This is a genomic window from Pseudomonas sp. F9001, from assembly GCF_013385435.1.
Taxonomy (GTDB): Bacteria; Pseudomonadota; Gammaproteobacteria; order Pseudomonadales; family Pseudomonadaceae; genus Aquipseudomonas.
In genome coordinates this window covers 64,529-120,100 of sequence record NZ_JACAPX010000008.1, presented here as the reverse complement: position 1 = coordinate 120,100, position 55,572 = coordinate 64,529, and the positions used below count along the sequence as shown (strand labels likewise).

57 protein-coding genes, 1 pseudogene and 1 riboswitch (1 of these 59 running past the window's edge) are annotated in these 55,572 nt (G+C 60.4%); of the genes and pseudogenes, 36 read left to right on the top strand and 22 right to left on the bottom strand.

The annotated features are described in order from the left end of the window. The 3 genes from HX818_RS06385 to HX818_RS06375 all read left to right on the top strand — a co-directional run. Nucleotides 1-213 carry the 3' end of an RNA polymerase sigma factor gene (locus tag HX818_RS06385; RefSeq protein ID WP_008437987.1) on the top strand. The gene continues 402 nt to the left of window position 1, outside the view, so the window shows 213 of its 615 coding nt (coding positions 403-615); the start codon falls outside the window, past its left edge; its stop codon occupies nt 211-213. Next, nucleotides 207-440: an anti-sigma factor gene (locus HX818_RS06380; RefSeq protein WP_003210701.1), complete on the top strand. Its 234-nt coding sequence runs from the start codon at nt 207-209 to the stop codon at nt 438-440. The genes HX818_RS06385 and HX818_RS06380 overlap by 7 nt, the downstream gene beginning before the upstream one ends. A gap of 339 nt (nt 441-779) precedes the next feature. After that, complete coding sequence (locus HX818_RS06375; RefSeq protein ID WP_003210703.1) at nt 780-2,114, top strand: OprO/OprP family phosphate-selective porin; 1,335 nt, start codon at nt 780-782, stop codon at nt 2,112-2,114. A gap of 34 nt (nt 2,115-2,148) precedes the next feature. Here HX818_RS06375 and HX818_RS31165 read toward each other — a convergent pair whose 3' ends face one another. Further along, on the bottom strand, nt 2,149-2,304 hold the full coding sequence (locus HX818_RS31165) for a hypothetical protein (RefSeq protein WP_157222855.1): 156 nt from the start codon (nt 2,302-2,304) through the stop codon (nt 2,149-2,151). A 39-nt stretch (nt 2,305-2,343) separates the two neighbouring features. On the opposite strand from HX818_RS31165, the gene HX818_RS06365 reads away from it, so the two are divergent. The 3 genes and pseudogenes from HX818_RS06365 (at nt 2,344) to HX818_RS06355 (ending at nt 4,042) form a co-directional block, all read left to right on the top strand. Continuing rightward, a complete protein-coding gene (locus HX818_RS06365; protein ID WP_177019667.1) occupies nt 2,344-3,468 on the top strand; it encodes a GNAT family N-acetyltransferase in 1,125 nt (374 codons plus the stop codon). Between the two features lie 79 nt (nt 3,469-3,547). Beyond that, nucleotides 3,548-3,816, top strand: a pseudogene (locus HX818_RS06360) (BrnT family toxin). Then, nucleotides 3,794-4,042 carry a BrnA antitoxin family protein gene (locus HX818_RS06355; RefSeq protein WP_003210705.1) on the top strand — a complete coding sequence of 83 codons (249 nt, stop codon included), beginning with the start codon at nt 3,794-3,796 and terminating at the stop codon, nt 4,040-4,042. Before HX818_RS06360 ends, HX818_RS06355 begins: the two are co-directional and overlap by 23 nt. A gap of 54 nt (nt 4,043-4,096) precedes the next feature. On the opposite strand, the gene aqpZ is transcribed toward HX818_RS06355, so the two are convergent. The 5 genes from aqpZ to HX818_RS06330 form a co-directional block, all read right to left on the bottom strand. Continuing rightward, a complete protein-coding gene (aqpZ, locus tag HX818_RS06350) occupies nt 4,097-4,795 on the bottom strand; it encodes an aquaporin Z (RefSeq protein ID WP_087692558.1) in 699 nt (232 codons plus the stop codon). A 179-nt stretch (nt 4,796-4,974) separates the two neighbouring features. Continuing rightward, on the bottom strand, nt 4,975-6,807 hold the full coding sequence (locus HX818_RS06345; RefSeq protein WP_102605387.1) for an ABC transporter ATP-binding protein: 1,833 nt from the start codon (nt 6,805-6,807) through the stop codon (nt 4,975-4,977). A gap of 83 nt (nt 6,808-6,890) precedes the next feature. Further along, complete coding sequence (locus HX818_RS06340) at nt 6,891-7,454, bottom strand: peptidylprolyl isomerase A (protein ID WP_003210708.1); 564 nt, start codon at nt 7,452-7,454, stop codon at nt 6,891-6,893. Between the two features lie 3 nt (nt 7,455-7,457). After that, nucleotides 7,458-8,261, bottom strand: coding sequence for an alpha/beta fold hydrolase (locus tag HX818_RS06335; RefSeq protein WP_177019666.1), 804 nt, complete (start codon nt 8,259-8,261; stop codon nt 7,458-7,460). Between the two features lie 13 nt (nt 8,262-8,274). Continuing rightward, nucleotides 8,275-9,198, bottom strand: a complete 924-nt coding sequence (locus HX818_RS06330) for a LysR family transcriptional regulator (protein ID WP_003210710.1) — start codon at nt 9,196-9,198, stop codon at nt 8,275-8,277. Nucleotides 9,199-9,247: 49 nt separating this feature from the next. Between HX818_RS06330 and HX818_RS06325 the strand changes: the two genes are divergently transcribed. The 3 genes from HX818_RS06325 (at nt 9,248) to HX818_RS06315 (ending at nt 11,398) form a co-directional block, all read left to right on the top strand. Then, on the top strand, nt 9,248-9,562 hold the full coding sequence (locus tag HX818_RS06325; protein ID WP_026078195.1) for a hypothetical protein: 315 nt from the start codon (nt 9,248-9,250) through the stop codon (nt 9,560-9,562). A 151-nt stretch (nt 9,563-9,713) separates the two neighbouring features. Continuing rightward, nucleotides 9,714-10,313: an FMN-dependent NADH-azoreductase gene (locus HX818_RS06320; protein WP_177019665.1), complete on the top strand. Its 600-nt coding sequence runs from the start codon at nt 9,714-9,716 to the stop codon at nt 10,311-10,313. Nucleotides 10,314-10,516: 203 nt separating this feature from the next. Then, on the top strand, nt 10,517-11,398 hold the full coding sequence (locus tag HX818_RS06315) for a carboxylate/amino acid/amine transporter (protein ID WP_177019664.1): 882 nt from the start codon (nt 10,517-10,519) through the stop codon (nt 11,396-11,398). Here HX818_RS06315 and HX818_RS06310 read toward each other — a convergent pair. After that, a complete protein-coding gene (locus tag HX818_RS06310; RefSeq protein ID WP_177019663.1) occupies nt 11,343-12,248 on the bottom strand; it encodes a LysR family transcriptional regulator in 906 nt (301 codons plus the stop codon). The genes HX818_RS06315 and HX818_RS06310 overlap by 56 nt on opposite strands. Nucleotides 12,249-12,401: 153 nt before the next feature. On the opposite strand from HX818_RS06310, the gene HX818_RS06305 reads away from it, so the two are divergent. Next, the gene (locus tag HX818_RS06305) at nt 12,402-13,046 is read left to right on the top strand and encodes a hydrolase (RefSeq protein WP_177019662.1); all 645 of its coding nucleotides are present in this window, start codon (nt 12,402-12,404) and stop codon (nt 13,044-13,046) included. Nucleotides 13,047-13,096: 50 nt separating this feature from the next. Here HX818_RS06305 and HX818_RS06300 read toward each other — a convergent pair whose 3' ends face one another. Beyond that, a complete protein-coding gene (locus HX818_RS06300; protein ID WP_087694815.1) occupies nt 13,097-14,395 on the bottom strand; it encodes a mechanosensitive ion channel family protein in 1,299 nt (432 codons plus the stop codon). Between the two features lie 193 nt (nt 14,396-14,588). Between HX818_RS06300 and HX818_RS06295 the strand changes: the two genes are divergently transcribed. Continuing rightward, entirely contained in the window at nt 14,589-15,935 is a 1,347-nt protein-coding gene (locus HX818_RS06295; RefSeq protein ID WP_063034035.1) for a DEAD/DEAH box helicase, read from the top strand. A gap of 46 nt (nt 15,936-15,981) precedes the next feature. On the opposite strand, the gene HX818_RS06290 is transcribed toward HX818_RS06295, so the two are convergent. Continuing rightward, on the bottom strand, nt 15,982-16,257 hold the full coding sequence (locus HX818_RS06290) for a hypothetical protein (RefSeq protein ID WP_102368338.1): 276 nt from the start codon (nt 16,255-16,257) through the stop codon (nt 15,982-15,984). Nucleotides 16,258-16,411: 154 nt separating this feature from the next. On the opposite strand from HX818_RS06290, the gene HX818_RS06285 reads away from it, so the two are divergent. Further along, on the top strand, nt 16,412-16,801 hold the full coding sequence (locus tag HX818_RS06285; RefSeq protein WP_003210719.1) for a hypothetical protein: 390 nt from the start codon (nt 16,412-16,414) through the stop codon (nt 16,799-16,801). 3 nt (nt 16,802-16,804) lie between these two features. Here the strand turns inward: HX818_RS06285 and HX818_RS06280 are convergent, their stop codons facing one another. From HX818_RS06280 to HX818_RS06270, 3 genes are all read right to left on the bottom strand, one after another. Then, on the bottom strand, nt 16,805-17,671 hold the full coding sequence (locus HX818_RS06280) for a DUF6279 family lipoprotein (protein WP_177019661.1): 867 nt from the start codon (nt 17,669-17,671) through the stop codon (nt 16,805-16,807). Nucleotides 17,672-17,737: 66 nt separating this feature from the next. Continuing rightward, a complete protein-coding gene (locus tag HX818_RS06275) occupies nt 17,738-18,463 on the bottom strand; it encodes a TorF family putative porin (RefSeq protein WP_003210721.1) in 726 nt (241 codons plus the stop codon). Between the two features lie 208 nt (nt 18,464-18,671). Beyond that, nucleotides 18,672-18,851, bottom strand: a complete 180-nt coding sequence (locus HX818_RS06270) for a hypothetical protein (protein ID WP_003210722.1) — start codon at nt 18,849-18,851, stop codon at nt 18,672-18,674. Nucleotides 18,852-19,174: 323 nt separating this feature from the next. On the opposite strand from HX818_RS06270, the gene HX818_RS06265 reads away from it, so the two are divergent. From HX818_RS06265 to HX818_RS06255, 3 genes are all read left to right on the top strand, one after another. Next, nucleotides 19,175-20,011 (top strand): S1 RNA-binding domain-containing protein, encoded by an 837-nt coding sequence (locus HX818_RS06265; protein WP_008438162.1) that lies wholly within the window; start codon nt 19,175-19,177, stop codon nt 20,009-20,011. Between the two features lie 53 nt (nt 20,012-20,064). After that, complete coding sequence (locus tag HX818_RS06260; RefSeq protein ID WP_008438163.1) at nt 20,065-20,472, top strand: DUF2177 family protein; 408 nt, start codon at nt 20,065-20,067, stop codon at nt 20,470-20,472. 211 nt (nt 20,473-20,683) lie between these two features. After that, nucleotides 20,684-22,126 (top strand): NCS1 family nucleobase:cation symporter-1, encoded by a 1,443-nt coding sequence (locus HX818_RS06255; protein WP_177019660.1) that lies wholly within the window; start codon nt 20,684-20,686, stop codon nt 22,124-22,126. Here the strand turns inward: HX818_RS06255 and HX818_RS06250 are convergent. Then, nucleotides 22,038-23,246 carry an MFS transporter gene (locus HX818_RS06250; RefSeq protein ID WP_177019659.1) on the bottom strand — a complete coding sequence of 403 codons (1,209 nt, stop codon included), beginning with the start codon at nt 23,244-23,246 and terminating at the stop codon, nt 22,038-22,040. The two genes, HX818_RS06255 and HX818_RS06250, sit on opposite strands and share 89 nt — an antisense overlap. A 104-nt stretch (nt 23,247-23,350) precedes the next feature. Between HX818_RS06250 and HX818_RS06245 the strand changes: the two genes are divergently transcribed. The 3 genes from HX818_RS06245 (at nt 23,351) to HX818_RS06240 (ending at nt 27,045) form a co-directional block, all read left to right on the top strand. Then, nucleotides 23,351-24,244 carry a LysR family transcriptional regulator gene (locus HX818_RS06245; RefSeq protein ID WP_177019658.1) on the top strand — a complete coding sequence of 298 codons (894 nt, stop codon included), beginning with the start codon at nt 23,351-23,353 and terminating at the stop codon, nt 24,242-24,244. A gap of 137 nt (nt 24,245-24,381) precedes the next feature. Beyond that, nucleotides 24,382-24,504 carry a PA1414 family protein gene (locus HX818_RS31160; RefSeq protein WP_003210728.1) on the top strand — a complete coding sequence of 41 codons (123 nt, stop codon included), beginning with the start codon at nt 24,382-24,384 and terminating at the stop codon, nt 24,502-24,504. Nucleotides 24,505-24,945: 441 nt separating this feature from the next. Beyond that, nucleotides 24,946-27,045, top strand: a complete 2,100-nt coding sequence (locus HX818_RS06240) for an FAD-dependent oxidoreductase (RefSeq protein WP_177019657.1) — start codon at nt 24,946-24,948, stop codon at nt 27,043-27,045. A 61-nt stretch (nt 27,046-27,106) separates the two neighbouring features. On the opposite strand, the gene HX818_RS06235 is transcribed toward HX818_RS06240, so the two are convergent. From HX818_RS06235 to speB, 4 genes are all read right to left on the bottom strand, one after another. Next, entirely contained in the window at nt 27,107-28,489 is a 1,383-nt protein-coding gene (locus HX818_RS06235) for a sodium:solute symporter (RefSeq protein ID WP_003210730.1), read from the bottom strand. Nucleotides 28,490-28,600: 111 nt separating this feature from the next. After that, nucleotides 28,601-30,106 carry a cytosine permease gene (locus HX818_RS06230; RefSeq protein WP_177019656.1) on the bottom strand — a complete coding sequence of 502 codons (1,506 nt, stop codon included), beginning with the start codon at nt 30,104-30,106 and terminating at the stop codon, nt 28,601-28,603. A 21-nt stretch (nt 30,107-30,127) separates the two neighbouring features. Next, nucleotides 30,128-30,553 (bottom strand): nuclear transport factor 2 family protein, encoded by a 426-nt coding sequence (locus HX818_RS06225; protein WP_003210732.1) that lies wholly within the window; start codon nt 30,551-30,553, stop codon nt 30,128-30,130. Continuing rightward, entirely contained in the window at nt 30,553-31,503 is a 951-nt protein-coding gene (speB, locus tag HX818_RS06220; RefSeq protein WP_003210733.1) for an agmatinase, read from the bottom strand. Before speB ends, HX818_RS06225 begins: the two co-directional genes overlap by 1 nt. 244 nt (nt 31,504-31,747) lie before the next feature. On the opposite strand from speB, the gene HX818_RS06215 reads away from it, so the two are divergent. The 7 genes from HX818_RS06215 (at nt 31,748) to HX818_RS06185 (ending at nt 39,537) form a co-directional block, all read left to right on the top strand. Continuing rightward, nucleotides 31,748-32,641 (top strand): LysR family transcriptional regulator, encoded by an 894-nt coding sequence (locus tag HX818_RS06215; protein ID WP_003210734.1) that lies wholly within the window; start codon nt 31,748-31,750, stop codon nt 32,639-32,641. 6 nt (nt 32,642-32,647) lie between these two features. Beyond that, nucleotides 32,648-33,244 carry a tRNA-uridine aminocarboxypropyltransferase gene (locus tag HX818_RS06210; protein ID WP_177019655.1) on the top strand — a complete coding sequence of 199 codons (597 nt, stop codon included), beginning with the start codon at nt 32,648-32,650 and terminating at the stop codon, nt 33,242-33,244. A gap of 100 nt (nt 33,245-33,344) precedes the next feature. Continuing rightward, nucleotides 33,345-34,247, top strand: a complete 903-nt coding sequence (gene cysM, locus HX818_RS06205) for a cysteine synthase CysM (RefSeq protein ID WP_003210736.1) — start codon at nt 33,345-33,347, stop codon at nt 34,245-34,247. Further along, entirely contained in the window at nt 34,247-35,599 is a 1,353-nt protein-coding gene (rlmD, locus tag HX818_RS06200) for a 23S rRNA (uracil(1939)-C(5))-methyltransferase RlmD (protein ID WP_008438175.1), read from the top strand. The genes cysM and rlmD overlap by 1 nt, the downstream gene beginning before the upstream one ends. A gap of 136 nt (nt 35,600-35,735) precedes the next feature. Further along, nucleotides 35,736-37,979 carry a GTP diphosphokinase gene (gene relA / locus HX818_RS06195; RefSeq protein ID WP_008438176.1) on the top strand — a complete coding sequence of 748 codons (2,244 nt, stop codon included), beginning with the start codon at nt 35,736-35,738 and terminating at the stop codon, nt 37,977-37,979. 153 nt (nt 37,980-38,132) lie between these two features. Beyond that, nucleotides 38,133-38,966 carry a nucleoside triphosphate pyrophosphohydrolase gene (gene mazG / locus HX818_RS06190; protein WP_008438185.1) on the top strand — a complete coding sequence of 278 codons (834 nt, stop codon included), beginning with the start codon at nt 38,133-38,135 and terminating at the stop codon, nt 38,964-38,966. A gap of 25 nt (nt 38,967-38,991) precedes the next feature. Then, nucleotides 38,992-39,537 (top strand): DUF2058 domain-containing protein, encoded by a 546-nt coding sequence (locus tag HX818_RS06185; RefSeq protein ID WP_003210740.1) that lies wholly within the window; start codon nt 38,992-38,994, stop codon nt 39,535-39,537. A 202-nt stretch (nt 39,538-39,739) separates the two neighbouring features. On the opposite strand, the gene HX818_RS06180 is transcribed toward HX818_RS06185, so the two are convergent. The 4 genes from HX818_RS06180 to purM form a co-directional block, all read right to left on the bottom strand. Further along, the gene (locus HX818_RS06180) at nt 39,740-39,928 is read right to left on the bottom strand and encodes a hypothetical protein (RefSeq protein ID WP_003210741.1); all 189 of its coding nucleotides are present in this window, start codon (nt 39,926-39,928) and stop codon (nt 39,740-39,742) included. 253 nt (nt 39,929-40,181) lie between these two features. Beyond that, nucleotides 40,182-40,895 (bottom strand): DUF3108 domain-containing protein, encoded by a 714-nt coding sequence (locus tag HX818_RS06175; RefSeq protein WP_003210742.1) that lies wholly within the window; start codon nt 40,893-40,895, stop codon nt 40,182-40,184. A gap of 8 nt (nt 40,896-40,903) precedes the next feature. Then, nucleotides 40,904-41,554, bottom strand: coding sequence for a phosphoribosylglycinamide formyltransferase (purN, locus tag HX818_RS06170; RefSeq protein ID WP_008438189.1), 651 nt, complete (start codon nt 41,552-41,554; stop codon nt 40,904-40,906). After that, complete coding sequence (gene purM / locus HX818_RS06165) at nt 41,554-42,612, bottom strand: phosphoribosylformylglycinamidine cyclo-ligase (RefSeq protein WP_003210744.1); 1,059 nt, start codon at nt 42,610-42,612, stop codon at nt 41,554-41,556. Before purM ends, purN begins: the two co-directional genes overlap by 1 nt. A 359-nt stretch (nt 42,613-42,971) precedes the next feature. Between purM and HX818_RS06160 the strand changes: the two genes are divergently transcribed. The 5 genes from HX818_RS06160 to HX818_RS06140 all read left to right on the top strand — a co-directional run bounded on the left by HX818_RS06160 (nt 42,972) and on the right by HX818_RS06140 (nt 47,591). Beyond that, complete coding sequence (locus HX818_RS06160) at nt 42,972-44,012, top strand: DUF2066 domain-containing protein (protein WP_177019654.1); 1,041 nt, start codon at nt 42,972-42,974, stop codon at nt 44,010-44,012. 53 nt (nt 44,013-44,065) lie between these two features. Beyond that, nucleotides 44,066-45,139, top strand: coding sequence for an AI-2E family transporter (locus tag HX818_RS06155; RefSeq protein WP_177019653.1), 1,074 nt, complete (start codon nt 44,066-44,068; stop codon nt 45,137-45,139). Nucleotides 45,140-45,356: 217 nt separating this feature from the next. After that, on the top strand, nt 45,357-46,061 hold the full coding sequence (gene hda / locus HX818_RS06150; RefSeq protein WP_003210747.1) for a DnaA regulatory inactivator Hda: 705 nt from the start codon (nt 45,357-45,359) through the stop codon (nt 46,059-46,061). Between the two features lie 213 nt (nt 46,062-46,274). Then, a complete protein-coding gene (locus HX818_RS06145) occupies nt 46,275-46,904 on the top strand; it encodes a C40 family peptidase (protein ID WP_003210748.1) in 630 nt (209 codons plus the stop codon). A 144-nt stretch (nt 46,905-47,048) separates the two neighbouring features. Further along, nucleotides 47,049-47,591: a C40 family peptidase gene (locus HX818_RS06140; protein ID WP_003210749.1), complete on the top strand. Its 543-nt coding sequence runs from the start codon at nt 47,049-47,051 to the stop codon at nt 47,589-47,591. A gap of 133 nt (nt 47,592-47,724) precedes the next feature. Here the strand turns inward: HX818_RS06140 and HX818_RS06135 are convergent, their stop codons facing one another. After that, entirely contained in the window at nt 47,725-49,038 is a 1,314-nt protein-coding gene (locus tag HX818_RS06135; protein ID WP_177019652.1) for a sorbosone dehydrogenase family protein, read from the bottom strand. Between the two features lie 99 nt (nt 49,039-49,137). Beyond that, nucleotides 49,138-49,375, top strand: a riboswitch (cobalamin riboswitch). 79 nt (nt 49,376-49,454) lie between these two features. Here HX818_RS06135 and cobO point away from each other — a divergent pair. The 6 genes from cobO to HX818_RS06105 are packed head-to-tail and all read left to right on the top strand — an operon-like array spanning nt 49,455 to nt 55,436. Further along, nucleotides 49,455-50,066, top strand: a complete 612-nt coding sequence (gene cobO / locus HX818_RS06130) for a cob(I)yrinic acid a,c-diamide adenosyltransferase (RefSeq protein WP_003210751.1) — start codon at nt 49,455-49,457, stop codon at nt 50,064-50,066. Then, on the top strand, nt 50,063-51,454 hold the full coding sequence (locus tag HX818_RS06125) for a cobyrinate a,c-diamide synthase (RefSeq protein ID WP_177019651.1): 1,392 nt from the start codon (nt 50,063-50,065) through the stop codon (nt 51,452-51,454). Before cobO ends, HX818_RS06125 begins: the two co-directional genes overlap by 4 nt. Further along, complete coding sequence (bluB, locus tag HX818_RS06120) at nt 51,451-52,101, top strand: 5,6-dimethylbenzimidazole synthase (RefSeq protein ID WP_003210753.1); 651 nt, start codon at nt 51,451-51,453, stop codon at nt 52,099-52,101. The genes HX818_RS06125 and bluB overlap by 4 nt, the downstream gene beginning before the upstream one ends. Next, nucleotides 52,098-53,006 carry an adenosylcobinamide-phosphate synthase CbiB gene (gene cbiB, locus HX818_RS06115; RefSeq protein ID WP_087694822.1) on the top strand — a complete coding sequence of 303 codons (909 nt, stop codon included), beginning with the start codon at nt 52,098-52,100 and terminating at the stop codon, nt 53,004-53,006. Before bluB ends, cbiB begins: the two co-directional genes overlap by 4 nt. After that, nucleotides 52,999-53,988 (top strand): threonine-phosphate decarboxylase CobD, encoded by a 990-nt coding sequence (gene cobD / locus HX818_RS06110; protein WP_003210755.1) that lies wholly within the window; start codon nt 52,999-53,001, stop codon nt 53,986-53,988. Before cbiB ends, cobD begins: the two co-directional genes overlap by 8 nt. Further along, nucleotides 53,985-55,436, top strand: a complete 1,452-nt coding sequence (locus tag HX818_RS06105; protein WP_177019650.1) for a cobyric acid synthase — start codon at nt 53,985-53,987, stop codon at nt 55,434-55,436. The genes cobD and HX818_RS06105 overlap by 4 nt, the downstream gene beginning before the upstream one ends. Nucleotides 55,437-55,572 lie beyond the last annotated feature (136 nt).

Sequence of the window (55,572 nt, the reverse complement as noted above, 5' to 3'; positions counted from 1 at the left end):
GACGAACTGCGTAATTGCCTGGAGCACACGCTGGCCAGTCTTTCCGAACTGCAAAGCAGCGTACTGCTGCTGCGCGAACGTCAGGGGCTGGAGTTGGAGGAGATTTGTAATCTTCTGACGCTATCGCTCTCCAATGTTCGTGTGCTGTTGCATCGAGCACGGCTTAAAGTCTTCGCCACGGTGGAGCATTTTGAGGAAACCGGCGAATGTTGACCTGTAAGGAACAAGTGGCACGTTCCAGTGACTATCTCGATGGGCAACTGACCTTTCGCGAGCGCCTGCTGGTGCGCCATCACCTGATGTTCTGCCCCAACTGCCGGCGCTTTATCCGGCAGATGCGCTTGATGCAGGCGACGCTGAAGATCCTGCCCGAGCCGCCTATCGCCGATGTTGATGCGTTGGCCGAACGCCTGGCCGCCGAGCGCTCCCGCGACCAATAATATCCATCACTTTTCACACTTAAACGAAGCCCGCATCGATAAAAGATGCGGGCTTTTTTTTGCTCAAAAAACAACCAAGATGAAAAATATTTCATTTTTCTCGGGTGTTTTTACATTTTGTATCATCTGACATTTTCACCAGTTTCCGGGGCTGGAGCCTTGATTTCCGTAGGCTCTGGCTTATTTCGAATGGCTATTAAAAAGTTCCCGAGTAACAAAATCTTTATGTTCCAGCAACCCGGCTGAAATATCCCCTCGCCAAGATCGCCCCCCAACACCAGCGGCTCTAAACCGCGTGTTTTACCAATGCACAAGAACATCAATTAGGGGAATTCTTCGATGATCCGCAAGCACTTCGCCGGTTTCGCGGCCAGCGCCTTGGCCCTGGCTGTCACCGCCCAGGCTTTCGCCGGTACTGTCACAACTGACGGCGCCGATATCGTTGTCAAAACCAAGGGCGGCCTTGAGGTTGCAACCACCGACCAGAATTTCAGCTTCAAGCTGGGTGGTCGTTTGCAGGCCGATTACGGCACGTTTGATGGCTTTTACACCAAGAATGGCAACTCGGCGGACGCCACGTATTTCCGACGCGCCTACCTCGAATTGGGCGGCACGGTGTACAAAGACTGGAAATACCAGATCAACTACGACTTTTCCCACAACTCCGGCAATGCCGATGATGGCTACTTCGACGAAGCGTCCTTCTCGTACGTAGGCTTCAAGCCAGTGGTGATCCGCGCGGGTCGTTTCGACCAGGACTTCGGCCTGGAAAAAGCCACCAGTTCCAAGTGGGTGACCGCCATCGAGCGTAACCTCGGTTATGAAGTCGCCGACTGGATCAACTCCCACGAGAACGGCATGGGCCTGCAGGTCAGCGCCGTGGTGGCTGACATGGCCTACCTGTCCTCCAGCGTGTCGTCCAAGGACATCAACGACAAGGACGGCAAAGGCGTGAAGCAGTTCAATGGCCGTGCCGTGTTTGCGCCGATGCACGACAGCGGCAACGTTTTGCACCTGGGTGTGGACGTGGCGGTGCGTGACCTGAAGGACACCTCGTTCGACTCGCGGATCCGTCCTCGCCTGGACGCTCGTGGCGTTGCCACCAACGGCGGTAACGATGCCGGGGCCAACGGCAACCGTGCGACCTTCGGCGGCGGTGTAGGGCTGGACTCCGGCAACCTGACCGCGAACGACGCCTACGACACCGACACGGTGTTCGGCGGCGAATTTGCCTTCGCCCGCGGTCCGCTGTCCCTGCAGGCCGAATACCTGAACCGCAAGATGAAGGCCGACAGCAGCGCTTATCAGGATGTGAAGGCCACGGGTTTCTACGGCCAGGTGGCCTACACGCTGACCGGCGAGTCCCGGGTCTACAAACTCGACGGCGCTAAGTTCGACACCATCAAGCCGCAGAACAAGCAGTTCGGTGCGTGGGAAGTGTTCTACCGCTACGACAACATCAGCGTTGACGACAAAAACGTAGTGCGTAACAGCGCGACCCGTGAAGTGGGTGACGCCAAGGCAAGCCTGAACACCATCGGTGTCAACTGGTACGCCAACGAAGCGGTGAAGGTGTCTGCCAACTACCTCAAGGTCAGCACTGACAAGATCCAGAACGCCAATGGCGACGACAGCGGCGACGCCATCGTGGCCCGCGTGCAATACGTGTTCTAGGCAACCTGTAATACCGCTCCAAAGCGCTCTTTCTTCATCCGTCAAAGCGCTCCTCATTTGGTTTGCCCCGCCGTTTGGCGGGGCTTTTTTTTGCGCCGTGTCCTGTAGGCGCGAGCTTGCTCGCGAAGAACCCGAGATCACCGCGTTCTGTCAGAATGGTCGCGTTGTCGTTAACGATCATCGCGAGCACGCTCGCTCCTACACAAAGCCGTGACCGTCGGGGAATGGGATGCCGTTACAACGTTTGAATAACCTGTCCGAGATTGCGCCCGATGAATGGAACGCGTTGGTCCCCGTCGATCAGCCGTTTCTGCGCCATGCGTTCCTCAGTGCCCTGGAAGACAGCGCCAGCATCGGCCCGCACTCCGGCTGGCAGCCCGAGCATTTGCTGCATTATGAAGGTGGACGGCTGATTGCCGCGTTGCCCAGCTATCGCAAATGGCATTCCTATGGCGAGTACGTGTTCGACCACGGTTGGGCCGATGCCTGCGAGCGGGCGGGCATCGACTACTACCCGAAATTGCTGACGGCCGTGCCCTTCAGCCCGGTCAGCGGCCCGCGCCTGTTGGCCGCCAGCGCCGAGGACGGTTTCGAATTGCTTAAAAGCCTGCCCGGTTACCTGGAAATCGAAGGCCTTTCCAGCGCCCATATCAACTTTACCGACGCCCTCGCAGACACCGCACTGGCCCGGCAGCCGGGTTGGCTGCAACGCCTGGGCTGCCAGTTTCATTGGCAAAACCGCGGCTACCGAGACTTCCAGGACTTTCTCGACGCGCTGAGTTCGCGCAAGCGCAAACAGATGCGCAAGGAGCGCGAGCAAGTGGCGGGGCAGGGCATCGATTTCGAGTGGCTGCAAGGTCATGAGTTGAGCGAGGCGCAGTGGGATTTTGTCTACGCCTGTTACGCCAATACCTACGCCATACGCCGACAATCGCCGTACCTGACCCGGGCGTTTTTCAGTCTGCTGGCCGAGCGCATGCCCGAGGCGATTCGCGTGGTGCTGGCCAAGCAAGGCTCACGGCCGGTGGCCATGGCCTTCAGCCTGATCGGCGGTGACAGTTTTTATGGGCGTTACTGGGGCTGCCTGGCCGAGTTCGACCGGCTGCATTTCGAGACTTGCTTCTACCAAGGCATGGATTACGCGATTGCCCATGGCCTGCAGCGTTTCGACGCCGGCGCCCAGGGCGAGCACAAGTTGATTCGCGGGTTTGAGCCGGTGATCACGCATTCTTGGCATTACCTGCGACACCCGGGATTGAAGACCGCCGTGGCGGACTTCCTGGAGCGCGAAAGCGTGGGGATCCTGGCATATGCCGAGGAGGCGAGGGCAGCCCTGCCTTATCGGCAGGGCTGAACCACTGATCGGTTGACAGGTGCCGAGGGCGGGAGCACTTCGCTATAGTGTATGTACAAAAGTAAATACAGGATGCACCATGCGTTTTGAGTGGGATGAATCCAAAAACCAAATAAACATCCGCAAGCACGGCATAGACTTCAACGACGTATCGGATATTTTTCAACATCCAATATTGTCACAACGTGATACTCGAACGGATTATGACGAAGAACGCTGGGTCAGCATTGGCTGGATAAAATTACTGGTAGGTGTAGTTGGAGGCGGGGTGACGTAATTCGCATTATTTCCGCCCGAAAAGCAACCAAACAGGAGGCCAAATACTATGTCGAAAGCATCGAAAACTGACTGGGAGCGCCTGGCTAAGATGGACGATCGGGAGATCGATACCAGCGACATCCCCGAGTTGGGAGAAGACTTCTTCCGTCGTGCCGAATTGCGTGTGCCGGTCAAGCAGGCAGTTACTATCCGTCTGGATGCTGACGTTCTTGAGTGGTTCAAGGGGCAAGGGACTGGCTATCAGACGCGCATCAATCAGTTGCTGCGCCAGTATATGCAGGCACATCAAGGCTGATAGAGCACTGGCGAGGGCAGCCCTGCCTTATCGGCAGGGCTGAACCTGTCTGGCTCAGGCGGTTTTTTCCGTGCCGAGCCATCGATAGGTAATGCCGCCGACCACTGCACCGAGGATCGGCGCCAGCCAGAACATCCACAACTGCTGCAGCGCCCAACCGCCGACGATCAGCGCCGGGCCGGTACTGCGGGCCGGGTTGACCGAGGTGTTGGTGACCGGGATCGAGATCAGGTGGATCAGCGTCAGCGCCAGGCCAATGGCAATGGGCGCGAAGCCCGTCGGCACACGACGGTCGGTGGCGCCGAGGATGATCAACACGAACATCGCCGTCATCACCAGCTCGCACACAAACCCCGCTGCCATCGAATAACCACCAGGCGAATGCTCGCCGTAGCCGTTGCTGGCCAGGCCCGAAGCCAGTTCGAACCCCGGCTTGCCGCTGGCTATGAAGTACAACAATGCAGCGGCAACGACGCCGCCGATTACCTGGGACACGATGTACGCCGGTAACTCCCTGGCCGGAAATCTTCCGCCCACTACCAGCCCCACCGACACTGCAGGGTTCAGGTGACAACCGCTGATGTGCCCGATGGCAAATGCCATGGTCAGCACCGTGAGCCCGAACGCCAGGGCCACACCGAGCACACCGATCCCGACCGGGGACGATGCGGCCAGTACCGCACTGCCGCAGCCACCCAACACCAGCCAAAACGTACCCAGTCCTTCCGTAACGGAACGTTTGAACAGTGACATGAACACATCCTTAATAGATTGCTCTATCTGATTAACGGGTCTGTGATGCATCCCTGCTGCCTTAAATCAGGGCCCTCCTGGGGCCTGATTGGAGTACAGCAGGATTGTGTCGCAAGACCAGCGGGATAGAGAAAACTGTCAGAATTGTTCGGAATTGAGGTCGCGGTTAACCAACGGAATCAGTCTATTCCGACGAAGCCACCGGTCTGGTGTTGCCACAATCGCGCATACAAACCGCCGTGTGCGAGCAATTCGGCATGGCTGCCGGTCTCGGCGATCTGGCCTTTTTCCAGCACCACCAGCCTGTCCATTCTGGCAATGGTGGAAAGCCGGTGGGCGATGGCGATTACCGTCTTGCCCTGCATCAGGGTTTCCAGGCTTTCCTGGATCGCCGCTTCGACTTCCGAATCCAGCGCGGAGGTGGCTTCGTCCATGATCAGGATTGGCGCATCCTTGAGCAGCACTCGCGCGATGGCGATGCGCTGACGTTGCCCGCCGGAGAGTTTCACCCCGCGTTCGCCGACGTGGGCGTCGAGGCCGGTGCGGCCCTCGGCGTCCGACAGCAATGGGATGAACTCGTCGGCGCGGGCCTTGTGCACGGCGGCCCAAAGCTCTTCGTCGGTGGCGTCCGGCTTGCCATACAGCAAGTTGTCGCGGATCGAACGGTGCAGCAGCGAGGTGTCCTGGGTGATCATGCCGATCTGTTCGCGCAGGGTTTCCTGGGCGACGTCGGCGATGTTCTGGCCGTCGATCAGGATACGGCCGCCTTGCAGGTCATACAGGCGCAACAGCAGGTTGACCAGGGTGGATTTGCCCGCGCCGGACGGACCGATCAGGCCGATCTTTTCACCCGGTTCAATCGCCAGGTTCAAGCCGCTGATGATCCCGCTCTTCTTGCCGTAGTGGAAATCCACCTGATCGAACCGCACCTCGCCATGGGGCACTTCCAGGCGCGGGGCATTTTCCCGGTCGGTCACTGCCAGCGGCTGGGCGATGGTTTTCAGGCCGTCCTGGACCATGCCGATGTTTTCGAAAATGCCGTTGACCACCCACATGATCCAGCCGGACATGTTGACGATACGAATCACCAGGCCGGTGGCCAGGGCGATGGCGCCCACCGAAATCAGGGATTGGGTCCACAGCCACAGGGCAAGGCCGGTGGTGGTGACAATCAGCAGGCCGTTCATGGTGGTAATCACGATGTCCATGCTGGTCACGACGCGGCTGGCCAGCTGGGTTTTCTCGGTCTGCTCGACGATGGCTTCCCTGGCGTAGTTCTGCTCGAAATTGGTATGAGCGAACAGCTTCAAGGTGGTGATGTTGGTGTAGCCGTCGACGATCCGCCCCATCAGTTTTGAGCGTGCCTCGGAGGAGATGACCGAGCGCTCCTTGACCCGTGGCACGAAGTACCGCAGGGCCAGGCTGTAGGCGACGATCCAGGTGATCAGCGGGATCATCAGGCGCCAGTCGGCTTCGGCGAACAGCACCAGGGCGCTGATGGCGTAGATCGCCACGTGCCAGATCGCGTCCACGGCGGCCACTGCGGAGTCGCGCAGGGAGTTGCCGGTTTGCATGATGCGCTGGGCAATGCGCCCGGCGAAATCGTTCTGGAAGAAGTTCAGGCTCTGTTTGAGCACATAGCTGTGGTTTTGCCAGCGGATCAGGCTGGTCATGCCGGGGCTGATGGTCTGGTGCACCAGCAGGTCATGCAGGGCGCCGAAAATCGGGCGCAACAGCAGGGCGACCACGGCCATCCAGATCAGCTCGGTGGCGTGGATCTGGAAGAAGTTGGCGGGCGGCGTGCCCTGGGCCAGGTCGATGATGCGGCTCAGGTAGCTGAAGAGCGCCACTTCGATCAGCGCGCCGATCAGGCCCACCACCAGCAAGGCGGCAAAGCTTGGCCATACCTGGCGCAGGTAATAGACGTAGAAGGGTAGGACTTTGTCTGGAGGGGCCGCGCTGGGAGGTTCGCGGAAGATGTCGATCAGTTGTTCAAAACGACGATAGAGCATTAGGTCTGACGCCCGCGCGGCGGGCTCTCCTGTTCAAATGCGCGCGACGCCTTGCGGGCCCCGCGCGAAACTCCCTGTAGCCTTCAGTCGATGCGCTTGGCCGACTTGATCAGGACAGGATCGATTGGCACGTTCTGCATGCCCTGTTTGGTGGTGGTCTGCGAGTTGACGATGATGTCGACCACGTCCATGCCCTTGACCACTTTGGCGAACACCGCGTAACCGGCATCACGGCCCGGGTCGAGGAAGGCATTGTCCGCAACGTTGATGAAGAATTGGCTGGTGGCGGAGTTCGGGTCGTTGGTACGCGCCATCGACAGGGTGCCGCGCACGTTATGCAGGCCGTTGCTGGCTTCGTTCTTGATCGGTGCTTCGGTCGGCTTTTGCGACATTTGCTGGGTAAAACCACCGCCCTGCACCATGAAGCCCGGGATTACCCGGTGAAAAATGGTGTTGGTGTAGAAGCCCTTGTCGACATAGGCCAGGAAGTTCTTGGTACTGATCGGGGCCTTGACCGGGTCCAGTTCGATCTCGATGTCGCCATTGGTGGTGGTGATCAATACGTGGGGTGCCTTGGCGGGTTCGGCCGCCATCAGGTTGGCAGCGAACAGTACGGAACCGGCAAAGAAGGCGATTTTTTTCAGCATGGGTCAGTGATCCTGGGTTGTGGTTTCGACTGTCTTGAGAAAATCGAGCAGGGTGTTGTTGAAGCGTTCAGGTTGGTCCAGCGGCGTGGCATGGCGGGAATCCTCGATCACCACCAGCCGCGCATCGGGCAGCAGTTTTACATAGATTTCTTTCTGCGCCACGGGGGTGTAGTCGTGGTCGGCGCTGATGACCAGGGTTGGACAGGAGATTTTCGAAAGTTGTTCCTGTACGCCCCAGCCAACAATCGCATCGAAGCTGGCGAGGTAAGCACGTTTGTCGTTTTTTGCCCAGCGTTCAGCCATCTTGCGCCGCAGTTCGGCCTGTTCGGGCTTGGGAAACAGCAGGCTGCCCAGGGCCTTGCCGATAGTGTTCAGGCTGAGGATGCGCGCCAGGCTCCAGCGCTTGGCCCACTGCCAATAGTCGCTGGCGCTGCGAACCTTGACCTGGGGCGCACTGTTGACGATGCACAGGCTCTTGAGCATTTGCGGCTCATCCACTGCCAGTTGAAAGGCGATCATGCCGCCCATGGACAGGCCGACCACGTGGGCCGGCGGTAGCTGCAGGTGTTCGATCAAGGCCACCAGGTCGGCGGTGAAGCCGGCGATGCTGTAGCGCTCACGGGGTTTGTCGGAGCGGCCGTGACCGCGCACATCCACCACCACCAGGCGATAGTGTTGGGACAGCACGGGCACTTGCAGTTCCCAGTCCAGGCAACTGGAGCCCAGGCCGTGGATCAGGATCAGCGGCGCGCCGTGGCCATATTCCTCGTAATGCAGGGTGCAACCTTCATGTTCGAAATAGGCCACGTGAACTCCTTGTTCAGGCTTGCTGCGGTGCGGCGAATGGCGCGTCCAGTGGTGCAGTGTCGAAGGTGCGCAGCAACTCGACGAGAATCTGCGTGGCCGGGCCCAGGGGTTTGTCCTTGTTCGAGTAAAGATAGAAGGTCGGGTTGCGGCTGCCACCCCGTTCCAGGGGCAGTAGCTTGAGCAGGCCTTCCTTGAGTTCGCGTTCGATCAGGTGTCGCGGCAGCCAGGCGAAGCCCAGGCCGCTGCTGACGAAGGTGGCGGCGGTGGGCAGGCTGCCGACGGTCCAGCGCTGCTCGGCGCCGAGCCAGCCGACGTCCCGTGGCTGCTGGCGGCCGGAGTCGCGGATCACCACCTGCATGTGGCTTTCCAGATCCTGGAAGCTCAGTTCGCGGTGCAATTGATGCAGCGGATGTTCGGGGTGGGCCACGGCGACAAATTCGACGTCGCTCATTTCCGTACCGAGGTAACCGGGAATGATGAACCCGCTGATGGCGAGGTCGGCCATGCCGTCCATCAACAGCTCTTCGACGCCGGACAACACCTCTTCGCGCAAACGCACCCGGCAGCCACGGCTTTGCGGCATAAAGGCAGTGAGGGCGCGCACCAGGCGGGCGTTGGGGTAAGCGGCATCGACCACCAGCCGCACCTCGGCTTCCCAGCCTTGTTCCATATGGTGGGCCAGGTCTTCCAGTTGGCTGGCGTTTTTCACCAGTTGCCGGGAGCGGCGCAGCAGCACTTCACCGGCTTCGGTGAGCACGGCCTTGCGCCCGTCAATGCGCAGCAGCGGCACGCCGAGCTGATCCTGCATGCGGGCCACGGTGTAGCTCACCGAGGATTGCGAGCGGTGCAGCGCTTCGGCCGCCTGGGCGAAGCCGCCATGGTCGACCACGGCTTGCAAGGTGCGCCATTGATCAAGGGTAACGCGGGGCGCTTTCAAGATGAGCTCCTCTTGTCCTAAGCTGGCGGTCCTTATTGGAGACTGCCGAATGAGAAAATTCTGTTGTGTGCTGCTGGCGTTGCTGCCGTTGAGTGCGTTTGCATTCAGTACCGATGTGACGAAAGACATTCAGGGCGTGAAGATCGATTACAGCGCGTCAGACGTCGACAGCAATATCAGTTCGATCCAACTCACCAACTACGGCCCCAATGACGCGGAGTGCAAGGTACGCTTTACCAATGGTCCGGAAGCCCCGCGTACGCGCAAGGTCACGGTCGCGGCAGGGAAAACCACCAACACCACGGTCAATTTCAGCCGTGCCATCATCAAGATGCGTATCCAGCTGACCTGCGCACCGAAATAAGGCAAAAGCGGAGCTTGCGTACAGCAATACTCCGCTTATAAACAAATTTCTAGATGGGTTATAGCAGTTTTTTACGCTTTTTAATCGAACGGACCCTGTCTAACCTTCACTCCATCGCCTTACAGCATTCACCGATGGAGCTTACATAATCATGGCCCGTGTTCTGATCATCGAAAGCAGTGCCCGTCAGCAGGATTCAATCTCCCGCCAGATGACCCAACAATTCATCAGCCAATGGAAAGTCGCCCATCCGGCTGATCAGATCACCGTACGAGACCTCGCCATCAACCCGGTTCCGCACCTGGATGCCAATCTGTTGGGCGGCTGGATGAAACCTGCCGAGCAGCGCAGCACGGTTGAACAGGCCTCCCTGGACCGCTCCAACGAACTGACCGATGAATTGCTGGCCGCCGATGTGTTGGTGATGGCCGCGCCGATGTACAACTTCGCGATTCCCAGCACCCTGAAAGCCTGGCTCGACCATGTGCTGCGTGCCGGTGTGACCTTCAAGTACACCGCCACCGGCCCCCAGGGCCTGCTGACCGACAAGCGCGCCTTTGTGCTGACCGCCCGCGGCGGCATTCATGCCGGCGGTAGCACCGATCACCAGGAACCGTACCTGCGTCAGGTCATGGGCTTTATCGGCATCCACGACGTCACGTTCATTCACGCCGAAGGGGTGAACCTGGGCGGTGACTTCCAGGAAAAAGGCGTGAACCAGGCCAAGGCACTGCTCGCCCAAGTGGCGTGAGATGTTAATCGTCAGATAATCGCCCGCTGTTTAGATAGCTCCACGCAACCCTTCAAGTACGCGTATCGAACCTCCCTTTGCACTTTTTGCTCCTGAGTGCTCCCGCCCGACTGACGCTTTTAGCGAGGTCGGGTTTTTTTTGCCTTGAGTTTCGTAAAGCCTGGAAAACCGCTAATGTCGCGCCCATTCAAAATGAGGCGAGCATGGGCTATCTACTTGTTGTAACGCTGATCCAGGCGTTTTCCTTCAGCCTGATCGGCGAATACCTGGCCGGTCACGTCGACAGTTACTTCGCGGTGCTGGTGCGCGTGTTGTTGGCCGGGCTGGTGTTTATCCCGCTGACCCGCTGGCGCTCAGTAGAACCGGCATTCATGCGCGGCATGCTGTTGATCGGCGCGCTGCAGTTTGGCGTGACTTACGTGTGTCTGTATTTAAGCTTCAGAGTACTGACGGTGCCGGAGGTGTTGCTGTTCACCATCCTGACGCCGTTGCACGTGACCCTGATCGAAGACGCCTTGAACCGCCGCTTCAATCCGTGGGCGCTGGTGGCCGCATTGGTAGCCGTGACGGGAGCGGCGGTAATCCGCTTTGACCAGATCACCCCGAACTTCTTCGTGGGCTTCCTGCTGCTGCAACTGGCCAACTTCACCTATGCCGCCGGGCAGGTGCTTTATAAGCACTTGGTGGCGCGTCATCCAAGTGATCTGCCGCACTACCGGCGCTTTGGTTACTTCTACCTCGGTGCGTTGGCGGTGGCGTTGCCGGCGTTCCTGATGTTCGGCAAGGCCAACTTCCTGCCGGAAGCGCCGTTGCAATGGGGCGTGCTGGTATTCCTGGGCTTGGTCAGCACGGCACTGGGCATGTACTGGTGGAACAAGGGCGCGTGCATGGTCAACGGTGGCACATTGGCGGTGATGAATAACCTGCATGTACCGGTGGGGTTGTTGCTGAACTTGCTGATCTGGAATCAGCACGAGCCGCTCGGCAGGCTGTTCCTGGGGGGCTCGGTGATCCTGGCGGCGGTGTGGATCAGCCGGTTGGGCCTGCGGTCGTCGGCGCCAATTGCGTCACCAAAAAATCAATGAATGCGCGGGTCTTTTGCGGCACGCGTCGCGCGGACGAGTAAACCGCGTTGATGGTGATTGCCGGCGCCTGCCATTCACAGAGCACCGGCACCAGGCGCCCCGCGTTCAGGGCGTCTTCGACGATAAAGTCCGGCAACAGGGCGATGCCCATCCCGGCTTCTGCCGCCTGGGCCAGGAGGTCGCCGTTGTTGGCGTGCAAAGGGCCGGTGACGTTGACCCGCTGGGTTTCCTGGCCCTTGCTCAGTTGCAGGCTGACGCCGCTTTGCAGATACCCATAATTGAGGCATTGGTGCTGGCGCAGGTCTTGCGGGGTTTGCGGTATGCCCGCGCGTGCCAGGTAGGCGGGCGCGGCCACCATGACCCGTGGCGCCGGCGCCAGTTGGCGGGCGATCATTGTAGAGTCGGGCATGCTGGCGATGCGGATGGTTACGTCGAAACCACCGCGTACCGGATCGACCTGTTGGTCGCTGAGCACCAGTTGCAGCTCGATATGCGGATGCTGTTCATGGAACAGCGGAATCAATCTTCCCAGGCGATGCAGTCCGAACGACATCGGCGCATTGACCCGCAACACTCCCCGTAACTCCCCGATGCCGTCTCTGGCCCGCTGTTCGGCCTCGTCCAGGGCGGCCAGTACTTCACGCGCCGCTTCAAAATACTCGGCCCCGGCCTCCGTCAAATGAAGGCTGCGGGTGGTGCGCTGAAGCAGTTGCACGCCTATGGCTTCTTCCAGCGCCTGAATCTGTTTGCTGACTTTTGAGCGCGGTACGTCCATGGCTCGCGCGGCGGCCGCGAAGCCGTTCTCGCCGACCGTGACGACAAACGCCCGCATGCATTCGATACGGTCCATGATTGTCCCTTTTTTAGAATCAATGATTCTCTATTTTATGTAATTGTCTCGATTTTATCCATCCCATAAAGTTACTTCCAAGTCGCCAGCCAAGCTTCACAGCGGCGCTGAACGCACCCCTTACCGAATCGAAACCATTAAAAGGAAGTCACCATGTCTATTCGCGAATTGCTCAACCCAACCAACTCCACCCTGATCCTGATCGACCACCAGCCACAGATGGCCTTTGGCGTGCAGTCGATCGATCGCCAGACCCTGAAGAACAACACGGTGGCGCTGGCCAAGGCGGCGAAGATCTTCAACGTGCCGACCATCCTGACCTCGGTTGAGACCAAGAGCTTCAGCGGCTATATCTGGCCGGAGCTGTTGAATGTGTTCCCGGACCAGCAGCCGATTGAGCGCACGTCTATGAACTCCTGGGAAGACAAGGCGCTGGTGGCCGCGGTGAAGGCCACCGGGCGCAAGAAGCTGATCATGGCGGCCCTGTGGACCGAGGTGTGCCTGAACTTCCCGGCCCTGGAAGCCCTGGCCGAAGGCTACGAGGTGTACATCGTCACCGACGCCTCCGGCGGCACCAGCAAAGAAGCGCATGACATGTCGGTGCAACGGATGATTCAGGCGGGCGCGGTACCGGTCACCTGGCAGCAAGTGCTGTTGGAATACCAGCGTGACTGGGCTCACAAGGAAACCTACGACGCGGTGATGGGCCTGGTACAGGAGCACAGCGGCGCTTACGGCATGGGCGTGGATTACGCCTACACCATGGTTCACGGCGCGCCGCAGCGTCAGGTCAAGTAAGGTCCAACGCAAAAAAAACGGCACAACTCGGGTTGTGCCGTTTTTTGTTGTTACATCACTGCCTTTTCCGCCGGGGGCAGGTGACTGGCCCCCAGCACCGCCGGCAACATCCCCGCCCGCAAGTCACCGCCGCTGGGCTGCTGGTACAGGCTCAAACCAAATTCCGGCAGCACCGCCAGCAGGTAGTCGAAGATATCGCCCTGGATCCGCTCGTAGTCGGCCCACGCGGTGGTGCGGGTGAAGCAGTAGATCTCCAGCGGAATGCCCTGGGCGGTGGTCTGCATCTGCCGCACCATGCAGGTCATGTTCGGCTGGATCTCCGGATGGCTTTTCAGATAGGCCAGGGCATACGCGCGGAAGGTGCCGATATTGGTCATGCGTCGGCGGTTGGCGGACATCGCCGCGACATTGCCCTGGGCTTCGTTCCAGGCCTTGAGCTCGGCCTTCTTGCGGCTCATGTAGTCGGTCAGCAGGTGTACCTGGGTGAGCTTCAGCTCTTCGTCGTCGCGGATGAAACGCACGCCGCTGGCGTCGATATACAGGCTGCGCTTGATCCGCCGGCCACCGGAGGCCTGCATGCCGCGCCAGTTCTTGAACGACTCGGACATCAGGCGCCAGGTGGGAATCGAGACGATGGTCTTGTCGAAGTTCTGCACCTTCACGGTGTGCAGGGTGATGTCGACCACGTCACCGTCGGCGCCGACCTGGGGCATTTCGATCCAGTCGCCGACCCGCAGCATGTCGTTGCTGGTCAGTTGCACACTGGCGACGAACGACAGCAGGGTGTCCTTGTAGACCAACAGAATCACCGCCGACATTGCACCCAGACCGGAAAGCAGCAGCAATGGCGAGCGGTCGATCAGCGTGGCGACGATGATGATTGCGCCAAACACGAACAGCACCATCTTCGCCAACTGCACATAGCCCTTGATCGAGCGGGTGCGGGCGTGTTCGGTGCGGGCATAGATGTCCAGCAGGGCGTTGAGCAGTGCACTGATCGCCAGCACCATGAACAGAATGGTGAACGCCAGGGCGACATTGCCGATGAACAGGGTGGCGGTCTTGCTCAGGTCCGGCACCAGGTACAGGCCGAACTGGATCACCAGCGACGGCGTCATCTGCGCCAGGCGGTGGAAGACTTTGTTGTGCCGCAGGTCGTTGAGCCAGTGCAGCGCGGGTTGCCGGCCCAGCAGCTTGACGGCGTGCAGGATGAGGTAGCGGGCCACTCGTCCGAGCAGCAATGCCACTACCAGCAACACCACCAGCGCAAGGCTGGAATGCAGCAGCGGGTGTTCGTCGAGGGTGCCCCAAAGGTCTTTGACGTTGAGCCAGAGCTGTTTGATATCCATGGGTAAACGCGATTCTTCTGTAAGACGTGACGGGCCGATTAGAGCATTTAAGTACGTCAAAGTTGTGGTTGTGGACAAATCCCCTGACAAAAAAGCGCCTGATTAACGCAGTTCGCGTAAAGAAACTCGGCCTCGGCGCCCGAAACCGTTACCCTATGCAGCTGTTTTTTTGTATTTCTTCGAGGTAGCACCCGTGTTTTCCCAATTCGCCCTGCACGAACGCCTGCTCAAAGCCGTGGCCGAGCTTAAATTTGTCGAGCCAACGCCTGTGCAAGCAGCGGCCATCCCGCTCGCGCTCGAAGGGCGTGACCTGCGGGTGACGGCTCAAACCGGGAGTGGCAAGACCGCCGCTTTCGTCCTGCCGATCCTTAACCGTCTGATCGGCCCGGCGAAAGTCCGTGTCAGCATCAAGACCCTGATCCTGCTGCCGACCCGCGAACTGGCCCAGCAGACCTTGAAGGAAGTGGAGCGCTTCTCGCAGTTCACTTTCATCAAGTCCGGCCTGATCACCGGCGGCGAAGACTTCAAGGTCCAGGCCGCCATGTTGCGCAAGGTGCCGGACATCCTGATCGGTACTCCGGGCCGGATGATCGAGCAATTGAACGCCGGCAACCTGGACCTCAAGGAAGTTGAAGTGCTGGTGCTCGACGAAGCCGACCGCATGCTCGACATGGGTTTTGCCGACGACGTGCAGCGCCTGGTGCAAGAGTGCGTGAACCGCCAGCAGACCATGCTGTTCTCGGCCACCACCGGTGGTTCGACCCTGCGCGATATGGTCGCCAAGGTCCTGAACAACCCTGAGCACCTGCAGGTCAACAACGTCAGCGACCTGAACTCGACCACCCGTCAGCAGATCATCACTGCTGACCACAACGTGCACAAAGAGCAGATCCTCAACTGGTTGCTGGCCAACGAGACCTATCAGAAGGCTATCGTGTTCACCAACACCCGGGCCATGGCCGACCGCATCTACGGTCGCCTGGTGGCTCAGGAGTACAAGGCGTTCGTCCTGCACGGTGAGAAAGACCAGAAGGACCGCAAGCTGGCCATCGACCGCCTCAAGCAAGGCGGCGTGAAGATCCTGGTCGCCACCGACGTTGCCGCCCGCGGCCTGGATGTTGACGGCCTGGACATGGTGATCAACTTTGATATGCCCCGCAGCGGCGACGAATACGTGCACCGTATCGGTCGTACCGGGCGTGCCGGCAACGATGGCCTGGCGATCTCGCTGATCTGCCATGGCGACTGGAACCTGATGTCGAGCATCGAGCGCTACTTGAAGCAGTCGTTCGAGCGCCGCACCATCAAGGAAGTCAAAGGCACCTACGGCGGGCCGAAGAAGGTCAAGGCATCGGGCAAGGCCGTTGGCGTGAAGAAGAAAAAGGTCGACGCCAAGGGCGACAAGAAGAAGGCCGGTGCCAAGTCGCCGACCAAGCGCAAGATTGCCAACCGTCCAAAGACCGACAACCTGTCGTTGGTCAGCAAGGACGGCATGGCGCCTCTGAAGCGCCGCAAGCCGGAAGCACCGGCTGCCGAGTAACGCTTGAGCCATAAAAAAACCGGACAATGTCCGGTTTTTTTTCGCCTCAGTTTTTAGTTTTGTCGGTCGCCTCATTGAGTTCCGTGAGGCGCTGGTCGATCAGTTGGCACTTGTCGGGCAGGTCTGCGCTGGCGGTTTCCAGCTTCATGTTCTGCAGTTCTTCGTTGATCTCCTTGGCCTTCTCTGGATTCTGTTGGGTGAGCTCGGTCACCTTCTTGGCCAGTTGCTCACGTTTGGCGGTGGCTTCTTCCGGCGTGCAGGCCCAGGCGGGCAGGGCGGCAAGCAGCGTGGCGGCGACGGCCATATTCAGCAGGGTTTTCATGATTCGGACCTCCATGGCGGTGATGAACGGTTGAGGGCCGTGAGCACTGAAAAGTTCAGCGAAATCGCGTCCGTCCGCTAGGCTGAACGGACGACGGGTCCGGCATGTCACACCTTTGAAGGGCCTATTTCGTGTGCCTTCAGGAGGAATCAGGATGACGACTTACGATTGGGATTTGATCGAACGACTGTTGCATGAGGTACAGAACGGTGGCGCCAGCTTCGCCCCACGCAAATACGCCGAGGAAGAAGCGACTAAAAGGGCCGCCGCCGGAGAGCCCATCGGTAATCTCGATGAGTTTAAAAAGCTCGCGGCGGATTACGAGGCGTTGTTGTTCAAGCACGGCTTTATTGAGTCGCGGTCAGAGGAAGAGTGCGGCAATGGTGAGAACTTCAAATTGACCCAGCGCGGCTCACAGTTGCTGAGCCTGATCGACAGCTGTATCCCCGGTGATAATCACCCGCGTCAGGTGCTGGACGAGCAGGCGGATGCGCTGGATCCGGCGACGTTTGATGAACTGGCTTCCAAACCACAGATTGCCTGATGACTATGGGGTGCCAGCCTTCAGGCATTTAAGTGCCTTGAAGTCGCTGCGCACCTTGTCGATCTTTTGTGTCAGCTTCTGGCGTTGTTGCACGGTGCTTTCCGCTATCAGGTCGACGATCAGGCTGCGGGCGGCGGCTTCGGTCTGGGCGTAGGCCTGGCGATATTCCGGCGTCCACAGGCTTTCGCGGTTCACCAGCAGTTGCTCGATCTTCTGTGGGAAATCGCTGCTGTGGCGGTCTTTGACGGCTGCGATAAATAGTGTTTGCCAGTGGGCGCGGTTGCCAATCCATTGTTGGTTCTGCTCACCCAAGGCGATCGACCAGGCGGTGACGCGATTCTGCTGGCTGGCACTTAACGGCCCGAGCCACGCATCGAGGCGCTTGTTCATGCGCTCGGCGCGTTCCTTGATCTGCTGCTCGAGGGGCGGTTTCAGGTATTCGTCCTGACGCTTGCGCAGGTCCTTGGCGAATGCTTGCTCCATATCCTTCACTTGCTGATCGTCCAGCCCCTGCAGTAGCTCGACGGCGGACGGCGTGATCGCCCGGGCGCTCTCGGCAATAGCTTGTTTGGCTTCGGCGGTACGGGTTTGCAGGGCGGCGTCGGTCACCTGGTTGGTGTCGACCATCTGTTGCAGGCGATCGAGCCAGTCCAGGTAGCCCGGCAATTGTGTGGTGCAATGCCAGGCCAGGTGTTCCTTGAGTGTGTCGTTGAACCAGCTCTTCTGCCCGGCGTTCATTTCCAGGTAGTCGCTGAGGGTCCAGGGGATGATCACATCCAGATTGCGATAGGCCAGGCCCACCCGATTGCAGCCGGCAAGCACCAGGCTGAGGGTCAGCAACATCACCAGAAATTTTAACCGACGCAGCATGAGCGAGTCCTTGCGCAGACGAGAGTATTGCATCTGAACCCGTCAGGGCAGCGACAGTTCAGCCCATCAATAAAACGCCCGCTCGGCCTTCAGGGTCAACAGCCCGTCGCATTGCGAGTTGTGTCCGGAGTAGGCCGAGCAATCGCCGCCGCTGAGGCTGGAGTCGCTGTAGATCAGGTTCAGGTCGACGCCCATCCATGGCCTGGAAAATTGTACCGACCAGTCGCTGAAGCTGCGGATCGAGCTGCCATCGGCCACCGAGACCGGGGTGCCGAGCTGGTGGGTGGTGTATTTCATGCTGACGCCGATGCCGAACGGCTTGGTGCCGCCGAGGTCGGCGAACAGGGTGCTGTCCTGCCGGTCCGGGTCGTTGCTGAAGGAGGCGCCGAAGCGATTGCCCAGCAAGGTCAGGCCGCCGTAGAACTCCTGGCTGTCGAGGGGGCTCAGCTTGGGATAGCTGTAGTGAATCATCCCCAGTTCATAACCCAGGGTCTGGTCGAAGGGGCGTTTGAAACCCAGGTAGGAGTCGACTTCCAGGTTGCTGGTCGGGGAAATGCCCATGCTCGGTGAGAATTGGCCGAGGTACAGGCCGCTGCCGTGGCTCAGGTCCAGGCCGCCATGGAACGAGTCGCTCCCGGGTGCCGTGGGCTTTACCAGGCCTTGAGCCATGCTTCGGCTGGGTGTCGTGCCCAATTTCAGGTCGAAATCACCCAATTCACGCTGGAAAACCTGCGCTTCGGCGAGGGGGCTGGCCAACAGGGCACCGGCCAGGAATATGCAGGATTTGAGCATGCTTCACTCCATGAAAAGCGAGGAGCAGTAACGGGAAATATCAGGCAAATGCCCGATCTAGACGTGTGCAAGCATACCGGCGATGGTTCGCAGATGAGGCCCGTTCGTCGATTGGCGTAATAAAGGGGTGTATCAGGGGGTAGTGCGGGCTCTAGTCCTAGCGCCTTGAAAGGCAAAGCGCATAGGGACCAGGTGTAATGCGCGAGTCTTACTTTTTACCCAGGGTGATCTGCTTGGACGGGCCGAAAGTCTGGCCGCTTACGCCTTTGGCAATCTGCTGGATTTCGCCGCCCTGCTTGAGGAATGCAGCAATTTGGCTGTTGATCGATTCGCTGGTTTCAACGGCGGGAGCTGGCTTTGCTTTGCTGTTGGATGCTTTTACGCGCATGGCGGCCACTAACCTGTAGAAAATTAACTTGGCCATGCATCGTACATGAAATGCTTGACAATTGCTTGGCAAATATCCCCCTGAAATATACGCAGGGTTTATGAATCGCCTGGATTATTAAGTGAAATACTCACCTAACTTGCTGTTTTAACTCGAATCCCTCGAGGAAATCCGGCCGTGGGTACTGGCCGGATTCAGCCCGATGACCTGACGAGCGGGGCGCTTCTCGGCAAACCCATGATTTTTCAGGCCTGTACGCCGGTACGCGGGACCGCCGTCGTCAACTCGGGTAGAATGCCGCCCACGCAATGAGGGTATTTGAGATGGCTTTAGTCGGGCGCTACAACAGCTTGCAAGTGGTTAAACACACTAACTTTGGTTTGTACCTGGATGGTGATCAAGAGGGCGAAATCCTCTTGCCCAACCGATATATCCCCAAAGATATTCCCAGTGAAGATGAAGACTGGCTCAACGTTTTCATTTATCTGGACAGCGATGACAAACTTATCGCGACCACCGAAAAACCAAAAGTACAGGTGGGTGAATTTGCCAGTCTGAAAGTGGTTGAAGTCAACAGTATCGGTGTATTCCTCGATTGGGGCCTGCCCAAGGACCTGCTGCTGCCTTATTCCGAAGAAAAGCGCCAGCTGACCGCCGGTGAGTATTGCGTGGTACACGTCTACCTCGACAAACACACCAAGCGCATCACTGCCACCGCGCGCCTTGACCGCTACCTGGACAAGACTCCGGCCACCTACAAGGTCGGCCAGGAAGTTGACTTGCTGGTGGCCGAAGCCACCGACATGGGCTTCAAGGCCATCATCAACAACAAGCACTGGGGCCTGATCCACAAGAACGAAGTGTTCAAGTTCCTGCGCCCGGGCAAGGAAGAGAAAGGCTTCATCAAGGAAATTCGCGCCGACGGCAATATCAGCCTGAGTCTGCAGCCTGTGGGTGAAGAAGCGGCCTCCAGCCTGAACTCGAAGATCCTCGCCAAGTTGCGCGACAACAACGGCACCTTGCCTGTCAGCGATAAAAGCGACCCGGCACTGATCAGCAGTTTGTTCGGTGTCAGCAAAGGCAACTTCAAGAAGGCCATCGGCGCTCTCTACAAGCAGGGTCAGATTGTGATCCACGCGGATCGCATTGAACTAAGCTGATCGCGGTTTGCTCTTCTGTAGGAGCACGCTTGCTCCTGCAGAAGGCCGCCTCAATGTCTAGAAAAACGCTTTTCGCCTACCTCGGTACGTTGCTTGCCTTTCTGATGCTTGACGGCCTGTGGCTCGGTGTCCTCATGGGCCCGACCTACAAAGCGCTGCTCGGCCCGTTGATGCTTGATCAGCCGCGCCTGTTCCCAGCCGTGGCGTTCTATCTCCTCTATGTATTCGGTTGTGTGGTGCTTGTCGTGCTGCCTGCGTTGGCGAGCGGCGGCTGGCAGCGTGCCGCGCGGCTTGGTGCACTCCTGGGATTGGTAGCCTACGGCACCTATGACCTGAGCAATTGGGCAACCCTGCAGGGCTGGTCGGCCGGTTTGGCCTTCATGGACATCGCCTGGGGCACCTTCCTGACTGCCGTTTGCTGCACCGTGGGCTATCAATGTGCGCGCAGGGTGCACAATTGATTGTGTACAGGATTGCCCTGCACCATCCCTGAGCGAATCACCGCCGTTCAATCGTCTCTACGCCGCCTGAAGAGCCAAGCTCCACGGGGGATTGTGCCGAGTTTTATTGCATTGGCACGCATTCTGCTCAACAACTCGTATACAAACCATGCCGCCTCCCGTACGCACTCCCGTCGCGGGTGGCAGGCCGGTATTTACGAGGAGCCCTGCGATGACCGAACAATTGCCCAAAGGCTACAGCCCGCGCCTGTACAACCAGGACCTGGGACCGCTGCCGCAAAAATGGAACTGGTACAACATCTTCGCCTTCTGGATGAGCGACGTGCACAGCGTCGGCGGCTACGTATTCGCCGCCAGCCTGTTCGCCCTGGGGCTGGCCAGTTGGCAGGTATTGATCGCCTTGCTCGCCGGGATTTGCATTGTGCAATTGATCGCCAACCTGGTGGCCAAGCCGAGCCAGCAGGCGGCAGTGCCGTACCCGGTAATCTGCCGGTTGGCCTTTGGGGTATTCGGGGCGAATATCCCGGCGGTGATTCGTGGCTTGATCGCAGTGGCCTGGTACGGGATCCAGACATACCTGGCGTCCAGTGCATTGATCATCGTGGTGCTGCGCTTTTTCCCACAGATGGCGGTATACGCAGAACCGCACTTTGCCGGCCTGTCGTACCTGGGCTGGTTCGGTTTCCTCAGCCTGTGGACGCTCCAGGCGCTGGTGTTCTGGGCGGGCATGGAGTCCATCCGTCGTTTCATCGACTGGGCGGGGCCTGTGGTCTATGCGGTGATGTTTGCCCTGGCAGGCTGGATCGTCTGGAAGGCTGGCTGGGCCAATATCAGCTTCACCCTGGCGGAAAAATCCCTCTCAGGCTGGCAGGCGTTTGGCCAAATCATCGTGGCAACCGCGTTGGTGGTGTCGTACTTTTCCGGGCCGACCTTGAACTTCGGTGATTTCAGCCGCTACTGCCGCACGATGAAAGACGTGCGTCGCGGAAATTTCTGGGGCTTGCCGGTAAATTTCCTGGCGTTCTCCCTGGTCACCGTGGTGATCGTCTCGGGCACCTTGCCGGTGTTCGGCGAAATGCTCCACGACCCGATTGCCACCGTTTCGCGCATCGACAATGACATGGCTGTGTTGCTGGGGGCGTTCGCCTTTGTCACTGCGACTATCGGCATCAACATCGTCGCCAACTTCGTCTCGCCGGCCTTTGACTTCGCCAACGTGGCACCGAGCAAAATCAGCTGGCGTGCCGGTGGAATGATTGCGGCGGTGGCCTCGATCTTCATCACCCCATGGAACCTGTTCAACAACCCGCTGATGATCCACTACACCCTCGATATCCTCGCCGCGTTTATCGGGCCGTTGTTCGGGATTCTGCTGGTGGATTTCTACCTGATCAAAAAACGGAAGATCGACGTGGATGCGTTGTTCGATGACAGCCCGAGCGGGCGCTACTACTTTGACGGTGGCGTGAACTGGACGGCGGTCAAGGCTTTGGTGCCCGCGACGCTGGTGGGCGTCGCGATCACCTTTACCCCGGCGCTGCAGGGCATGGCCAACTTCGCCTGGTTTACCGGCTGCTTCCTGGGTGGGCTGTTTTTCCTGGTGCTGGCGCGGCGTGAACAGGTGCGTGCGCCTGTGCCGATGGTTGCCGGCTGACCAGCACCGATCCGGCCACCAACAAACCGGCGCCTGCTACCACCAGCGCCGGTTGCAGGCCACCGCTGAGGTGGCTGCTCACCGACGCCAGCAACGGACCGCTCAATTGGCCGATCGCAAAGCTGGCGGTCAGCAACCCGGTGCTGCGCTGGTAGCCGTGGGGGGCGACCTCACGCAAGCGCGCCATCACCAGTTGCATGCACGCCAGGAATGGCCCACCGCACAGCAACACCCCCAGCGCCAGCCCCCAACCGTTGCCCAGCAGGCAGGCAAACACGCCTGCCGCTTGCAGCCAAAGGGTTGTCATCAGCCAGCGACGGGTGGTGTCCGGGTCCTTGCGGCGCAAACTTGCCGCCACCACGCCAATCGCGGCAGCCAGGCCAAAGCAGGGCCAGAACAGGTCTGCTTGCCAGGCGCCCTTGAATTGCGCGCTGGCCATCTGTGACAGGAATGTCGCCGGGATGATGTAGCCAAGGCCATACAACACGTAGATCCAGCACAGGTGTGTGATGCTGCCGTTGCTGGCCACGTCGGTGTGGCTGGCAACGGGCGAGTCGGCAGCGGAAGGCTTGGGCAGGAACGGGAGGATTGCCAGCAGCATGACCAGGGCGACTACCCCATACACCAGCCACAAGGTTGCAGAGTCTTGCCCCAACAGGTTGGAGCCCAGCGCCAGCAACCCGGTCAAAAGAATTCCCAGCCCCGGCCCGGCAAATACCAGCGCACCCAGGCGTGGGCGTCCGGCCGCAATGGCCAGCGGCTGGCTCAGGCTGGTAATCATCACCAGCGCCCATGCACTGGCTACACCGGTACCAAAGCGCAACAACAGATGCGGCCAGAACCCGTGGGCCCAGTACGACGCCAGGGTCAGCAGCACACACAGCCACAGCCCACCGTACAAACGCCCGCGTACATGATGATGGCTGCGGGCAAAGATCGAATCCACCGCACCGACGAAATAACCCAGGTAGTTGGCCGCCGCAATCAGGCCGGCGCCGGTCAGGTCGATCTGCCCTTCACTGAGCAAATGCGGCATTTGCGGGGTGAGCGCGAATCGACCTATGCCCATGGCCATCATCAGGGCGATAAAGCTGGCGAGTAAGCGGATCAGCGGTGACATGGTGGTTTTTCCTGGGAGCAGCGAGTGACCATCAGGCTAAAGCGGATTGACTTTCTTTAAAAATGAATAATAGTGAGTAACTTGTTCAGTTTTGGAGAATGGTGATGGAGTTCAGTCAATTGCGGATTTTCCAGGCCGTGGCCGAGGAAGGCTCCATCACCCGTGCCGCTGAGCGCTTGCACCGGGTGCCGTCCAACCTGTCGACCCGGCTTAAACAGATGGAAGAACAACTGGGCGTCGAACTGTTCGTGCGCGAGCGCCAGCGCTTGCAGCTTTCTCCTGCAGGCAAAGTGCTGCTGGACTACAGTGCGCGCCTGCTGGCCCTGCATGACGAAGCCCATGGCGCGGTGCAAGGCGGGCAACCGGCTGGAGACTTTGTGCTCGGCAGCATGTACAGCACGGCGGCGATTCATTTGCCCAAGCTGCTGGCGCGTTACCACAAGGCGTATCCGATGGTGAACCTGCAGGTGCAGTCAGCGCCCAGCGGTGAACTGCTGGAAGGCTTGATCACCGGGCGCCTGGACGCCGCATTGGTGGATGGGCCGTTGACCCTGGCCACCCTCGACGGCGTGCCGCTGTGCGAAGAGCGCCTGCTGCTGATCTGCGAGGCGGATCATCCGCCGGTGCGTGGGCCGCAGGATGTTGCCGGCCGTTCGGTGTTCACTTTCCGACGCAGTTGTTCTTATCGGGCGCGCCTGGAAGCCTGGTTTTCCCACGATCGCGTGGCCATGGGCCGGGCCATCGAGATCGAGTCCTACCAGGGCATGCTGGCCTGTGTTATCGCCGGTTCCGGCGTGGCGTTGATGTCGGAATCGATGCTCGACAGCCTGCCGGGCAAGGACAGCGTGTCCATTCATCCGCTGGCCGAGCCTTTTGCCAGCGCCACCACCTGGTTGATGTGGCGCAAGGGCATGCTCGGCGCTAACCTCAACGCGTGGATTGACCTGCAGAAGGCGGGCAAGGTGCTACCGGAAACCGAAACCCGAGCGATTGCTTGAACGATCCGTCAGGATTTTGATCAATTCAGTAATAGTTCGTTGTGGTTTCGTTCAAGCAATACGTAAGACTTAAGACTACTATCTGTAGGAAGCGGCCACAGAATTCCAGCCGCTCGGCATTACCCCAAGGGGGCACCATGAAAGAGAAACTGCAAAACTGGCTGCACGACCTCGGCGTCGCACTCGGCTTGATCGAGCCACCGCTGCAACCGGTGCCAATCCGCACCGATGACGAGCAGCGTCGCCCGCGTCGCAGGTAAGTCCTGGAAAGCGCTCAAGCATGTTTGTTTGGGCGCGGCCAGGAGGTTTGCCTATGTATTGGAGTCATGATTGATCATGACCCGTTGCTGTGTACTTCAATTCTTCGTCTGGCTTTGGCCGGACGTTTTCATTTCCGGGGTTTGGTGATTTTCTCAAGACACCTGCTTTCGGAATAATCCTTCAAATATTTAATTTAACAATGCCACGGTAATACCGATTGGTAGTCCGGACGTGTGCGCGTCAGTCGAGTTTTGCCATTAAGTATCGGAATTGGACTACCTGTTTGTCAGAGTCGACCGGCTTATTTGATTATTAGGATAGGCGTAGGTTGAGTTTCATCACGAAAAGATTTGTATCGTTTGCAGTTCTTACAAGCCCCCAACTTCATTGAGTTGCGCTCTCCGGAGTATGAGCCAGTCAGAACTGTTGGAGACAAAACCATGATGTTCTCTTCCGTTCCGCCAGTCGCCGCGTCACTTATTGCCACCACCGAAAACATCTTGCATATCGCCCCTGCATCGCGTGGCTGGAAAGCTGATGCACCCGGCAACGTGGTGTTTTTCCCGCCGACGTTAACCAAGCAGGCTCTGCTTATACAGATTGCACTGCTGCGCCCATCAACGATCATTGTCGCAGACCAGGTTATTGATGCCGACGTCATCAACCAATGGCGTATATCCCACCCATTTGGCGAACTCTATTTGGTCCGCAGAGGTACAAGCCTGGATAAGATCCGATTGGATCTGTGCGAGCGCAACAATGTTCGAGTGATTAACACGCCAGGGGTCAATTCGCCGCATGTTGCTGCCTATATTGCGCACTGGCTGACGCTGGCCGATGGCTCCTTGCCCCATGACATCTGTGTACTGGGATACGGCAATGTAGGGAAAGAGCTTGTTAAGTTGTTGCTTGCTCGAGATCCGGATGTTCGGATTAAGGTGTTGGGTCGACGCGATCGAGTGCCGGACAGTTTCGGGAAAGCCTCTTCCGATTGCAGGGTTTCATTGGTTGACGACTGGCTTGAGGCGCTCGAGGGGGCCAATGCAGTCGCCCTATGCTTATCCCTGAATGATGAATCCATTTATCGCATTGATCGGACCCTCATTCAGTGCCTGCACAGAAAGGCTCGCCTTGTCTGTGTCGCCAAGCCGGATGTCTTTAGCGACGATGCGTTGCAGGCCCTGGCAATCTCCGAAGACATCCAGCTCATATTGGACTACGGCCCCAGGACACTGGATGCGTTTCGGGTGCGCACACAAGCGCTCGGCTGCAGTGTCTCCACGTGGTACAAGCCGGCGACGCTGACCACACAGGCGGCCACCACCGAAGCCTGCCATTGCGACCTCGACTATGCGGTCTCGGTGCAACTGAGCTTGATGGCCTTGCGAGGCCTTGTCCGGCGCAAACTCGCACACTCATTGGCGATCCCCTCTCGGCAAGCCGATGCCGGTGCGCCGCGTGTGTCGATCATCGGCAGAGGTATCAACGGGCTGCTCCAAGCCGTGATGTTCCGCCTGGCAAATTATCAGGTCACGGTTTACGGAGGAAATCAGCAGCGCGATGGTGCCAGTCACAAGCAGGTGAACATGCGTCATCTGTCAGCAACGGAGACGACTGCAAAACCGCTGCCTAACGATTACCTGACTCCCGCAAATCAGTACCTGGCCATTGAGTGCAATCGCGCAGGCATCGAGCTGTTTGAAAAATTCCTGGCCGACAACCCATCGCTGGCACGATTTGCACGATCGCGAATTGTACGAGCCTATGTGGACGACTCCAGTGGCACGGAGGCCGCGATCCGCGAGCAACGGGATATTGAAAACAGGCCTTGGCCGAGTGGCAAGCCGGGGCGAGAGCTTGCAGAGATCAGTCAGCTGCAATTCCAGGCAATGTATGGAGTTCCCGAGGTCGGGCGGGCGATTGAGGTGTCGGGCTACGATCTGGAATTTATCCATTTAATGGATGAGATGGTGACGCTTTTGCAGCGCTCAGGGGTTGAGTTCCTGCCACGGCACCTGAGTCCGGTCCAAATTGCCGATCTGAGTAGAGAGCACTTTGTCGTCACGGCCATGGGGGTGGACGAGCCAGAGGTCATCCCGATCATTGGCTGGTTTTTCAAGCTGCGCGCCGTTGATGATGAAGGTGTCGACATGCGCGGACTCAAGCTGCAGTACGACCTGCCAATCGGCGTCATGAATTGCCGCCTGGACGGGAACTGCATCCTTGTCTCCGCCGGGCAGGTGCCACCCGATTCGACGCCGCAGTACAAGGAGCAGATACGGGCGGCGTGCCTGGCTGCCGTTTCTCGACACTTTCCAAAGTCCTGCAGCCGCGCAATCGAACGTGGCGACTTGCAACAAATCGAATGTGCCAGGCCCGGCACCGCAGATGGACTTTCAATCGTGCATTGGTCCGCCTACAACCGCATTGTCGCGGGGGCAACTTATGCCGGGGGCACCACGCAGGGATTGGTATGGGCGTCTTTGGTCCAGGAAGTCATCCAGGCCAGAGCGCCGGCGGTTTCGGCAATGTGGGAATAAAAAAAACGGGTGCGACATCCGACGTCGCACCCGCTGAAGAAAGCTTCTTTCAACTGTTTTTTCAGATCGCCCGAGCCGCAACAGCCTCCGGACGACGGGACAGCAAACTCACCAGCACAAAACTCACCAGGCCCACGCCCAGGCTGTAGTAGATCGGTGTATTGGCGTCCAAACCATCCTTGATCATGAACACCAACGCGGTCACAAAACCCAGGGTCATGGAGGTGATCGCCCCGGAAGTCGTCGCACGCTTCCAGAAAATCGCCCCGATCAGCGGGATCAACATGCCGCCCACCAACAGGTTGTACGCCAGGGTCAGTGCGCTGATCACATCACTCACCACCAGCGCGATACCCAACACAGCGATACCGGTCAGCAAGGTAAACAGACGGTTGATCTTCAAGCTTGACTGCTTGCCACCACGCAGGCGCGGCAGCAGGTCTTCGGTCAATACGGTGGAAGCGGCGAGCAAGCCGGCGCTGGCGGTGGACATCATCGCGGCCAGTGCAGCGGCGATCACCAGGCCGCGGATACCGTCGGGCAGCGAGACTTTGACGATGGCGGCGAACGCATTGTTGACGTTGTCCAGGTCCGGGATCAGTACGTGGGCGGCCATGCCGATCAGCGCACAGGCCAGGCCGTAGAGAATGCAGTAGAAACCGGCGAAGGTGCCTGCGTACTGGGCGACCTTTTCGTCACGGGCGGTGAACACCCGTTGCCAGATGTCCTGGCCGATCAGGATGCCGAAGAAGTAGATCATGAAGTAGGTGATGATGGTGTCCCAGCCGATTTCAGTGAAGCTGAAATTCGACGCGGGCAGCTTGGCCACCAATTCATCCCAGCCGCCGACGCGGTACAGGCAGATTGGCAGCAGGATAAACATCAGGCCGACCGTCTTGATCACGAACTGCACGATGTCGGTCAGGGTCAGCGACCACATGCCGCCAATGGTCGAGTACACCACCACCACGCCACCGCCTACCAATACCGACATCCAGAACGGCAGGTCAAACAACACTTGCAGCACGGTGCCGATGGCCAGGATCGAGGTCACGCCGATCATCAGCGCGTAGGCCAGCATGATCACCGCACTGGCCTGGCGGGCCATGGGGTTGTAGCGTTTTTCCAGGACCTGGGTCACGGTGAAGATTTTCAGCTTCAGGAGCGGCTTGGCCAGGAACAGGTTCAGCGCAATGATCCCCGCGCCCAGCGCGGCGCACAGCCAGAAACCGGAAATACCATGTACATAGCCCAGGCGCACGGTGCCGACGGTGGACGCACCGCCCAGCACCGTGGCAGCCATGGTGCCCATGTACAGCGTCGGGCCGAGGTTGCGGCCGGCCACCAGGTAGTCTTCATGGGTCTTGGCGCGGCGCATGCCGTAGTAGCCGAGCACCAGCATGCCGGCGGCGTAGATGAGGACGACGAATAGATCTAAGGCCATGACGGCGAGTCTCCGATTATCTTTTTTATGTGGGGCTAAAGGGGGCTGTGTGGCGAGGGAGCTTGCTCCCGCTGGGCTGCGCAGCAGCCCCAATCCATTCCATGCAATTCATCAGGCGGCCTCGCGACTGCTGCGCAGTCGAACGGGAGCAGGCTCCCTCGCCACAGTCGGCCCGTAGACGGCAGCCGGTTCAGGGAACACGCGAAGCAGTGTCAGGTACACCAGCGAGGCCAGGCCCAGGGTCACCGGCAAGCTGATGTCGATGCCGTCGGCGAGGTTGCCCAGCGGCCCGACAAACTGCCCCGGCAGGTTGACGAAGCACAGGCCCACCAGCGCACTCGGGATCCAGGCCCCCAGGCCGCGCCAGTTCCAGCCATGGCTGAACCAGTAGCGCCCGCCGGTTTCGCCGCGAGTGAACACTTGCAGGTCATCCGGGCAGTAGTAACCCCGGCGCACGATCAGGCCGATGATCATCATCACCATCCACGGCGTGGTGCAGGTGATGATCAGCACGGCGAAGGTCGACACGCTCTGCACCAGGTTGGCGGCGAAACGTCCGATAAAGATGAAGGCAATCGACATCACCCCGATCAGCAGCGTCGCCTTGACCCGGGACAGCAGGCGCGGGAATACGCTGGACATGTCCAGGCCGGTGCCATACAGCGAGGTGGTGCCGGTGGACATGCCGCCGATCACCGCGATCAGGCACACTGGCAGGAAGAACCAGCTCGGTGCCACCGCCAACAGGCCGCCGACATAGTTGTTGGATGCGATGTAGTCCGGTGCCTTGATTGCCACGATGGTCGCGGTGGCCAGGCCGAACAGGAACGGGATCAAGGTGGCGATCTGCGCGAACACCACCGCCAGCATGATCCGCATCTTCGAGGTTTCCCGCGGGATGTAGCGCGACCAGTCACCGAGGAACGCGCCGAAGGAAATCGGGTTGCTCATGGCCACCAGTGCTGCACCGATAAACGCCGCCCAGAAGCCGGTCTGGCCGAGGGCAACGGTGCCGGCGAAGTGGCTGTCGAAGGCCGGCGCGAAGGCGAAGATCCCCAGCAGGAACAGCAGGCTCGCCGCCCACACTGCGATGCGGTTGACCCACAGCATGAAGCGAAAGCCGTAGATGCACACCGTCAGTACCAGAATGGCGAACACGCCGTAGGCCAGGCCCAGGGTCAGGTCGGTTTCCGGCAAGCCCACCAGACGTTTCGCACCGCCCACCAGCGCATCGCCTGAACTCCACACCGACAGTGAGAAGAACGCAATAGCGGTCAGCAGCGACAGGAACGAGCCGACAATCCGCCCGTGCACACCAAAGTGCGCACCGGAAGACACGGCGTTGTTGGTGCCATTGATCGGACCGAACAGACCCATGGGGGCGAGGATCACCGCACCCACCAGCACGCCCAGTACAATCGCCCAGACGCCGGCCTGGAACGACAAGCCAAACAGCACCGGAAAGCTCCCCAGCACGGCGGTGGCGAAGGTGTTGGCACCGCCGAAAATCAGGCGAAACAAATCCTTCGGCCCGGCGGTACGTTCGTGGTCCGGGATCTGTTCGACGCCGTTGGTTTCTATGTTGCGAATACTGTTTTCGTTGTTTTTATTATTCATGATCTGCTCCGATCACATTGGCTAATGGGGCGGCAGCCCTTCCGGCATAGCGGACAAATGTTCGTGACAGGCCAGCCACAGGCCTTCTTTTTGTTGTGTGCGATCCCCTTGCCGCTTGAAGACAATGGTCTCGCGTTCCTGGCTAAAGAATTGCTCCCCGTTCATGCGCAGCTCGGTGGCCACGTCATGCACAAATACCGCGACGTCACCGTGCAGGCTGACGAAAGCGTTGCTTGAGGTGCAGGACAGCACCTCAAATCCCTCGTCCCGGCGCCAGCTGTCCCACAACACCTGGTAGGCATCGCGACTCAGCAGCGGCTGGGGGAGGGTGTAGAACACGAAGCTGGCGTCGGCACTGAACGCACCGAAGTAGGCATCGCGATCATTGCGGGCGAAGGCCGACACCAGGTCGGCCGCGGCTTTTAATACCTCGGCCTGTGCGCTCATCAGCGGTGCGCCACGCCCGGCAATACGCAGAGCATTTCGTACAGCAGGTTGGCGCCCAGCAGCGAGGTGTTGCCGGTGGTGTCGTACGGCGGCGAAACTTCTACCAGGTCGCAACCAATCAGATCCAGGCCTTGGCAGCCGCGGATGATTTCAATCGCCTGGATCGTGGTCAAGCCACCGATTTCCGGGGTGCCGGTGCCGGGCGCCCAGGCTGGGTCGATGCCGTCGATGTCGAAGCTCAGGTACACCGGGCCACCGCCGACTTTCTCGCGCACTTCAGCCATCAGGGGCGCCAGCGAGTGATGCCAGCATTCTTCGGCCTGGACCACACGGAAGCCCTGTTTGCGGCTCCAGTTGAAGTCTTCGGCGGTGTAGCCCTGGGCGCGCAGGCCGATTTGCACCACGCGGTCGCAATCCAGCAAGCCTTCTTCCACCGCGCGGCGGAAGGTGGTGCCGTGGGCGATTTTCTCGCCGAACATGTGGTCGTTGACGTCGGCGTGGGCATCGATGTGCACCAGCCCGACCTTGCCGTGTTTCTTGTGGATCGCCCGCAGGATCGGCAGGGTGATGGTGTGGTCACCGCCCAGGGTCATCGGGATCACATTGTGTTCGAGGATCTCGTCGTAGGCTTCTTCGATGATGCGCACGGCGTCCAGCAGGTTGAAGGTGTTGATCGCCACGTCGCCGATGTCGGCGACCGACAGCGAGTCAAACGGCGCGGCGCCGGTGGCCATGTTGTAAGGGCGGATCATCACCGATTCGGCGCGAATTTCCCGCGGCCCGAAACGGGTGCCGGCACGCAGGGAGGTGCCGATGTCCAGGGGCACGCCGACGAAGGCGGCATCCAGGCCCTTGGCCGATTGCAGATGGGGAAGACGCATCATGGTGGCGATGCCGGCGAAGCGCGGCATTTCGTTGCCGCCCAGTGGTTGGTGGAAAATCTTGTCCACGGGATTGCCTCATCGTTTTGTTTATTAGAAGCCGATTCTGCGAAATGCATGGGAAGGGAAGAATCGGCAGGGGCAAATACTTAGTTCAGATTTTTCTAAACTAATGCCTGAGGTAAACTCGGTTCAAATGTGGGAGCGGGCTTGCTCGCGAATACGGTGTGTCAGTCACGGAGGGTTCGATTGATCCACCGCATTCGCGAGCAAGCCCGCTCCCACAGGTTTTATGTTTGCCTCTGGAGAGCCCATGGCCAACGCCTTGCCCGACCTGAAACTCCTGCGCATCTTCGTCAGCGTCGTGCGGCACCAGGGTTTCGCCAATGCCCAGCACGAACTCAACCTGTCGACCTCGGCCATCAGCACTTACATGAGCCAGCTGGAAGCCGCGTTGGGCCTGGTGCTGTGCCATCGCGGGCGGGGCGGGTTCAGCCTCACCAGCAAGGGCGAGTTGTTCCATCAGGAAACCCTGCGCCTGCTGGGCGAGCTGGAAGGCTTCGAGCAATACGCCGCCGCGCTCAAAGGCGAACTGCGCGGCACCCTGAAACTCGGCGTACTCGACTCCACCGTCAGCGACAAGGCCTTGCCGTTTGCCGAAGTGATCGGCGCCTACAGTCAGGAACACCCGGCGGTGCATTTGCACCTGTCGGTGATGAGTCCTTACGAGTTGCAACTCGGCGTCCAGGATAATCGCCTGGACCTGGCCATCGGTGCGTTTTCCAACCGGATGAGCGGGCTGATCTATATGCCGCTGTACCGCGAACAGCACTGGCTGTATTGCAGCACCCGTCACCCATTGTTCAACGAGCGGCGCATTCCCGAACAAGTCATCACCCAGCAACGCATGGTCGGTCGTGGTTACTGGAGCCAGGCCGAACTGGCGCGTCACGGCTTCAAGCATAGCGCCGCCACGGTGGAAAGTATGGAGGCGCAATTGATCCTGGTGCTGTCCGGCGCCTACATCGGCTACCTCCCGGAGCACTACGCCCAGGCCTGGGCCGACAAAGGGGATTTGCGGGTACTGCTGCCGGCAACCTTTGGTTACCAGGCGCCGTTCTCGATGATCATGCGCCGGGGCCGCAGCCGCGAACCCCTGATCCAGACCTTCCGCGATTTACTCAAAGCCCAGCTCAACCAGGCCTGAAAACCCATGTCCAGACCCCAATGCTCCCGCTGCCTGCGGCCCACCACTCACTGCCTGTGCGCGCTGATTCCCCGGCTGGATAGCCGAACCCGGGTGTTGCTGTTGCAGCATCCGAGTGAGGTCAATCACGCCTTGAATACCGCGCGGTTGGCGGCGCTGGGCTTGGTGAATGCGCAGTTGGTGGTGGGGGAGGTGTTTGAGGATTTGCAGGCGTTGTTGAATCCGCCGGGTTATCAGGCGCGTCTGTTGTTTCCGGACGAAAATGCCCAACCCTTGCAGGCCTATACGCCATCCGACGAACCGTTGCTGTTGGTGGTGCCGGACGGTACCTGGCGCAAGGCGCGCAAGTTGCTGCACCTCAATCCTTTATTGGCGGCGCTGCCTCGGGTGACGCTGGCGGAAGGCGCCGTGTCCCGTTATCGGCTGCGCAAGGCACCGGGGCCCGGGGCGTTGTCGACGGTGGAGGCCATCGTGCAGGCGTTGCAGGTGCTTGAAGCGCCCACCTCATTTGAGCCGCTGCTGAAACCGTTCGAGGCATTGATCGAAGGACAGATTACCGCGATGGGCGATGAAGTGTTCCAGAGAAACCACGGCCCCGCCTGAGTTATTCCATTAAGCGATAAGCACCACACTTTGCGTGATATGGCCCGCCAGCCTTTCCCGGTATGATAGTCGCCCCCGCAGTCTGGATTGCGAATACGCCATGACCTTGCAGTACCCCACCATCGCCGATTGCGTCGGCAACACCCCGCTGGTCCGCTTGCAGCGCCTGCCGGGCAACACCAGCAATACCTTGTTGCTCAAGCTCGAAGGGAACAACCCGGCCGGCTCGGTCAAGGACCGCCCGGCGTTGTCGATGATCACCCGCGCCGAGTTGCGTGGGCAGATCAAGCCCGGCGACACCCTGATCGAAGCCACCTCCGGTAACACCGGGATTGCCCTGGCCATGGCCGCGGCGATCAAGGGCTACAAGATGGTCCTGATCATGCCCGACAACGGCAGCGCCGAGCGCAAGGCGGCGATGACCGCCTACGGCGCCGAGTTGATCCTGGTCACCCAGGAAGAAGGCATGGAAGGCGCCCGCGACCTCGCCGAGCGTATGGCTGCCGAAGGCCGTGGCCTGGTGCTGGACCAGTTCGCCAACGGCGACAACCCCGAGGCGCACTACACCACCACGGGCCCGGAAATCTGGCGCCAGACCCAGGGCACCATCACTCACTTCGTGAGTTCGATGGGCACCACCGGCACTATCATGGGCAACTCGCGCTACCTCAAGGAGCAGAATCCCGAGATCCAGATCGTCGGCCTGCAACCGATGGAAGGCGCAGCGATCCCGGGGATCCGTCGTTGGCCCGAAGAGTACTTGCCGAAGATCTACAACGCGGCTCGCGTCGATCGCATCATCGACATGGCCCAGCGTGAAGCCGAAGACACCACCCGCCGCCTGGCCCGTGAAGAAGGCATCTTCTGCGGCGTGTCGTCCGGTGGCGCCGTGGCCGGGATGTTGCGCTTGTCCCAGGAGTTGGAAAACGCGGTGATCGTCGCGATCATCTGTGACCGTGGCGACCGTTACCTGTCGACCGGCATTTTCGACGCGCCCAACTGATGGCCAAGCACGAGAGAGGCCTGCGCTTCCAACCGACGGGCGGCAGCCGGGCCCCACAGATTCCCGTAGGCAAGAAGCAGCGCCTGACCATCGAGCGCCTGGCCAACGACGGCCGTGGCATTGTGTTCTTTGAAGGCCGCACCTGGTTTGTCGTGGGTGCGCTGGCCGGTGAAGAGGTGGAAGCGCGGGTGTTGGGCGCCCACGGCAAAGTGGTCGAGGCGCGCACCGAGCGCGTATTTACCGCCAGCGAACTGCGCCGTCCGGCACCCTGTGTGCACGCCGGCCGCTGTGGCGGTTGCAGCCTGCAACACTTGCCCCATGACGAACAACTCGCCCTGAAACAGCGCATGCTCGCCGAGCAATTATCCCGTGTGGCCGGTGTCGAACCCCAGGAGTGGGCCGCGCCTTTGAGTGGGCCGGAATTCGGCTATCGTCGCCGCGCCCGCGTGGCCGTGCGCTGGGATGCCAAGGCGAAGAAACTTGAAGTCGGCTTTCGTGCCGTGGCCAGCCAGGACATCGTCGCCATCGACGATTGCCCGGTGCTGGTACAGGCCTTGCAACCGATCATGCAGCGTTTGCCCAACATGCTGCGGCGCTTGAGCAAGCCTCAGGCATTGGGGCATGTGGAATTATTCAGTGGTTCGTCGATTGCCGTGTTGTTGCGACACATGGCGCCCTTGTCCGAAGCGGACCTGACGATCCTGCAGGAATTTTGCACGTTCCATGAAGCCCAACTGTGGCTGCATGGCGAGGGCCAGCCGCAACCGGTCGAACCAGACCAGGCCTTGGGCTATCGTCTGGAACCGTGGGATTTGCAGTTGGCGTACCGCCCGGGAGACTTTGTGCAGGTCAACGCCGGGGTCAACCAGGCGATGGTCGCCCAGGCGCTGGATTGGCTGGCGCCGAAGCCCGACGAGCGGGTGCTGGATTTGTTTTGTGGCTTGGGCAACTTCGCCTTGCCGCTGGCCCGCCAAGTGCGGGAAGTGGTGGCGGTGGAAGGGGTGCAGGCCATGGTGGACCGGGCGGCACAGAATGCCGTCAGCAATAATTTGCATAATGTTCAGTTTTTTCAGGCCGATTTGTCCCAGCCTTTGACCGACGCGGAATGGGCCAAACAGGGCTTTTCTGCGGTACTCTTGGACCCACCCCGCGATGGTGCCCTGGAGGTTGTGCGCAAGCTCGCTACCCTGGGGGCTGATCGCCTGGTGTATGTGTCCTGCAATCCGGCAACGCTGGCGCGGGACACGGTCGAGTTGGTCAAGCAAGGCTACCGGCTAAAACGTGCCGGGATCCTCGACATGTTTCCCCAGACGGCCCATGTCGAGGCCATGGCGTTATTTGAAGCGGGCTAGGATGCCCGTTTAATCCGACTGGCCTGCATCTCCTGGGCCTGTGACCTGCCAGGGAGCGTGCACAAGCTTTTTTTGTAAAGCAGGTCAGCGATGATTTTGACGCACTAAAAGGTGCGTCGTAGGGAAGGTAAGCAAGATGGTACAGGTGAGAGCACACCAGCCGATCAACACCGACGGCAGTATCAATCTCGAGGCATGGCTGGATCATGCCATCAGTGTCGACCCGGCACTGGACCGTGAAGCCTTGAAAGCAGCCTGCGAGTTCGCTCGTGAGTCTGAACAGCAAGACAATGCGGCGAAGAACCTGTGGGCCGAAGGCACTTCAAGCTTTCGCACCGGGTTGGAAATCGCCGAGATCCTCGCCGATCTCAAGCTCGATCAGGATTCGCTGATCGCGGCGGTGCTGTATCGCGGCGTGCGCGAAGGGCACATTCAGCTGCCCACCATCAGCCAGCGTTTCGGCACCGTGGTGGCCAAGCTGATCGACGGCGTGCTGCGCATGGCGGCGATCAGTGCCAGCCTCAGCCCGCGCCAGTCGATGGTGCTGGGCACCCAGGGCCAGGTGGAAAACCTGCGCAAGATGCTGGTGGCGATGGTCGACGACGTGCGCGTCGCCTTGATCAAGCTGGCCGAGCGTACCTGCGCGATTCGGGCGGTGAAAACCGCCGACGACGAAAAGCGCAACCGCGTCGCCCGCGAGGTGTTCGACATCTACGCGCCGCTGGCCCACCGCCTGGGCATCGGCCATATCAAGTGGGAACTGGAGGACTTGTCCTTCCGTTACCTCGAACCCGATCAATACAAACAGATTGCCACGCTGCTCCATGAGCGGCGGCTGGACCGTGAGCGCTTTATCGCCGACGTGATGAGCCAGTTACGCACGGAATTGCAGGCCACCGGCGTTGAAGCCGACATCAGCGGCCGGGCCAAACACATCTATTCCATCTGGCGCAAAATGCAGCGCAAGGGCCTGGCCTTCAGCCAGATCTACGACGTGCGCGCCGTGCGTGTGCTGGTGCCGGAAATGCGCGACTGCTACACCGCGCTGGGTATCGTGCACACGCTGTGGCGGCACATCCCCAAGGAATTCGACGACTACATCGCCAACCCCAAGGAAAACGGTTACCGCTCATTGCACACGGCAGTGATCGGCCCCGAGGGCAAGGTGCTGGAAGTACAGATCCGCACCCACGCGATGCACGAAGAGGCGGAGCTGGGCGTATGCGCTCACTGGCGCTACAAGGGCACCGACGTCAAGGCCGGGTCGAACCAGTACGAAGAGAAAATCTCCTGGTTGCGCCAGGTGCTGGAGTGGCACGAAGAGCTGGGCGACATCGGCGGTTTGGCCGACCAGCTGCGGGTGGATATCGAACCTGACCGGGTCTACATCTTCACCCCCGACGGCCACGCGATCGACCTGCCCAAGGGCGCCACACCGCTGGATTTTGCGTACCGGGTGCACACCGAGATCGGCCACAACTGCCGTGGCGCCAAGATCAACGGGCGCATCGTGCCGCTCAACTACAGCCTGCAGACCGGTGAACAGGTCGAGATCATTACCAGCAAGCACGGTACGCCGAGCCGTGATTGGCTGAACCCGAACCTGGGTTACATCACCACGTCCAGGGCGCGGGCGAAGATCGTCCACTGGTTCAAATTGCAGGCGCGCGACCAGAACGTCGCCGCCGGCAAGACCTTGCTCGAGCGCGAATTGGCACGCCTGGGCCTGCCGCAGGTGGACTTCGACAAGCTGGCCGAAAAGGCCAACATGAAGATCGCCGAAGACATGTTCGCCGCCCTCGGTGCCGGCGATCTGCGCCTGGCGCAGTTGGTCAACCTGGCCCAGCAACTGGTTGAGCCGGAGCGGGGCAGCGAGCAGTTGGAACTGATTCCACGCAAGGCCACCGGCTACAAGCCGGGCAAGCGCGGCGATATCCAGATCCAGGGCGTCGGCAACCTGATGACGCAAATGGCCGGCTGCTGCCAGCCATTGCCGGGCGACGCCATCGTCGGTTACATCACTCAGGGCCGCGGGGTGAGCATTCACCGCCAGGACTGTGCCTCGGTGTTGCAACTGGGCGGGCGCGAGCCGGAGCGGATCATCCAGGTCAGTTGGGGCCCGGTGCCGGTGTTGACCTATCCGGTGGACATCATCATTCGTGCCTACGACCGTTCCGGGCTGCTGCGTGATGTGTCGCAGGTGCTGCTCAATGAGCGGATCAACGTGCTGGCGGTCAACACCCGCTCGAACAAAGAGGACAACACGGCGCTGATGTCCCTGACCATCGAGATTCCGGGGCTGGACGCGTTGGGTCGGTTGCTGGGGCGTATTTCCCAGTTGCCGAACATTATTGAGACCCGGCGTAATCGCACGCCATGAGTAGCTGGATGAGCGCGGACTGAAATGTGGGAGCGGGCTTGCTCGCGAAGGCGATGTGTCTGTCAAATATCAGGCAACTGACACGACGCCTTCGCGAGCAAGCCCGCTCCCACATTTGATCCTCAGCGTTCCCACTTCTGCGGAAAGAGACTGATGTATTCACTTGAAGACCTGCTGCACCTGATGAACCGCCTGCGCGACCCGCAATACGGTTGCCCGTGGGACATCAAGCAAACCTACGCCACCATCGTCCCCCACACCCTGGAAGAAGCCTACGAAGTCGCCGATGCGATCGAGCGCGGGGATTTTGATCACCTGCAAGGTGAGCTGGGCGACCTGTTGTTCCAGGTGGTGTATTACAGCCAGCTGGCGCGGGAAGAAGGGCGCTTCGAATTCGCCGGGGTGATCGACAGCATTACCCGCAAGTTGATTCGCCGTCACCCGCATGTGTTTCCCACGGGAGACTTGTACGCGCCGCTGGATATTCCGCAGCTGAGCGAAGAGCAGGTCAAGCAGCGTTGGGAAGAAATAAAGGCCGAGGAGCGTGCGGAAAAGTCCGACGTCCCACAGCAGTTATCCCTGCTGGATGATGTGCCCACGGCCTTGCCGGCGCTTTCCCGCGCCGCCAAATTGCAAAAGCGCGCCGGGCAGGTGGGTTTCGACTGGCCGGCCGCGTTGCCCGTGGTGGATAACGTGCGCGAAGAGCTGGATGAAGTGCTCGAAGCCATGGCCGATAACGACCCGGCAGCCATCGCCGATGAAGTAGGTGACCTGCTGTTTGCGGCGGTCAACCTGGCCCGTCACCTCCAGGTCGACCCGGAAGCAGCCTTGCGTTTAGCCAACGCTAAATTCGAACGACGTTTCCGATTTATCGAACAGGCATTGCGCGAGACCCACCGTCCCATAGAAGATTGCACCCTCGAAGAGTTGGACGCCCTGTGGGGCGAAGCCAAACGCCAGGAAAAGAATCTGTCCAGCTGCGGCTGAGCCGTTGCCCAAGTGAGTAAGCACCATGAGCATTTCCCTTCGCGACCAGTTGCTCAAAGCAGGCCTGGTCAACCAAAAGCAGGCCAAGCAGGTCGGCAAAGAGAAACAGAAACAGCAGCGCCTGGTGCATAAAGGCCAGGCCGAAGCGGACGACAGCCAGGCGCGCCTGGCCATCCAGGCGCATGCCGAAAAGGTCAAGCGCGACCAGGAGCTGAACCGTCAGCAGCAGGAAAAAGCCGAGGCCAAGGCCCGCGTTGCGCAGGTCAAGCAATTGATCGAAACCTCGCGCCTGCCCAAGCTGACCACCGAGGACTACTACAACTTCGTGGATGACAAGAAGGTCAAGCGCCTGTCGGTCAACACGCTGATGCGTAACAAGCTGAGCAACGGCTCCCTGGCGATCGTGCATCACGGTGGCGGTTACGAGGTGATCCCGCGCGAAGCCGCGCTGAAGATCCAGGAGCGGGCGCCGGAGCGCATCGTCCAGATGAACGTGCTGACCGAAAGCCAGGTGCCGGATGAGGATGATCCGTACGCCGCCTACCAGATCCCTGATGACCTGATGTGGTAATGCGTTAGAAACACACATTGTGGCGAGATGGCTTGCTGTGGCGAGGGAGCTTGCTCCCGCTGGGGCGCGAAGCGCCCCCAAAATCCCAACCCCCAACCCCCAACCCCCAACCCCAAAAACACAAACCCCGCTCAAAAGGCGGGGTTTGTGTTTATAGACACTCCAGCTGCGTGGGGCTGGTTATCTACAGGATTTCAGAGTTTCAGGAGCTTTGCGCCTGGCGTTTCATCTCAAGGGTCTCGAGCTCGTTTTTATAATTATGAGCTTCGGCCTCGTCGTGAAACATGCCGACCAGCAGGTCTTGCTGGTGTACATCCCAGATGTGAATCCCGTGGGCTACTGCTTCGTGGGACATATGTTCATCGTCGCGTTCAGTTACTTTTACAGTCATCTGCTTGCTCCAATCTCTGGTTGATCTGCGGCAAGGCGTCGCAGGCCTTTGTTATATGATTTGTTAGCTTGCTAAGTAAATAACCAGGAATTGCAACACACCTTTACAGAAACTGGAGTAATCCCGCGAGCCCACGGAAACCGCGACATTGCGTCGCAGGGTGCTGAGTTTTATGACAAAAGTTTCATGTTGGCGTCAGGCGACAGGCGAAAAAAAGCCCCGCGTACGCGAGGCTCTTTCATTGCGCAGAGGATCAGCTGCCTTTGACAGCCTTGCCGTCAACGGTACCGTCTTGCAGCATGATGTTGTATTCCTTGCCGTCAGTCTCGACCTGGCGCAGGGCAACCAGGATGCCGCCCCAGTCCTTGGCAAACCACATTTGGGTAATGCGCTTGCTTTGAGTCGGGTCACGCACGCGCTCGACCTTGATCGCATCGATGGAGCCGGCTTTGGTCTGGACCTTTTCCGGGCCGATCACGCGGAAGTCGTAGGTATCGACATCAGTGCCTTCGACGACGTTGTAGCTCATGCTTTTCTTGCCGGCTGCCACATCGCGCTGCAATGCCAACTGGTAGGTCGACTTGTCGAGCATGCCGCTTTGAAGGGCCACGTTGACCGGGTCCTTGTTTTCAAAGCCGGTGACTTTCTTGGCCGTCTGATCGAAGTCGAGGTTGATCTTCTTCGTCTTGCCCAGGCCACCGCGTTCGAAGGTGTAGCTCACCGGTTGCAGGGCGTCTTTGTCGAAGCGGATCACGCTGGTTTCAGTCAGGCTGGCGATCATCATGGAAGCCTTGAAATTCAAGGTCCAGCTGCCGTTGTCATTCTTGGTCAGGCTGCGTTCTGCCGAACCACTCATGGGCAACTGTTTCCAGTCGGCGGTGTAGCTGGCGGAGAAAGGGTGAAGGTCTGCCGCTTGCACGGCAGGCAAGGCGAACAGCGCAAAAGCGAAGAGCAGGGCGCGACGCATAAAGTCTCCTAGGTTCGAATCAAGTGGCCGCTGGCCGCAAGTAACTGACCGTCCAATAATGCACCGTGGTCGCCAAGAATCAACCGCCCCTCAGCGAACCAGCGAACAGCCAGCGGGTAAATCCTGTGTTCCTGGGTGTGAACCCGTTGCGCAAGCGTCTGCGCAGAGTCCGCAGACTCTACCGGAACTACTGCCTGTACGACCAGAGGCCCGCCATCGAGTTCCTCGGTGACAAAGTGCACGCTGCAGCCGTGCTCGGTGTCGCCGGCCTCCAGGGCACGCTGGTGGGTGTGTAACCCTTTGTATTTTGGCAGCAGGGACGGGTGGATATTCAGCAGACGCCCGTTGTAGTGACGCACGAAGTCAGCGCTGAGAATGCGCATGAAGCCGGCCAGTACCACGAGTTTGGGGTTGAAGGCGTCGATCAGTTCGATCAAGGCGCTGTCGAAGGCCTCGCGGCCTTCGAAAGCCTTGTGATCCAGGGAGCGGGTGTCGATACCTGCGTCCCTGGCGCGTTGCAGGCCGTAGGCGTCGCTGCGGTTGGAAATCACCGCAGCGATGCGCACCGGGCTGTCGCCGGCGCGCGTGCTGTCGATCAGGGCCTGCAAGTTACTGCCGGTGCCGGAGAGCAGCACCACGACATCACAGGTTGCAGGCATCAGTGCGCCTTAAGGTTCTTCAGTTCAACCTGAGCCGCGCCTTCAGGGGCGGTAGCGATCTGGCCGATGACCCAAGGCTGTTCGCCGGCTTCACGCAATACGTTCAGCGCGCTTTCTACGTGCTCTTGAGCCACGCAGATGACCATGCCCACGCCGCAGTTCAGCACGCGGTGCATCTCGGTTTCGTTGACGTTGCCTTTCTCTTGCAGCCAGTCGAAGACTGCCGGGCGCTGCCAGCTGGCCACGTCGACAATCGCCTGGGCGCCTTCAGGCAGTACGCGCGGGATGTTGTCCAGCAGGCCGCCACCGGTGATGTGGGCCATGGCCTTGACCGCGCCGGTGTCCTTGATCAGCTTGAGCAACGGCTTCACGTAGATGCGGGTCGGGGCCATCAGCAGGTCGGTCAAGGGCTTGCCGTCGAGCTGGATGGTTTCGATGTCGGCGCCGGACACTTCGATGATCTTGCGGATCAGCGAGTAGCCGTTGGAGTGCGGGCCGGACGATGGCAGGGCCAGCAGGGCGTCACCGGCAGCCACCTTGGAGCCGTCGATGATTTCGGATTTTTCGACAACGCCGACGCAGAAACCGGCCAGGTCGTAGTCTTCGCCTTCGTACATGCCTGGCATTTCAGCGGTTTCGCCGCCGACCAGGGAGCAGCCGGACAGTTCGCAGCCAGCGCCAATGCCGGTGACCACCTGGGTAGCGGTCTCGACGTTGAGCTTGCCGGTGGCGTAGTAGTCAAGGAAGAACAGCGGCTCGGCGCCGCACACCACCAGGTCGTTCACGCACATGGCAACCAGGTCGATGCCGATGCTGTCGTGCTTGTTCAGGTTCAGTGCCAGGCGCAGCTTGGTGCCCACACCGTCGGTGCCGGAGACCAATACAGGCTGCTTGTAGCCGGCCGGGATCTCGCAGAGGGCGCCAAAACCGCCCAGGCCGCCCATGACTTCGGGGCGCGCAGTGCGCTTGGCGACGCTCTTGATGCGTTCGACCAATGCTTCACCGGCGTCGATGTCTACACCGGCGTCCTTGTAGCTCAGGGAGGGTTGCTTGCTCATGATCCAGGCCTTTAGGGGGGATTCAGGGGTAACGACCGAATGCGGCGGGTGTACCGAAACCTGAAGTTTCAGCACGGCCTGCCATTGACGGTCTGCGAAGGCGCGCGATTTTATCAGGCTTGAGGGGCAGCGGCCATCCTCGGGCCGACGGGCAGGGGCAATAGCTGTTAAAAAAATCGCTAATCGAGTCGGTCACAGGCCCTATTAAGGTATAGCCTTTAACTCGCTATCGTTATGACAGTACAAAAACTTGCCGAGACCCTGTGAATGTTTTGCCGGTCGCTGTGGTCACAGCCTTGCTCAACAGTGTTCACGCGGTCTGTTCCAACCGCTTATTTGCCGTTCGGGAATCTTCTTTCATGGGTCTGAGTAAATATTTTTTTGTGGGCTGCTTGTCGTTGGTCAGCCTGGCGAGTCATGCCGAAACCCTCAATGGTCTCTATCAAGTGCTGGAGCCGGTCAGCAGTCAGTCTCCCCAGGAGCGCGACCAGGCGACCCAGCGTGCCCTGCAAACCCTGGTGATCCGCCTGACCGGCGACGCCAAGGCCGCCGATGGCCCGGGCCTGGCGGCGATTCGCAAAGACCCGCAACAAATCATCAGTCAGTACGGCTACGACGCCGGCCCGCCGGAAAGCCTGCAGGTGGATTTCGACCCGGTCAGCACCGACCGCGCGTTGCGTGGCGCGGGCCTGGCGCTGTGGGGCAGCAATCGGCCATCGATCCTCGGTTGGTGGCTGAACGACTCCGTGGAAGGCAGCAGCCTGGTCGGTGATGGCCAGGCTGTCGCCCAGCCGCTGCGCCGCGCGGCCCAGCACCGTGGTTTGCCGCTGCGTCTGCCATTGGGTGATCTGGACGAACAGATCGTCGCCACCGCCCCGAATCTTGAAAGCCCTGACGCCACACCGCTGCGCGCCGCGTCCGAGCGTTATGGTGCCGATGCCTTGCTGGCGGTGCATGCTCGCGAAGACGGCGGCCAATGGTCGGCCAAATGGCGCCTGTGGCTGGGGGATAAAAGCGAGCAGGGCACCGCCACCGGCACTGATACTGCCGCATTGGCTGACGCCGTGCTGCTGGCCGTCAGCGAACGCCTGGCACCACGCTTTGCGGTCAAGGCCGGCGCTGCCACCAGTGATCAGTTGCTGGAAGTGCAGGGCATGAATCTCGAGCATTACGCCGCCCTCGGCCATCTGCTGGAACCGTTCGGTGCCCAGCCGGTGCGCGTGGACGGCACTCGCATCGTTTATCGGGTGAATGGCAGCGCCGAGCAGCTGCGCACCCAGTTGAGCCTGGCCAGGTTGCAGGAAATCCCGGCAGGTGAAGCTCCGGCTCCGCAGCCGGTGGTAGAAGGCGCGCAACCGGCACCGGTCGAGCCGACGCCGCAGCTACGTTTTCATTGGTAAGTGTTCTTCCTTCTTATATAGAAGCAGGAAGCAAATAACAGAGGGAATGGTTTATGGCGGATACGCGTCGTTGGGTGTGGCTTGGCGGGATTGTCCTGCTGTGCGTTTTTGTGTTCCTGCTGCATTCGATCCTGACGCCGTTCCTGGTCGCGTTACTGCTGGCCTACCTGTTCGATCCGGTGGTGGATCGCCTGGAAAAGCTCGGCCTGTCACGTACCTGGGGCGTGGTGGCGGTGTTTGCGTTGTTCACCTTGATCATCACGGCGCTGGTCCTGGTGCTGGTGCCGATGTTGGCCAAGCAGCTGTTCAAGCTCTATGAGCTGGCGCCGCAGATGCTCGACTGGCTGCAACACACGGCCATGCCGTGGGCGCAGGCCAAGCTGGGGCTGGCAGACGGCTTCTGGAAGTTCGACAAGGTCAAGGCCGCCATCAGCGAGCACATGGGCCAGACCACCGACATTGTCGGCGTGGTGCTGAGCCAGGCGACGGCGTCGAGCCTGGCGCTGATTGGCTGGCTGACCAACCTGGTGCTGATCCCGGTCGTGGCGTTCTACCTGCTGCGGGACTGGGACATCATGATGGCCAAGATCCGCGGCCTGCTGCCGCGCGACCGTGAGGAGCGCATTGTCTCCCTGGCCGAGGAGTGTCATGAGGTGCTCGGCGCCTTCGTCCGCGGCCAGTTGCTGGTGATGCTGGCGCTGGGGATCATCTACGCGGCGGGGTTGATGGCGATCGGCCTGGAACTGGGGCTGTTGATCGGCCTGATCGCCGGCCTGGCAGCCATCGTGCCTTATATGGGCTTCGTGATTGGTATCGGTGCGGCGCTGGTGGCCGGGTTGTTCCAGTTCCACGGCGACTTGTACCCGATGCTCGGGATTGTCGCGGTGTTCATGGTCGGCCAGGCCCTGGAAGGCATGGTGCTGACGCCATTGCTGGTGGGCGACCGGATCGGCCTGCACCCGGTGGCGGTGATCTTTGCGATCCTGGCGGGCGGCGAGCTGTTCGGCTTTACCGGCATCCTGCTGGCGCTGCCGGTGGCGGCGGTGATCATGGTGCTGGTGCGCCATGTGCACGACTTGTACAAGGACTCGGACATGTACGCCGGAACCGACGAACCGGAGTTATAACCGCAGCATCACAAACCCGGCTCAAGGCCGGGTTTGTCATTTATCGGCTCTGGCGTTTCGCCATTGCGTCAAACATTCCTCACCAAATCCAACAAGTTAACGCAAACCTTTGATTTTGCTTGTGGTCTGCTGCATTGTGCGCCCGGCGTCACGGGTATAAACTTTGCAAACTTTACACAGAGGTCACTAACGGTTCGATTGGAACCGTTCAGTCAGCATGAAACCGATTCAGCTGCCCCTAGGTGTGCGTCTGCGTGACGACGCCACCTTTATCAATTACTACCCAGGCGCCAATGCCGCTGCACTCGGCTATGTCGAGCGGCTCTGCGAAGCCGACGCCGGGTGGACCGAAAGCTTGATCTACCTCTGGGGCAAGCACGGCGTGGGGCGTACCCACTTGTTACAGGCCGCTTGCCTGCGCTTCGAACAGATGGGGGAACCGGCGGTGTACCTGCCGCTGGCGGAGCTGCTGGACCGCGGTATCGAGATCCTCGACAACCTTGAACAATACGAACTGGTCTGCCTGGACGATTTGCAGGCAGTGGCGGGGCGGGCAGATTGGGAAGAGGCACTGTTCCATCTGTTCAACCGATTGCGTGACAGCGGCCGGCGTTTGTTGATTGCCGCCTCCACCTCGCCACGTGAGCTGCCGGTGAAGCTGGCGGACTTGAAGTCGAGGCTGACCCTGGCGCTGATTTTCCAGATGCGCCCGTTGTCCGACGAAGACAAACTGCGGGCCCTGCAACTGCGTGCTTCGCGCCGCGGGTTGCACCTGACCGATGAAGTCGGGCATTTTATTCTCACTCGCGGTACACGCAGCATGAGCGCACTGTTCGACTTGCTCGAACAGCTCGACCAGGCTTCCTTGCAAGCCCAGCGCAAGCTGACTATTCCCTTCCTCAAAGAAACCCTGGGCTGGTAGCCAGCCCTTTAAAACCGGGGCGTTCGGCAAATTACAGGCGCCAGAAAACCTGCGTTTGGGCCGTTTTGGCCACGCAAATGGCTGGCATAGGGTGTTAAGGGCTTAGATGTCATAGTCCAAACAAGAAGTCACATAGATCACGATTGAATTTGCAAATCGATGTGATAGAAGGCATAGTCTCGGCTTCTTTACACATCAGCCACGGTCGTGCCCATGCTAAATCGCTTCGCACCCCTCGTGCCTCTCGCACTCGTTACCCTGTTGTTTGGTTGCGCCACCCACACTCAAAACGTGGCTGAGCAGCAAAAACCAGTACAGCAGTCCCAGGCAAAATTCGTTGCGTCGCAGTCTTCCACTGTTTATCAGGAAGAGATCGCAACTGAAAAAGAACTCGCCGACTTCGCCGGCGCCAAGCCTTACCAGCTTCCCGTTCTGGCCGACAGCATTCTCGAACGCGGCATGTCCCTGATCGGTACCCGTTACCGTTTCGGCGGTACCTCTGAAGCCGGTTTCGACTGCAGCGGTTTCATCGGCTACCTGTTCCGCGAGGAAGCCGGCATGAATCTGCCGCGTTCCACCCGCGAAATGATCAACGTGGATGCACCGTTGGTCGCGCGGAACAACCTCAAGCCCGGTGATCTGCTTTTCTTTAGTACGGCTGGCCGTGGTCGTGTCAGCCACGCCGGTATCTACCTGGGCGACAACCAGTTTATCCACTCCAGCAGCCGCCGCAGCGGTGGTGTGCGAGTCGACAACCTGGGTGATAGCTACTGGAGCAAAACCTTCATCGAAGCCAAGCGCGCCCTGGCGATGGCCCCGACTACCGTTACCGCCAGCAAGTAAAGTTAAAGTGATACTTGAAGTTTGACGTGTAAGCGCTAGAATCCCTGGACATTGTTGTAAATTGATCGCGCGAGCTTTGCTTGCGCGTTCTGTTTTTCAACGTTCGGCAGCGAAAGCCGCATCCAGATCAGGATTGTTCTGCCCATGTCGACCTCGGCCCGCCTAATTCTTCTCGTTTGCGCCGCGCTGCTCAGCGCCTGCGCAAGCCGTCCACCGCCTGCTCCCGTGGCCGTCAAGCCCAAGCCGGTGTTCAACACCTATGCCACCCAAAGTTTCTCGCCTGCGGCCGAAGACGTGCTTTTTCGTGCGCTGGGCCTGGTCGGCACGCCTTATCGTTGGGGCGGCAACACGCCGGACTCGGGGTTTGATTGCAGTGGCTTGATCGGTTTCGTCTACCGTGACGCGGCGGGCATCTCCTTGCCACGTACCACCCGCGAGCTGATCGTGATGCGCGCCCAGGACGTGAGCGAAAACAACCTGCAAACCGGCGACCTGATCTTCTTCGCCACGGGTGGCGGCTCGCAGGTCAGCCACGCCGGGATCTACGTGGGAGAAGGGCGCTTTGTGCATGCGCCGCAAACCGGCGGTACGGTGAAGCTGGACACGCTGTCCAAAGCCTATTGGCAAAACGCCTACCTGAGCGCCAAGCGTGTGTTGCCAGCCGAGCACCTGGCACGAAACCCCTAGGAAAACACGAAACCAAATGTGGGAGCGGGCTTGCTCGCGAATGCGGTGGATCAGTCGACAACAAGCTGACTGACACACTGCATTCGCGAGCAAACCCGCTCCCACATTTGTTTTGCGGTGTTTGCGAAGCTGGCTATTTAGCCGCCGACACTCGCCACACCTTGTTCCCCACGTCATCCGCCACCAGCAAATCCCCCTGCTTGTCGATCACCACGCCGACCGGGCGGCCCATGGCTTTCTCATCGCTATTGAGGAACCCGGTCAGCACATCCACCGGCTGGCCTTTGGGTTTGCCGCCTTCAAACGGCACGAAGATCACCTTGTAGCCACTGTGTGGCTTGCGGTTCCACGAACCATGCTGGCCGATAAACGCGCCATTGCTGAATTGCGCCGGTAGCTTGCTGCCCTCGGCAAAGGTCAGTCCCAGGGAGGCTGTGTGCGGGCCCACCGCGTAGTCCGGGGCAATCGCCTTGGCTACCAGTTCCGGGTTCTGCGGACTCACCCGCACATCCACGTGCTGCCCGTAATAACTGAAGGGCCAGCCATAGAACGCGCCATCCTTGACCGAGGTGATGTAGTCCGGCACCAGGTCGCTGCCGATTTCATCGCGCTCATTCACCGCCGTCCACAGCCTGCCGCTTTGCGGTTCCCAAGCCATGCCGTTGGGGTTGCGCAGGCCAGAGGCGAAGATACGGTGCTGGCCGGTAGCACGGTCCACTTCCCAGATCGCCGCGCGGTCTTGTTCGGCTTCCAGGCCGTTTTCCGCGACGTTGCTGTTGGAGCCCACGCTGACGTACAACTTGCTGCCGTCCTGGCTGGCGACCACGTTCTTGGTCCAGTGATGGTTGATGCTGCCGCCCGGCAAGTCGGTCACCGTGGTGCCGGCTTCCTTGATCGAGGTTTCGCCTGGCTGATAGGGGAAGCGCAGCAGCTTGTCCGAATCGGCCACATACAGGTCGTTGCCCACCAGTGTCATGCCGAACGGCGAGTTCAGGTTCTCCAGGAACACCGTGCGGGTTTCGGCTATGCCGTCGTGGTCGGCGTCCCGCAGCAGGGTGATGCGGTTGGGGCTCGGCACGGCGGCCCCGGCGCGGCCCATGACTTTCTCCATCACCCAGCCACGAATACCCTTGGAATCGTCCGGCTTGGGTGGCGCATTGGTTTCTGCCACCAGCACATCGCCATTGGGCAGCACATACAGCCAGCGCGGATGGTCCAGGCCTTCGGCAAACGCCGCTACTTGAGTGCCTGCTGCCGCCGTTGGCTTGGTGCCTTCGGGCCAGCCGATGGCCGGGGCGATATTCACCGTGGGGATCAGGGTTTTATTCGGTTCCGGCAGTTTGGGCGAGGGCCCGGTGCCGTCGGACACTTGCAGGGTAGAGCTTTCGCCGCAGGCGGCGAGGGTGCCGGCGAGCATGATCAGTAGGGCAAGTCGGGTCTTGTGCATGGTTTTCTCCTTAATACCTGTAGCGGTAGAGGCACGCAGCGGCCCGATGGTTCACGCGCATGTCCGGCTTTAATTGACGCTCCACCCCCAACCCACTAACCTTCGCGGCTTGTTTCAGGTGCTCTGTGGCGTACGCGCCGACTGAGTGAAACAGGGAAGCCGGTGAGTGAGCGCATTTTTCTACAGTGCTGCCACGATCCCGGCGCTGCCCCCGCAACGGTAAATGAGTCAAGACGGTGCCTTAAGCCACTGTATCGCCCGCGATATGGGAAGGCGCACCTTCGGCATCCAATGCCACTCATGAGCCCGGAGACCGGCCTGATCCATCCAACAGCATCACGGTGGGCGATGCTTGGCTGTCTGTATGTGTCTTTTTCCTGCCCGCCGTTTTTGTCCAGCCCCAACGGAGAGCTGCCATGACTGAATCCCCCGATCGTGACGAACGCCACCTGGCGCGCATGCTGCGCAAAAAAGCCGTGATTGACGAGCGCATTGCCAATTCACCGAACGAGTGCGGGTTGCTGCTGGTGCTTACCGGCAATGGCAAAGGCAAGAGCAGCTCGGCCTTTGGCATGCTCGCCCGGGCCATGGGCCACGGCATGCAGTGTGGCGTGGTGCAGTTCATCAAGGGCCGCAACAGCACTGGCGAAGAACTGTTCTTCCGCCGTTTCCCCGAGCAGGTGCGCTTCCACGTGATGGGCGAAGGTTTTACCTGGGAAACCCAGGACCGTGCCCGCGACATCGTGGCCGCCGAAGCCGCCTGGGCGGTCTCCCGGGAAATGCTGCAGAACCCGGCCATCGGCCTGGTGGTGCTGGATGAACTGAACATCGCCCTCAAGCACGGCTACCTCGACCTGGATCAGGTACTCAGCGACCTGCAGGCCCGCCCGCCGATGCAACACGTGCTCGTCACCGGCCGTGGCGCGAAACCCGAATTGATCGAAATGGCCGACACCGTAACTGAAATGGGCATGCTCAAGCATGCATTCCAGGCGGGTATCAAGGCGCAGAAAGGCATCGAACTTTGAATCAGCCCCGTCACTGTCCTGCTGTGCTGATCGCCGCACCGGCGTCCGGCCAGGGCAAAACCACCGTCACCGCCGCGCTCGCCCGTTTGCACCGCAACCTGGGGCGCAAGGTGCGAGTGTTCAAATGCGGCCCGGACTTTCTCGACCCGATGATCCACGAGCGCGCCAGTGGTGCGCCGGTCTATCAATTGGACATGTGGATGGTCGGCGAGCAGGAAAGTCGCCGATTGCTGTGGGAAGCGGCGGGGGAAGCCGACCTGATCCTGATCGAAGGCGTGATGGGCCTGTTCGACGGCACGCCGTCCAGCGCCGACCTGGCGCGGCATTTTGGCGTGCCGGTACTGGCGGTCATCGATGGCACGGCCATGGCCCAGACCTTCGGTGCCCTGGCATTGGGCTTGGCGCGTTACCAGCCGGACCTGCCGTTTGCCGGCGTGCTGGCCAACCGCGTCGGCACGCTGCGCCATGCGCAACTGCTTGAAGGCAGCCTGACCGAAGGCCTGCGCTGGTACGGCGCACTGTCCCGGGAAACCGGGATCGAATTGCCCAGCCGCCACCTTGGCCTGGTGCAGGCCAGCGAATTGAACGACCTCGACCTGCGCCTCGACGCCGCCGCCCAGGCCCTGGGCAGCAGCTGTGAGGTAGCGCTGCCACCGCCGGTGGAATTCGCTGCGCCCGAGGTAATCGAGGCCCAACCGTTGCTGGCCGGCGTGCGCATCGCCGTGGCCCGCGACGAAGCCTTCGCGTTTACCTACGGCGCCAGCCTCGACCTGTTGCGAGCGATGGGCGCCGAGCTGCGCTTCTTCTCGCCGATTCGTGACCGTGCATTGCCCGAAGCTGACAGCCTCTACCTGCCCGGCGGTTATCCGGAATTGCATCACCAGGCGCTGTCGGAAAATACCGCGATGCTCGACGCCATCCGCGCCCACCACACTGCTGGCAAGCCACTGCTGGCCGAATGCGGCGGCATGCTCTACCTGCTGGACTCACTCACCGATGTCGACGGCACCCGTGCCGAACTGGTCGGCCTGCTCAAGGGCGACGCCGTGATGCAAAAGCGTCTGGCGGCACTGGCCCTGCAAAACGTCGAACTGCCCGAAGGCCTCTTGCGCGGTCACACCTACCATCACTCGCTGACCAGCACCGAGTGGCAGCCGATTGCCCGGGGCCTGAGCCCGAATGGCGGGCGCGGTGCCGAGGCGGTTTATCGTCAAGGCCGGATGACGGCTTCCTACGTGCACTTTTATTTCCCGTCCAACCCGATGGCGGTGGCTGCCTTGTTTGCGCCAAGCCTTGAGACCGCCATCGCAGGCAAGCCCGCTCCCACAGTTGACCGAGTTGAAACGCAATCTACTGTGGGAGCGGGCTTGCCCGCGATGAGGCCATGACTGACAACGCCTTTCCGGAAGCCGACCGCGAAGCCGTCTACCGTGCCATCGCCGAACGCCGCGACATGCGGCACTTCAGCGGTGGCAGCGTGGCGCCGCAATTGCTCCATCGCCTGCTGCAAGCCGCGCACCAGGCGCCGAGCGTCGGCTTGATGCAGCCCTGGCGTTTTATCCGCATTAGCGACCGCAACCTGCGCGGCCAGATCCAGCAGCTAGTGGAAGAAGAACGCGTACGCACCGCCGAGGCTCTCGGCGAGCGCTCCGATCAGTTCATGAAGCTCAAGGTCGAAGGCATCAACGACTGCGCCGAAGTGCTGGTGGCTGCCTTGATGGACGACCGCGAGCGGCATATCTTCGGGCGCCGCACCTTGCCGGAAATGGACATGGCATCGTTGTCCTGTGCGATTCAGAATCTATGGCTGGCGGCTCGTGTCGAAGGGCTGGGCATGGGCTGGGTCTCGCTGTTCGAGCCCCAGGCCCTGGCCGATCTGCTGGGCCTGCCGCCCGGTGCCAAGCCGTTGGCCGTGTTGTGCCTGGGCCCGGTGGCCGAGTTCTACCCGGCACCGATGTTGCAGCTCGAAGGCTGGACCGAACCACGGCCGCTGAGTGACATGTTGTACGAGAATGTTTGGGGAGTGAGTCAATGAGTGTGGCCTTGCTGAGTGTCGCTGCCGTGGCGCTGGATGCGCTGCTGGGCGAGCCCAGGCGCTGGCATCCGCTGGTGGCGTTCGGTAATTTTGCCGGGCGTATCGAGCAGCGTTTCAACTCCGGCGGCCGTGGCTGGCGCAGCCATGGCGTTACCGCATGGGTGATTGCGGTGGTGCCGCTGACCCTGTTGGCCACGGCCCTCTCGTGGGCGCCTTACATCGGTTGGGTCCTGGAAATCCTCGCGCTGTATTGCGCCCTCGGCATGCGCAGCCTCGGCGAACACGTGCTGCCGGTGGCGCAAGCGTTACGCAGTGATGATCTGGACGAGGCCCGCAAGCGTGTCAGCTATCTGGTGAGCCGCCAGACCAGCGAGCTGGATCGCACCGAAGTCGCCCGTGCAGCCACCGAGTCGGTGCTGGAAAACGGCAGCGACGCGGTATTTGCCGCCTTGTTCTGGTTTGTGGTCGCTGGCGTGCCCGGCGTGGTGCTCTATCGTCTGAGCAACACCCTGGACGCTATGTGGGGCTATCGCAATGAGCGCTTTGAACGTTTTGGCTGGGCCGCGGCGAAGATTGACGACGTGCTCAACTACATTCCCGCACGCCTGGTGGCGTTGACCTACGCGCTGCTGGGCAAAACCCGCCTGGCTCTCAAATGCTGGCGCACCCAGGGCCCGACCTGGGACAGCCCCAACGCCGGCCCGGTGATGGCTGCGGGTGCCGGTGCCCTTGGCGTGGAGTTGGGCGGCGCAGCGATTTATCACGGTGAGCTGCACCAGCGCCCGCCACTGGGCGAAGGCCCGCCGGCGGATGCGGATTCCATCGAGCGTGGCTGGCAACTGGTGCAACGCGGCGTGTGGCTGTGGTTGCTGATCCTGTGTGTGGGGGCTGAGTTTTATGCTTGAGCACGGTGGCCGCTTGCGCAAGGCGGCGATGCAGTACGGCATTCCAGAAGCAGACTGGCTGGACCTGTCCAGCGGCCTGGCGCCGTGGCCGTTCCCGATTCCGGAAATCCCGCTGCGGGCCTGGGCACGCCTGCCTGAAAACGACGACGGCCTGGAGCAGGCTGCCTGTGAATATTACGGCACGCCCCATGTATTGCCGGTGGCCGGCTCCCAGGCCGCGATCCAGTTATTGCCGCGCCTGCGCCGGGCCGGCAAGGTCGGTGTGCTGTCGCCGTGTTACGCCGAACACGCAGAAGCCTGGCGTCGCGCCGGCTACATCGTGCGCGAAGTGCTGGAGCAGGAAGTCGACTTCTTCCTCGACAGCCTCGACGTGCTGGTGGTGGTCAACCCCAACAACCCCACCGGCCTGAGCCTGACGCCGCAACGCCTGCTGGACTGGCATGCTCGCCTGGCCCAACGCGGCGGCTGGCTGGTGGTGGATGAAGCCTTCATGGACATCACCCCGCAACTGAGCCTGGCGGGCCAGGCCCACCAAGTCGGCCTGATCGTGCTGCGCTCGTTCGGCAAATTCTTCGGCCTGGCCGGAGTGCGGCTGGGGTTCGTGCTGGCCGAGCGCAAGCTGCTCAAGCTTCTCGCCGAACAGGTGGGGCCGTGGGCCGTCAGCGGGCCGACGCGGGTGCTTGGGCAAGTATGCCTGCGCGATACCGCCGGCCATGCGCAACAGCGGCTGCGTTGCGAATCGGCCAGCCAGCGCCTGTTTGATGTGCTTGAACGCCACGACTTGCGGCCCCAGGGCGGCTGCGCGTTGTTCCAGTGGATGATCACGGACCGGGCTGAGCAGTTGCATGAATTCATGGCCCAGCGCGGCATTCTGCTGCGCTTGTTTGTCGACAACAGCAGCCTGCGTTTCGGCCTGCCGGATACCGAGGCCGACTGGTTGCGGCTGGAACAGGCACTGAAGGCCTACAAGGAAGCCTCATGAGTACCTTGATGGTGCAGGGCACCACCTCTGACGCCGGCAAAAGCACGCTGGTGACCGCACTCTGCCGCTGGCTGGTGCGCCAGGGCATCCCGGTGGTGCCCTTCAAGCCGCAGAACATGGCGCTCAACAGCGCCGTGACTCCCGAAGGCGGCGAAATCGGCCGAGCGCAGGCGGTGCAGGCCCAGGCGGCGAACCTGGCGCCCCACACCGACATGAACCCGGTGCTGCTCAAACCCAACAGCGACACGGGCTCCCAAGTGATCATCCACGGGCGCGCCGTGACCACCATGAATGCCGTGGCCTATCACGATTACAAAGCCATCGCGATGCAGGCGGTGCTTGCCTCCCATGCGCGCTTGAGTGCGGCGTATCCGGTGGTGATGGTCGAGGGTGCGGGTTCACCGGCCGAGATCAACCTGCGGGCGAATGATATTGCCAACATGGGCTTTGCCGAGGCAGTGGACTGCCCGGTACTGCTGATTGCCGACATCAATCGTGGCGGGGTGTTTGCGCACCTGGTGGGTACGCTGGAATTGTTGTCGCCGACCGAGCAGGCGCGGGTCAAAGGCTTCATCATCAATCGCTTTCGCGGCGATATCGCGCTATTGCAGCCGGGGCTGGATTGGCTGGAAGCGCGCACGGGCAAGCCGGTGGTGGGGGTGTTGCCGTATGTGATGGATCTGCATCTGGAGGCTGAGGACGGTATCGACCAGCGCCAGATTGACAAGGCGGCGCAGGTGCTCAAGGTGGTGGTGCCGGTGTTGCCGCGGATCAGTAATCACACGGATTTTGATCCGTTGCGCTTGCACCCGCAGGTGGATTTGCAGTTTGTGGGGCCGGGGCAGGCGATTCCTTCGGCGGACCTGATTATTTTGCCGGGCTCGAAGAGTGTGCGCAGTGATTTGGCGTATTTGCGGGCCAACGGGTGGGACACGGCCGTGGCGCGGCACTTGCGGTATGGCGGGAAGGTGCTGGGGATTTGTGGTGGGTTGCAGATGCTCGGGGAGCAGGTGCATGACCCGCTGGGTTTGGAAGGGCCTTGTGGTTCTAGCGCTGGGCTGGGGTTGTTGGCGTTCAGTACGACCCTGGAGGAGGAGAAGCAGCTGCGTAACGTGCGGGGGCGGTTGTTGCTGGAGGATACCGAGGTGAGTGGGTATGAGATCCACGCGGGTGTAACCAGTGGCGCTGGCTTGGTGCGGGCTGCGGTGCAGTTGGACGATGGGCGCCTGGATGGGGCTCAGAGTGAGGATGGGCAGGTTCTCGGGACCTATCTGCATGGGGTGTTTGAGACGCCGGCTGCGTGTAGTGCGTTGTTGCGGTGGGCGGGGTTGGAGGATGTGCAATCGGTGGATTATCACGGGTTGCGGGAGCGGGATATTGAGCGGTTGGCGGACTTGGTAGAGCGGCATCTGGATACCGGGTTGCTGCGTTCGTTGTGTGGGGTTTGAGTTGGTTGTAATGGACCGTGTACATATCCGTTGCTGCGGTAACGGCCGCTTATGGTTCCGCTCTTACAGCGGGTCACTTTTGGCAAACGCCCCAAAAGTAACCAAAAGGTCTTTGCCCCACCACTCGGTGCCTCGC

Bases quoted from the DNA above. Each gene is read 5' to 3' on its own strand.
- HX818_RS06380 (WP_003210701.1), top strand. From the start codon at position 207: ATGTTGACCTGTAAGGAACAAGTGGCACGTTCCAGTGACTATCTCGAT.
- HX818_RS06375 (WP_003210703.1), top strand. From the start codon at position 780: ATGATCCGCAAGCACTTCGCCGGTTTCGCGGCCAGCGCCTTGGCCCTG.
- HX818_RS06365 (WP_177019667.1), top strand. From the start codon at position 2,344: ATGCCGTTACAACGTTTGAATAACCTGTCCGAGATTGCGCCCGATGAA.
- HX818_RS06355 (WP_003210705.1), top strand. From the start codon at position 3,794: ATGTCGAAAGCATCGAAAACTGACTGGGAGCGCCTGGCTAAGATGGAC.
- aqpZ (WP_087692558.1), bottom strand. From the start codon at position 4,795: ATGTCACTGTTCAAACGTTCCGTTACGGAAGGACTGGGTACGTTTTGG.
- HX818_RS06345 (WP_102605387.1), bottom strand. From the start codon at position 6,807: ATGCTCTATCGTCGTTTTGAACAACTGATCGACATCTTCCGCGAACCT.
- HX818_RS06340 (WP_003210708.1), bottom strand. From the start codon at position 7,454: ATGCTGAAAAAAATCGCCTTCTTTGCCGGTTCCGTACTGTTCGCTGCC.
- HX818_RS06325 (WP_026078195.1), top strand. From the start codon at position 9,248: ATGAGAAAATTCTGTTGTGTGCTGCTGGCGTTGCTGCCGTTGAGTGCG.
- HX818_RS06320 (WP_177019665.1), top strand. From the start codon at position 9,714: ATGGCCCGTGTTCTGATCATCGAAAGCAGTGCCCGTCAGCAGGATTCA.
- HX818_RS06315 (WP_177019664.1), top strand. From the start codon at position 10,517: ATGGGCTATCTACTTGTTGTAACGCTGATCCAGGCGTTTTCCTTCAGC.
- HX818_RS06310 (WP_177019663.1), bottom strand. From the start codon at position 12,248: ATGGACCGTATCGAATGCATGCGGGCGTTTGTCGTCACGGTCGGCGAG.
- HX818_RS06305 (WP_177019662.1), top strand. From the start codon at position 12,402: ATGTCTATTCGCGAATTGCTCAACCCAACCAACTCCACCCTGATCCTG.
- HX818_RS06300 (WP_087694815.1), bottom strand. From the start codon at position 14,395: ATGGATATCAAACAGCTCTGGCTCAACGTCAAAGACCTTTGGGGCACC.
- HX818_RS06290 (WP_102368338.1), bottom strand. From the start codon at position 16,257: ATGAAAACCCTGCTGAATATGGCCGTCGCCGCCACGCTGCTTGCCGCC.
- HX818_RS06285 (WP_003210719.1), top strand. From the start codon at position 16,412: ATGACGACTTACGATTGGGATTTGATCGAACGACTGTTGCATGAGGTA.
- HX818_RS06280 (WP_177019661.1), bottom strand. From the start codon at position 17,671: ATGCTGCGTCGGTTAAAATTTCTGGTGATGTTGCTGACCCTCAGCCTG.
- HX818_RS06275 (WP_003210721.1), bottom strand. From the start codon at position 18,463: ATGCTCAAATCCTGCATATTCCTGGCCGGTGCCCTGTTGGCCAGCCCC.
- HX818_RS06270 (WP_003210722.1), bottom strand. From the start codon at position 18,851: ATGCGCGTAAAAGCATCCAACAGCAAAGCAAAGCCAGCTCCCGCCGTT.
- HX818_RS06265 (WP_008438162.1), top strand. From the start codon at position 19,175: ATGGCTTTAGTCGGGCGCTACAACAGCTTGCAAGTGGTTAAACACACT.
- HX818_RS06260 (WP_008438163.1), top strand. From the start codon at position 20,065: ATGTCTAGAAAAACGCTTTTCGCCTACCTCGGTACGTTGCTTGCCTTT.
- HX818_RS06255 (WP_177019660.1), top strand. From the start codon at position 20,684: ATGACCGAACAATTGCCCAAAGGCTACAGCCCGCGCCTGTACAACCAG.
- HX818_RS06250 (WP_177019659.1), bottom strand. From the start codon at position 23,246: ATGTCACCGCTGATCCGCTTACTCGCCAGCTTTATCGCCCTGATGATG.
- HX818_RS06245 (WP_177019658.1), top strand. From the start codon at position 23,351: ATGGAGTTCAGTCAATTGCGGATTTTCCAGGCCGTGGCCGAGGAAGGC.
- HX818_RS31160 (WP_003210728.1), top strand. From the start codon at position 24,382: ATGAAAGAGAAACTGCAAAACTGGCTGCACGACCTCGGCGTCGCACTC.
- HX818_RS06240 (WP_177019657.1), top strand. From the start codon at position 24,946: ATGATGTTCTCTTCCGTTCCGCCAGTCGCCGCGTCACTTATTGCCACC.
- HX818_RS06235 (WP_003210730.1), bottom strand. From the start codon at position 28,489: ATGGCCTTAGATCTATTCGTCGTCCTCATCTACGCCGCCGGCATGCTG.
- HX818_RS06230 (WP_177019656.1), bottom strand. From the start codon at position 30,106: ATGAATAATAAAAACAACGAAAACAGTATTCGCAACATAGAAACCAAC.
- HX818_RS06225 (WP_003210732.1), bottom strand. From the start codon at position 30,553: ATGAGCGCACAGGCCGAGGTATTAAAAGCCGCGGCCGACCTGGTGTCG.
- HX818_RS06215 (WP_003210734.1), top strand. From the start codon at position 31,748: ATGGCCAACGCCTTGCCCGACCTGAAACTCCTGCGCATCTTCGTCAGC.
- HX818_RS06210 (WP_177019655.1), top strand. From the start codon at position 32,648: ATGTCCAGACCCCAATGCTCCCGCTGCCTGCGGCCCACCACTCACTGC.
- cysM (WP_003210736.1), top strand. From the start codon at position 33,345: ATGACCTTGCAGTACCCCACCATCGCCGATTGCGTCGGCAACACCCCG.
- rlmD (WP_008438175.1), top strand. From the start codon at position 34,247: ATGGCCAAGCACGAGAGAGGCCTGCGCTTCCAACCGACGGGCGGCAGC.
- relA (WP_008438176.1), top strand. From the start codon at position 35,736: ATGGTACAGGTGAGAGCACACCAGCCGATCAACACCGACGGCAGTATC.
- mazG (WP_008438185.1), top strand. From the start codon at position 38,133: ATGTATTCACTTGAAGACCTGCTGCACCTGATGAACCGCCTGCGCGAC.
- HX818_RS06185 (WP_003210740.1), top strand. From the start codon at position 38,992: ATGAGCATTTCCCTTCGCGACCAGTTGCTCAAAGCAGGCCTGGTCAAC.
- HX818_RS06180 (WP_003210741.1), bottom strand. From the start codon at position 39,928: ATGACTGTAAAAGTAACTGAACGCGACGATGAACATATGTCCCACGAA.
- HX818_RS06175 (WP_003210742.1), bottom strand. From the start codon at position 40,895: ATGCGTCGCGCCCTGCTCTTCGCTTTTGCGCTGTTCGCCTTGCCTGCC.
- purN (WP_008438189.1), bottom strand. From the start codon at position 41,554: ATGCCTGCAACCTGTGATGTCGTGGTGCTGCTCTCCGGCACCGGCAGT.
- purM (WP_003210744.1), bottom strand. From the start codon at position 42,612: ATGAGCAAGCAACCCTCCCTGAGCTACAAGGACGCCGGTGTAGACATC.
- HX818_RS06160 (WP_177019654.1), top strand. From the start codon at position 42,972: ATGGGTCTGAGTAAATATTTTTTTGTGGGCTGCTTGTCGTTGGTCAGC.
- HX818_RS06155 (WP_177019653.1), top strand. From the start codon at position 44,066: ATGGCGGATACGCGTCGTTGGGTGTGGCTTGGCGGGATTGTCCTGCTG.
- hda (WP_003210747.1), top strand. From the start codon at position 45,357: ATGAAACCGATTCAGCTGCCCCTAGGTGTGCGTCTGCGTGACGACGCC.
- HX818_RS06145 (WP_003210748.1), top strand. From the start codon at position 46,275: ATGCTAAATCGCTTCGCACCCCTCGTGCCTCTCGCACTCGTTACCCTG.
- HX818_RS06140 (WP_003210749.1), top strand. From the start codon at position 47,049: ATGTCGACCTCGGCCCGCCTAATTCTTCTCGTTTGCGCCGCGCTGCTC.
- HX818_RS06135 (WP_177019652.1), bottom strand. From the start codon at position 49,038: ATGCACAAGACCCGACTTGCCCTACTGATCATGCTCGCCGGCACCCTC.
- cobO (WP_003210751.1), top strand. From the start codon at position 49,455: ATGACTGAATCCCCCGATCGTGACGAACGCCACCTGGCGCGCATGCTG.
- bluB (WP_003210753.1), top strand. From the start codon at position 51,451: ATGACTGACAACGCCTTTCCGGAAGCCGACCGCGAAGCCGTCTACCGT.
- cbiB (WP_087694822.1), top strand. From the start codon at position 52,098: ATGAGTGTGGCCTTGCTGAGTGTCGCTGCCGTGGCGCTGGATGCGCTG.
- cobD (WP_003210755.1), top strand. From the start codon at position 52,999: ATGCTTGAGCACGGTGGCCGCTTGCGCAAGGCGGCGATGCAGTACGGC.
- HX818_RS06105 (WP_177019650.1), top strand. From the start codon at position 53,985: ATGAGTACCTTGATGGTGCAGGGCACCACCTCTGACGCCGGCAAAAGC.